At 70.2% G+C, this 57,671-nt stretch carries 50 protein-coding genes and 2 pseudogenes (2 of these 52 cut by a window edge); 34 read left to right on the forward strand and 18 right to left on the reverse strand.

The genetic code is table 11. The features are described from left to right. From BJ969_RS17685 to BJ969_RS17725, 9 genes and pseudogenes are all read left to right on the forward strand, one after another. Window positions 1-1,060, forward strand: the 3' portion of a protein-coding gene (locus BJ969_RS17685; protein WP_184480046.1) for a CaiB/BaiF CoA transferase family protein. It extends 176 nt beyond the left edge of the window; the window shows 1,060 of its 1,236 coding nt (coding positions 177-1,236); its start codon lies off the left edge, out of view; its stop codon occupies window positions 1,058-1,060. A gap of 51 nt (window positions 1,061-1,111) precedes the next feature. After that, on the forward strand, window positions 1,112-2,035 hold the full coding sequence (locus tag BJ969_RS17690) for an SMP-30/gluconolactonase/LRE family protein (protein ID WP_184480049.1): 924 nt from the start codon (window positions 1,112-1,114) through the stop codon (window positions 2,033-2,035). Window positions 2,036-2,171: 136 nt separating this feature from the next. Next, entirely contained in the window at window positions 2,172-2,957 is a 786-nt protein-coding gene (locus BJ969_RS17695; protein WP_184480051.1) for an amino acid ABC transporter ATP-binding protein, read from the forward strand. A 29-nt stretch (window positions 2,958-2,986) separates the two neighbouring features. Continuing rightward, entirely contained in the window at window positions 2,987-3,874 is an 888-nt protein-coding gene (locus tag BJ969_RS17700) for a glutamate ABC transporter substrate-binding protein (protein ID WP_221315860.1), read from the forward strand. A 49-nt stretch (window positions 3,875-3,923) separates the two neighbouring features. Further along, window positions 3,924-4,571: an amino acid ABC transporter permease gene (locus BJ969_RS17705; RefSeq protein WP_184480054.1), complete on the forward strand. Its 648-nt coding sequence runs from the start codon at window positions 3,924-3,926 to the stop codon at window positions 4,569-4,571. Beyond that, window positions 4,568-5,422, forward strand: coding sequence for an amino acid ABC transporter permease (locus BJ969_RS17710; RefSeq protein WP_184480057.1), 855 nt, complete (start codon window positions 4,568-4,570; stop codon window positions 5,420-5,422). The genes BJ969_RS17705 and BJ969_RS17710 overlap by 4 nt, the downstream gene beginning before the upstream one ends. Window positions 5,423-5,614: 192 nt before the next feature. Continuing rightward, window positions 5,615-6,133 carry a gamma carbonic anhydrase family protein gene (locus BJ969_RS17715; protein ID WP_184480060.1) on the forward strand — a complete coding sequence of 173 codons (519 nt, stop codon included), beginning with the start codon at window positions 5,615-5,617 and terminating at the stop codon, window positions 6,131-6,133. 662 nt (window positions 6,134-6,795) lie between these two features. Next, a complete protein-coding gene (locus BJ969_RS30195; protein WP_246456935.1) occupies window positions 6,796-7,344 on the forward strand; it encodes a phage integrase N-terminal SAM-like domain-containing protein in 549 nt (182 codons plus the stop codon). Between the two features lie 106 nt (window positions 7,345-7,450). Beyond that, window positions 7,451-8,026: pseudogene (locus BJ969_RS17725) on the forward strand (LLM class flavin-dependent oxidoreductase); the annotation flags it as partial. Window positions 8,027-8,160: 134 nt separating this feature from the next. Here the strand turns inward: BJ969_RS17725 and BJ969_RS17730 are convergent. The 5 genes and pseudogenes from BJ969_RS17730 to BJ969_RS17750 all read right to left on the reverse strand — a co-directional run bounded on the left by BJ969_RS17730 (window position 8,161) and on the right by BJ969_RS17750 (window position 13,345). Then, window positions 8,161-8,739 carry an MFS transporter gene (locus BJ969_RS17730; RefSeq protein WP_184480063.1) on the reverse strand — a complete coding sequence of 193 codons (579 nt, stop codon included), beginning with the start codon at window positions 8,737-8,739 and terminating at the stop codon, window positions 8,161-8,163. A 12-nt stretch (window positions 8,740-8,751) separates the two neighbouring features. After that, window positions 8,752-9,566, reverse strand: a protein-coding gene (locus BJ969_RS17735; protein ID WP_184480066.1) for an IS5 family transposase whose coding sequence is annotated in 2 segments (ribosomal slippage) — window positions 8,752-9,218 and window positions 9,218-9,566 — 816 coding nt in all. Because the reading frame shifts where the segments join, the coding sequence is not laid out codon by codon here. Window positions 9,567-9,616: 50 nt separating this feature from the next. Next, window positions 9,617-10,453, reverse strand: a pseudogene (locus tag BJ969_RS17740) (MFS transporter); the annotation flags it as partial. A gap of 229 nt (window positions 10,454-10,682) precedes the next feature. Further along, window positions 10,683-11,825 (reverse strand): alpha/beta fold hydrolase, encoded by a 1,143-nt coding sequence (locus BJ969_RS17745; protein WP_221315861.1) that lies wholly within the window; start codon window positions 11,823-11,825, stop codon window positions 10,683-10,685. Between the two features lie 167 nt (window positions 11,826-11,992). After that, window positions 11,993-13,345, reverse strand: a complete 1,353-nt coding sequence (locus BJ969_RS17750) for an FAD-dependent oxidoreductase (RefSeq protein ID WP_184480068.1) — start codon at window positions 13,343-13,345, stop codon at window positions 11,993-11,995. Between the two features lie 199 nt (window positions 13,346-13,544). On the opposite strand from BJ969_RS17750, the gene BJ969_RS17755 reads away from it, so the two are divergent. Further along, window positions 13,545-14,147, forward strand: coding sequence for a TetR/AcrR family transcriptional regulator (locus BJ969_RS17755; protein ID WP_184480070.1), 603 nt, complete (start codon window positions 13,545-13,547; stop codon window positions 14,145-14,147). A 292-nt stretch (window positions 14,148-14,439) separates the two neighbouring features. On the opposite strand, the gene BJ969_RS17760 is transcribed toward BJ969_RS17755, so the two are convergent. Next, a complete protein-coding gene (locus tag BJ969_RS17760) occupies window positions 14,440-15,588 on the reverse strand; it encodes a glutathione-independent formaldehyde dehydrogenase (RefSeq protein WP_184480072.1) in 1,149 nt (382 codons plus the stop codon). A 1,105-nt stretch (window positions 15,589-16,693) separates the two neighbouring features. Here BJ969_RS17760 and BJ969_RS17770 point away from each other — a divergent pair. The 11 genes from BJ969_RS17770 (at window position 16,694) to BJ969_RS17815 (ending at window position 29,727) form a co-directional block, all read left to right on the forward strand. Next, window positions 16,694-17,461: an SDR family NAD(P)-dependent oxidoreductase gene (locus tag BJ969_RS17770; RefSeq protein ID WP_184480075.1), complete on the forward strand. Its 768-nt coding sequence runs from the start codon at window positions 16,694-16,696 to the stop codon at window positions 17,459-17,461. Continuing rightward, window positions 17,461-17,868, forward strand: coding sequence for a RidA family protein (locus tag BJ969_RS17775; protein ID WP_184480077.1), 408 nt, complete (start codon window positions 17,461-17,463; stop codon window positions 17,866-17,868). The genes BJ969_RS17770 and BJ969_RS17775 overlap by 1 nt, the downstream gene beginning before the upstream one ends. 30 nt (window positions 17,869-17,898) lie before the next feature. Next, window positions 17,899-19,515 (forward strand): AMP-binding protein, encoded by a 1,617-nt coding sequence (locus BJ969_RS17780; RefSeq protein WP_343071464.1) that lies wholly within the window; start codon window positions 17,899-17,901, stop codon window positions 19,513-19,515. A 10-nt stretch (window positions 19,516-19,525) separates the two neighbouring features. Then, the gene (locus BJ969_RS17785) at window positions 19,526-21,907 is read left to right on the forward strand and encodes a bifunctional salicylyl-CoA 5-hydroxylase/oxidoreductase (protein ID WP_184480083.1); all 2,382 of its coding nucleotides are present in this window, start codon (window positions 19,526-19,528) and stop codon (window positions 21,905-21,907) included. 159 nt (window positions 21,908-22,066) lie between these two features. Next, window positions 22,067-23,023: an enoyl-CoA hydratase/isomerase family protein gene (locus tag BJ969_RS17790; protein WP_184480086.1), complete on the forward strand. Its 957-nt coding sequence runs from the start codon at window positions 22,067-22,069 to the stop codon at window positions 23,021-23,023. Then, window positions 22,996-24,219 carry an acyl-CoA dehydrogenase family protein gene (locus BJ969_RS17795; RefSeq protein ID WP_184480089.1) on the forward strand — a complete coding sequence of 408 codons (1,224 nt, stop codon included), beginning with the start codon at window positions 22,996-22,998 and terminating at the stop codon, window positions 24,217-24,219. The genes BJ969_RS17790 and BJ969_RS17795 overlap by 28 nt, the downstream gene beginning before the upstream one ends. Window positions 24,220-24,248: 29 nt before the next feature. Beyond that, on the forward strand, window positions 24,249-25,067 hold the full coding sequence (locus BJ969_RS17800) for an acyl-CoA dehydrogenase family protein (RefSeq protein ID WP_184480092.1): 819 nt from the start codon (window positions 24,249-24,251) through the stop codon (window positions 25,065-25,067). Then, a complete protein-coding gene (locus BJ969_RS30625; protein WP_281398336.1) occupies window positions 25,064-25,189 on the forward strand; it encodes a hypothetical protein in 126 nt (41 codons plus the stop codon). The genes BJ969_RS17800 and BJ969_RS30625 overlap by 4 nt, the downstream gene beginning before the upstream one ends. Further along, entirely contained in the window at window positions 25,186-26,199 is a 1,014-nt protein-coding gene (ilvC, locus tag BJ969_RS17805) for a ketol-acid reductoisomerase (protein ID WP_184480096.1), read from the forward strand. Before BJ969_RS30625 ends, ilvC begins: the two co-directional genes overlap by 4 nt. Window positions 26,200-26,248: 49 nt before the next feature. After that, a complete protein-coding gene (locus BJ969_RS17810; RefSeq protein WP_184480099.1) occupies window positions 26,249-28,516 on the forward strand; it encodes an anthranilate synthase component I in 2,268 nt (755 codons plus the stop codon). Continuing rightward, complete coding sequence (locus tag BJ969_RS17815) at window positions 28,513-29,727, forward strand: 3-deoxy-7-phosphoheptulonate synthase (RefSeq protein WP_184480102.1); 1,215 nt, start codon at window positions 28,513-28,515, stop codon at window positions 29,725-29,727. The genes BJ969_RS17810 and BJ969_RS17815 overlap by 4 nt, the downstream gene beginning before the upstream one ends. A gap of 10 nt (window positions 29,728-29,737) precedes the next feature. Here BJ969_RS17815 and BJ969_RS17820 read toward each other — a convergent pair whose 3' ends face one another. Continuing rightward, window positions 29,738-30,712, reverse strand: a complete 975-nt coding sequence (locus tag BJ969_RS17820; RefSeq protein ID WP_184480105.1) for a bile acid:sodium symporter family protein — start codon at window positions 30,710-30,712, stop codon at window positions 29,738-29,740. A gap of 220 nt (window positions 30,713-30,932) precedes the next feature. On the opposite strand from BJ969_RS17820, the gene BJ969_RS17825 reads away from it, so the two are divergent. Beyond that, window positions 30,933-32,369, forward strand: a complete 1,437-nt coding sequence (locus BJ969_RS17825) for an MFS transporter (RefSeq protein WP_184480108.1) — start codon at window positions 30,933-30,935, stop codon at window positions 32,367-32,369. Window positions 32,370-32,380: 11 nt separating this feature from the next. Here the strand turns inward: BJ969_RS17825 and BJ969_RS17830 are convergent, their stop codons facing one another. Continuing rightward, window positions 32,381-33,175 carry an FCD domain-containing protein gene (locus BJ969_RS17830; RefSeq protein WP_184480111.1) on the reverse strand — a complete coding sequence of 265 codons (795 nt, stop codon included), beginning with the start codon at window positions 33,173-33,175 and terminating at the stop codon, window positions 32,381-32,383. Window positions 33,176-33,325: 150 nt separating this feature from the next. Then, complete coding sequence (locus BJ969_RS17835) at window positions 33,326-33,850, reverse strand: Lrp/AsnC family transcriptional regulator (protein WP_246456938.1); 525 nt, start codon at window positions 33,848-33,850, stop codon at window positions 33,326-33,328. Between the two features lie 411 nt (window positions 33,851-34,261). On the opposite strand from BJ969_RS17835, the gene BJ969_RS17840 reads away from it, so the two are divergent. The 4 genes from BJ969_RS17840 (at window position 34,262) to BJ969_RS17855 (ending at window position 38,517) form a co-directional block, all read left to right on the forward strand. Continuing rightward, window positions 34,262-34,786: an Lrp/AsnC family transcriptional regulator gene (locus BJ969_RS17840; RefSeq protein ID WP_184480114.1), complete on the forward strand. Its 525-nt coding sequence runs from the start codon at window positions 34,262-34,264 to the stop codon at window positions 34,784-34,786. Window positions 34,787-34,901: 115 nt separating this feature from the next. After that, window positions 34,902-36,770, forward strand: coding sequence for a dihydroxy-acid dehydratase (gene ilvD, locus BJ969_RS17845; protein WP_184480117.1), 1,869 nt, complete (start codon window positions 34,902-34,904; stop codon window positions 36,768-36,770). Between the two features lie 209 nt (window positions 36,771-36,979). Beyond that, window positions 36,980-37,309 carry a hypothetical protein gene (locus BJ969_RS31020; RefSeq protein ID WP_184480119.1) on the forward strand — a complete coding sequence of 110 codons (330 nt, stop codon included), beginning with the start codon at window positions 36,980-36,982 and terminating at the stop codon, window positions 37,307-37,309. A gap of 71 nt (window positions 37,310-37,380) precedes the next feature. After that, window positions 37,381-38,517, forward strand: a complete 1,137-nt coding sequence (locus BJ969_RS17855) for a DegT/DnrJ/EryC1/StrS family aminotransferase (protein ID WP_184480122.1) — start codon at window positions 37,381-37,383, stop codon at window positions 38,515-38,517. Window positions 38,518-38,569: 52 nt separating this feature from the next. Here BJ969_RS17855 and BJ969_RS17860 read toward each other — a convergent pair whose 3' ends face one another. The 4 genes from BJ969_RS17860 to BJ969_RS17875 form a co-directional block, all read right to left on the reverse strand. After that, window positions 38,570-39,103, reverse strand: coding sequence for an EF-hand domain-containing protein (locus tag BJ969_RS17860; protein ID WP_184480125.1), 534 nt, complete (start codon window positions 39,101-39,103; stop codon window positions 38,570-38,572). A gap of 605 nt (window positions 39,104-39,708) precedes the next feature. Further along, window positions 39,709-40,128: a putative quinol monooxygenase gene (locus BJ969_RS17865; protein WP_184480129.1), complete on the reverse strand. Its 420-nt coding sequence runs from the start codon at window positions 40,126-40,128 to the stop codon at window positions 39,709-39,711. A 142-nt stretch (window positions 40,129-40,270) separates the two neighbouring features. Then, window positions 40,271-41,023 (reverse strand): SDR family NAD(P)-dependent oxidoreductase, encoded by a 753-nt coding sequence (locus tag BJ969_RS17870; protein WP_184480133.1) that lies wholly within the window; start codon window positions 41,021-41,023, stop codon window positions 40,271-40,273. 77 nt (window positions 41,024-41,100) lie between these two features. Then, window positions 41,101-42,126: an SDR family oxidoreductase gene (locus BJ969_RS17875; RefSeq protein ID WP_343071465.1), complete on the reverse strand. Its 1,026-nt coding sequence runs from the start codon at window positions 42,124-42,126 to the stop codon at window positions 41,101-41,103. Between the two features lie 127 nt (window positions 42,127-42,253). Here BJ969_RS17875 and BJ969_RS17880 point away from each other — a divergent pair, with 127 nt between their 5' ends. Beyond that, window positions 42,254-43,231 carry a LysR family transcriptional regulator gene (locus tag BJ969_RS17880; RefSeq protein ID WP_184480136.1) on the forward strand — a complete coding sequence of 326 codons (978 nt, stop codon included), beginning with the start codon at window positions 42,254-42,256 and terminating at the stop codon, window positions 43,229-43,231. Window positions 43,232-43,642: 411 nt separating this feature from the next. On the opposite strand, the gene BJ969_RS17885 is transcribed toward BJ969_RS17880, so the two are convergent. Beyond that, a complete protein-coding gene (locus tag BJ969_RS17885) occupies window positions 43,643-44,209 on the reverse strand; it encodes a YbaK/EbsC family protein (RefSeq protein ID WP_184480139.1) in 567 nt (188 codons plus the stop codon). Between the two features lie 66 nt (window positions 44,210-44,275). Between BJ969_RS17885 and BJ969_RS17890 the strand changes: the two genes are divergently transcribed. Next, the gene (locus BJ969_RS17890) at window positions 44,276-44,839 is read left to right on the forward strand and encodes a helix-turn-helix domain-containing protein (RefSeq protein WP_184480142.1); all 564 of its coding nucleotides are present in this window, start codon (window positions 44,276-44,278) and stop codon (window positions 44,837-44,839) included. Between the two features lie 193 nt (window positions 44,840-45,032). Continuing rightward, window positions 45,033-45,446 (forward strand): (R)-mandelonitrile lyase, encoded by a 414-nt coding sequence (locus tag BJ969_RS30210; protein ID WP_184480146.1) that lies wholly within the window; start codon window positions 45,033-45,035, stop codon window positions 45,444-45,446. A 731-nt stretch (window positions 45,447-46,177) separates the two neighbouring features. Here the strand turns inward: BJ969_RS30210 and BJ969_RS17900 are convergent. Further along, window positions 46,178-47,080, reverse strand: a complete 903-nt coding sequence (locus BJ969_RS17900) for a LysR family transcriptional regulator (protein WP_184480149.1) — start codon at window positions 47,078-47,080, stop codon at window positions 46,178-46,180. Window positions 47,081-47,186: 106 nt separating this feature from the next. Here BJ969_RS17900 and BJ969_RS17905 point away from each other — a divergent pair, with 106 nt between their 5' ends. After that, complete coding sequence (locus BJ969_RS17905; RefSeq protein ID WP_343071466.1) at window positions 47,187-48,527, forward strand: FAD-dependent oxidoreductase; 1,341 nt, start codon at window positions 47,187-47,189, stop codon at window positions 48,525-48,527. 167 nt (window positions 48,528-48,694) lie between these two features. Here the strand turns inward: BJ969_RS17905 and BJ969_RS17910 are convergent, their stop codons facing one another. Both BJ969_RS17910 and BJ969_RS17915 read right to left on the reverse strand, forming a co-directional pair. Next, the gene (locus BJ969_RS17910; RefSeq protein ID WP_184480152.1) at window positions 48,695-48,949 is read right to left on the reverse strand and encodes a hypothetical protein; all 255 of its coding nucleotides are present in this window, start codon (window positions 48,947-48,949) and stop codon (window positions 48,695-48,697) included. Window positions 48,950-49,234: 285 nt separating this feature from the next. After that, window positions 49,235-50,158, reverse strand: a complete 924-nt coding sequence (locus BJ969_RS17915) for a sugar-binding domain-containing protein (RefSeq protein WP_184480156.1) — start codon at window positions 50,156-50,158, stop codon at window positions 49,235-49,237. Window positions 50,159-50,730: 572 nt separating this feature from the next. Between BJ969_RS17915 and BJ969_RS17920 the strand changes: the two genes are divergently transcribed. From BJ969_RS17920 to BJ969_RS17930, 3 genes are all read left to right on the forward strand, one after another. Beyond that, window positions 50,731-51,822: an alcohol dehydrogenase catalytic domain-containing protein gene (locus tag BJ969_RS17920; RefSeq protein ID WP_184480159.1), complete on the forward strand. Its 1,092-nt coding sequence runs from the start codon at window positions 50,731-50,733 to the stop codon at window positions 51,820-51,822. A gap of 14 nt (window positions 51,823-51,836) precedes the next feature. After that, a complete protein-coding gene (locus BJ969_RS17925) occupies window positions 51,837-53,150 on the forward strand; it encodes an RbtT/DalT/CsbX family MFS transporter (RefSeq protein ID WP_184480162.1) in 1,314 nt (437 codons plus the stop codon). 146 nt (window positions 53,151-53,296) lie between these two features. Further along, window positions 53,297-55,870 (forward strand): MMPL family transporter, encoded by a 2,574-nt coding sequence (locus tag BJ969_RS17930; RefSeq protein WP_343071467.1) that lies wholly within the window; start codon window positions 53,297-53,299, stop codon window positions 55,868-55,870. A 311-nt stretch (window positions 55,871-56,181) separates the two neighbouring features. Here BJ969_RS17930 and BJ969_RS17935 read toward each other — a convergent pair whose 3' ends face one another. Then, window positions 56,182-57,156 carry a 3-oxoacyl-ACP synthase III family protein gene (locus BJ969_RS17935; protein WP_184480165.1) on the reverse strand — a complete coding sequence of 325 codons (975 nt, stop codon included), beginning with the start codon at window positions 57,154-57,156 and terminating at the stop codon, window positions 56,182-56,184. A 291-nt stretch (window positions 57,157-57,447) separates the two neighbouring features. Here BJ969_RS17935 and BJ969_RS17940 point away from each other — a divergent pair, with 291 nt between their 5' ends. Next, on the forward strand, window positions 57,448-57,671 hold the start of the coding sequence (locus BJ969_RS17940; protein WP_184480168.1) for an isochorismatase family protein. It continues 313 nt past the right edge of the window; 224 of the gene's 537 nt are visible here — the first part of the coding sequence; the start codon lies at window positions 57,448-57,450; the stop codon falls past the right edge of the window.

Genomic DNA, 57,671 nt, shown 5'->3' on the forward strand with positions numbered 1-57,671 from the left:
CTCGGGCGCCGGGTTCTTCCCGATGTTCAACCGGAACAAGCGCTCGGTGGCGGTGGACCTCAAGTCCGAGGAAGGACTGGAGTACGTCAAGCGGCTGATCGCGACCGCGGACGTGGTGACCGAGAACTTCCGCTCCGGCGGCTTGGACGCGCTGGGCCTGGGTTACGAGGAGCTCAGCGCCGAGAACCCCGGGCTGATCTACTGCAGCCTCAAAGGGTTCCTGTCCGGGCCGTACGAGCATCGAGCCGCGCTGGACGAGGTCGTGCAGATGATGGGCGGCCTGGCTTACATGACAGGCCCGGACGGTCGGCCGCTGCGCGCGGGGGCGTCGGTCAACGACATCATGGGCGGCATGTTCGCCGCGATGGGCGTCATGGCCGCTCTCTACGAGCGCCGAACCACCGGTCACGGACAGTTGGTGCGCAGTTCGTTGTTCGAGAACAACGTCTTCCTCGTGGGCCAGCACATGGCGCAGTACGCGGTCACCGGCCGAGCCGCCGACCCGATGCCGTCACGGCTGTCGGCGTGGGCGGTCTACGACGTGTTCGACACCGGCGACGACGAAAAGGTCTTCATCGGCGTCGTCTCCGACACCCAGTGGCGCGCGTTCTGTGCGGCGTTCGGACTGCCTCACCTAGCCGAGGACCCCACCCTGGCCACCAACACCCAGCGAGTCGGGGCCAGGGAACGGATCATGCCGACGCTGCGCGACACGATCAGGTCCCGCACCCAGGACGAGACCGTTCGGCTGTGCGAAACCGCCCGGTTGCCGTTCGCACCGATCAAGCGTCCCCAGGACCTGTTCGACGATCCGCACCTGAACGAGACGGGGGCGCTGACCGAGGTCACCCTGGCCGACGGGCGCACCGCACGGCTGCCCGCGCTGCCGCTGGAGATGGGCGGGCGCCGGCTACCGCTGCGCCTGGACCTTCCCCGCGCCGGGGAACACACCGGTGAGCTGGCTCGTGAACTCGGCTACTCGCCAGAGCAGATTTCGGCCGCCGCGCAGGCTCGGACGTTCTGCGGCGATTCCGCCGAGCAATCCGCATCGATTCACTGACCGCCCCAGACCACCGGTCCGTCGCATCGTCGCGAGAGCACAGGTAGCCCCATGTACCTCGACACACCACCGCTGCTGATCGACGCCGAGCCGTGCTTCGAGATGCCGGCACGCTTTCGGCGAACCGAGCAGCGCAGCGCTTGGGCCGACACCCATAAAGGCGGCCGGTGCATCGACTCCTTCATCGAAGGCCCCGTGTTCGATCGTGACGGGTCGCTGCTGCTCGTCGACGTACCGTTCGGGCGGGTTTTCCGCGTCGACCCGTCCGGAGCCTGGACGCAACTCACCGAATACGGCGGGCAGCCCAACGGCTGCGGCATCGACGACGAGGGCCGGATCCTGCTCGCCGACCAGCGGCACGGTCTGCTGCACCTCGACGAAACCGGGCAGGTGCGCACGGTTCTGGGCCCGGAGGACATCGACGGGTTCAAGGGCTTCAACGACCTCACGATCTCCACCGGCGGCGACATCTTCATCACCGACCAAGGCCTGACCGGCCTGCACGACCCCACCGGACGAGTCCTGCGGGTGCGCGGCGGGGTCCGGGGAAGCGGTGTCGACGTGCTGCTGGACACCGTCCCCAGCCCGAACGGGCTCGCCCTCGACGCCGATGAGCGGGTTCTGTTCGTTGCCGCCACTCGGGACAACGCCGTGTGGCGCGCCCCGCTCGACCCCGATCGCACGACGGTGTCGAAGGTCGGCCGGTTCGTCTCGCTGTTCGGCACCAGCGGCCCGGACGGATTGGCCTTCGACACCGCCGGGCGACTGCTCGTCGCGCACGCGTCGCTCGGGTCGGTCTTCGTGTTCGCCCCCAACGGCGAGCTGCTGACTCGCGTTCGTTCCACGACGGGCACCACCTGCACCAACCTCGCGCTGCGCCCCGATCCGGGCGGCGGAGCCGAACAGCTCTACATCACCGAATCCGATACCGGAACGGTTCTCGTGGCCGCCCTGCCCGGAGCCTCGGGACGGTGAAAGCCGACCGGCGACCGTGCCGGTCTCACTCCCCGCCCGTTGGTGCGCACCGCACGACAACTACCGAGCACTTCCCGTCCTCCTGACCGGGTTCGAGGCAGACAGCCACAGCGCCGTGCACGTCTAAGGAGATCCCATGACCGCTTCCACCGCATCCGAGACCGCCGACGACCCGGAGACGACCTCCGACCTGCTCGTGTCCTTGCGCGGGGTCAACAAGCACTTCGGCGAACTGCACGTCTTGCGCGACGTGGACCTCGACATCACCCGCGGCGAGGTGGTCGTGGTCGTCGGCCCGTCCGGGTCGGGCAAATCCACCCTGTGCCGCACGATCAACCGCCTGGAGCCCATCGACAACGGCCGGATCACCCTCGACGGGACCGAGCTCCCCAGTGAAGGCAAGGACCTGGCCGCACTGCGCTCCGATGTGGGCATGGTGTTCCAGCAGTTCAACCTGTTCGCGCACATGTCCATTTTGGACAACGTCACGCTGGGGCCGATTCGCGTCCGGGGCCGGAAGAAGACCGCGGCCGAGGCCGAGGCACGGCGCCTGCTCGATCGCGTCGGGGTCGGCGACCAAGCGCACAAGATGCCCGTGCAGCTCTCCGGCGGCCAGCAGCAGCGCGCCGCGATCGCCCGTGCGCTGGCCATGGAACCGAAGGTGCTGCTGTTCGACGAGCCCACCTCGGCTCTGGACCCGGAAATGGTCAGCGAGGTCCTCGAGGTCATGAAGGAACTCGCCGCCACCGGGATGACGATGGTCGTGGTCACCCACGAGATGGGCTTCGCCAAATCCGCCGCCCACCGCGTGATCTTCATGGACCGCGGCCAGATCGTCGAGCAGGCCCCGCCCGCGGACTTCTTCGCCGCCCCCCGCTCCGACCGGACCCGCGACTTCCTCTCCAAGGTCCTCACCCACTGAACGGATCTCCGAACAGGAGGCACAACGACGTGCGCATCCCCAAGAGCCTCATCCCCGCCGCCGCGCTGATCACCGCGATCGGGCTCGTGGCCACCCACGGCGTCAGCAGCGCGGCCAATCCCGGGATCACACCACCGGTAGCCGAGAACCCGAGCTTCGCGCCCGGCTCGACCATGCAGAAGATCCAGGACCGCGGCCACCTGCGGATCGGAACTCGCTACGACCACCCCGGCCTGTCCGCGGGCAACTTGCGCGGCCAGCAGGAAGGGTTCGAAATCGACCTCGGCGAGTACATCGCCGGGAAGCTCGGCCTGCGCGCCGACCAGATCCAGTACGTCGAGGCCAGCTCGGCCAACCGCGAACAGTTCCTCGCCCAGGACAAGGTCGACCTGGTGATGGCCACCTACTCCATCACCGACAAGCGCAAGAAAGTCGTCAGCTTCGCGGGCCCCTACGCCGCGATCTCGCTCGACATGGTCGCGCTGCGCGGCAACCCCGCTGGAATCCAGGACCCGCAGACCCCTCGCGGCACCCGGGTCTGCTCGACGACCGGCGGCCAGGTCTCGGCGACCATCCGCGAGGAGTTCCCGCAGACCGATCTCATCGAGTTCGACGTCTCCTCCAAGTGCATCGACGCGCTCAAGAACGGCACGGTCGACGCGCTGGCCACCCACGGCCCGATCGGCGCCGGATACGTCAGCAAGGACACGGAGGAGCTCGAAATGGTCGGGCGCCCCTTCTACCAGGACAACTGGGCGATCGGCATCAGCAAGGGCGACACCGGTTTCTGCCAATGGCTCGGCCGGACCCTGCAGCAGGCCTCCGACGACGGCTCCTACTCCCGGGCCTGGGACGCCAGCCTCGGCCGCTACTCCAAGCAGCCCATGATCCTTCCGGAGCCGCAGCAATGTTCCTGACCAATCCGCCCAGCGCCGCCCGGCCCCTTCACACCCACTGGACGCAGCGATGAGCGCCGTCATCAACAACCTGCCCGTGCTGCTGGCGGGGTTCGGCACCTCGCTGGCCCTGATCCTCGTCTCCGCCGCGATCGCGCTCCTGCTCGGTGTCGCCCTTGCCGGCATGCGCGTTTCACCGGTGCCACTGCTGCAGACCGCAGCCACCTGCTACGTCGAATGCCTGCGCACCGTGCCCACCGCGGTGATCTTCTTCTTCGCGCTGTTCGGGCTGCCGCAGATGGGCGTGCGGATCGGGTTCTTCCCCGCCGCGGTGGCAGCGCTGTCGGTCTACTACGCCGCGTTCTTCTGCGAAGCCGTCCGCTCGGGCATCAACTCCGTGCCCACCGGCCAGGCCGAAGCCGCCCGATCCATCGGACTCGAATTCCGCGGCGCGCTGCGCTTCGTCGTACTGCCCCAAGCGTTGCGCTCGGTCATCCCACCACTGCTCAACGTCTTCGTGGCCCTCACCAAGAGCTCCGCCATCGCCAGCGCATTCGGCGTCGCCGAGCTCCTGGCCTCCACCACCGCCCTGGTGACCATCGAGAGCGACGCCGTCATCCCGATCCTGCTCGCCTGCAGCGCCTTCTACCTCGTCATCACCATCCCCGCCGGTCTGCTGGCAGAGCGGCTCGAAAAGAAGGTCGCGGTGGCCCGATGACCACGACACCTGCCCGGCCCGCAACACCGGCCACGACGCGTCCCGCACCCGTCACCTCCTCGGTGCTGTTCGACAGTCCCGGCCCGCGCGGCCGTCGTCGCATCCGCAACGGTGCCGTCGCCGCCGGAACCGTGCTCGCCCTCATCATCGCGAGCGCCCTGTTCCAGCTCGGACGCAACGGCGTCCTCGACGCCGAACGCTGGGCCGTACTGCTCAATCGCGACCTGGCCCGCCTGCTGCTGCACGGACTCTGGTCGACCCTGCAGGTCGCGCTCGTCGCGATGGTGCTGTCCGTCGCCGGCGCGCTGCTGCTCGTCGCGGCACGGCTGTCCGACCGGAGCCCGCTTCGCGGCGCCGCGAAGATCTGGATCGAGCTGTTCCGAGGCCTGCCGCTGCTGGTGCTGATCTTCATGATCTTCCTCGGCGCACCGGCGATCGGAATCGACGTCCCCACTTTCTGGGCGCTGGTCATCGGAATCACGCTCTACAACAGTGCGGTGATCTGCGAAATCTTCCGCGCGGGCATTCAATCCCTGCCCAAGGGGCAGGCCGAGGCCGCCTACGCCATCGGCCTGCGCAAGATCGAGACGCAGCGGGTGGTGCTGCTACCGCAAGCGATCAACGCGATGCTCCCCGCCCTCGTGGCCCAAGTCGTGATCATCCTCAAGGAGACCTCGCTCGGCTTCGTCATCGGCTACACCGAGCTGCTGCGCGAGGGACGGGTCGCCGTGGAATACCTGGGCAGCACGTACGCCATTCCGGTCTACGTCGCCGTCGCGGCGCTCTACCTGCTGGTCAACCTCGCGATTTCACGCATGGCCCGCCGACTCGAAGGACGCCTCACGCACTAACTCACCCACCGGCAACTCCGGCCGAGCCGAACGAAGTCCTGTCACCAGAACAGGCGCAGCCGGGCGCTTCTGACGGCCGGAAACGTGGAAAAGCATCACCGCCACGACCAGTCGGCACCGACTGCGTGCTCCGCACGGCCCCGCAGACAACATCCACCGACCAGCACACGCACAACAGCGAGGACGAACATCATGCGCCGCAACGTGCTCCCCATCGGGGACAGCTTCCCCACCGTCGCCCCGGACGCCTGGGTCGCCGACACCGCCACCGTAATCGGCCAAGCGAATATCGGTGCTGCGACCGGAATCTTCTACGGAGCGGTACTGCGCGCCGACACTGAAGAAGTCTCCGTGGGAAACGGCAGCAACGTGCAGGACAACGCAACCATCCACGCCGACCCCGGTTCGCCCGCCCGAGTCGGCAATGGCGTCTCCGTGGGCCACGGCGCGGTCCTGCACGGCTGCACCATCGAAGACGGATGTCTCATCGGCATGAACGCCACTGTCCTCAACGGCGCCATCGTCGGCGCCGAGTCCCTGGTCGCCGCCAACGCGCTGGTCCCCGAAGGAATGCAGGTGCCACCCCGCTCACTTGTAGCCGGGATCCCCGCGAAGGTACGGCGCGACCTCAGCGATTCCGAACTCGCACACCTGCGGCACAACGCCGAAGTTTACCGAGATCTCGCGAACCGTCATCGTGACAACATCTAGCTCACGACGACAACGGAGTGCGAACGTTCAACTGCTCCGTCGCCGCAGCCACGAGTGAAGAACAGCTCACGCTGTGGCGGTTCCGCGCCCCGCAGTGGCGATCAGCATGTTCCTCGGTGGTCCGGCACAGCGGGCCACGCCACCCCTGCCCGACGCCTGTGCCGCCGGTGACCGGCATCGCCAACATTTTCAGGCCTCTGCCGTTCGTCGGACCACCGCCGGATCACCATCGAGGACGCCGCCGCGCAGGACCGGCTCGCCGCCATCGTGAACCACCTGCCCCAACTGTCAACCGGGACCAGATCCGAATGCCACCGCTTGGCGAACAGGCCCGGCCAACAGCGAAATCAGCCGTCGCACAACCTGTTTTGACCGCGGTACCGGGAGGAAAACGGGAGGAACAAGCACAACCGAACCGACCACGACCACCCCGAACGACACCCAACGACACCGCTACACCAGCGGTTTCTCCGTTTCCGCAGGTCACGCCAGTTCACAGGCGCCCCTGGGGGTCAAGGGGTCGTGGGTTCGAATCCCGCCGTCCCGACGGTCGAGAGGGTCTTCGCAGGTCAGACACTGCGAAGGCCCTCTTTTTCTGCTCTTGGTCGGTTCTTCGAAGTCGAGCACGCCGTTGCTGGACCCCTTGACTTCGGAGGTTCCCGATGCCCATTCTCGATCTTGATCGGATCACCGGGGAACTGTCCCCGACGTGGTCCGGATACCTGCGCGACTGGGACCGCGCGCTGCGATCCGGCAACCACCCGGAGACCACCCGCTACAACTACCTGCTCGCCGCCTCCCAGCTCGCCCGCAACGTCGCCGAACACTCACCGGACCCCGACGCCGACGACGCCGCCGATGACCCGGCCGAGATCACCAAAGCCCACATCGAGTCCTTCCAAGCCTGGATGATCGAAACCAGGTCCGCCTCAACTGCCGCGAACAAGCACAAAGCCCTCTCGGAACGCGGACCGTTCGGCGCCCAGCGGCCGACCGCCTCGCACCGAGAGCCACACGTTGGGCCGCCCGGACCCCGGATGTTTCGCGCGAGCCCGCAGGTAGCGACTCAGCGCACGAGCGGTCTTGTGCCCGAACCGCACCCGACGGGTCTTCGCTCCCTTTCCGCGGTACGCAACGGAATCAGTGCCGAAGTCCAGATCCTCGACCGACAGATCGCGACCTCTGACAGCCGGGCACCGGTGTTGCAGTAGTCATCGCGCAAGCTGACGAAATCCTTCCCTCTGCCCCCCAGCAACTTCTTCGTCTCGGCCTGCCCCATGCCGGGATCAACTTCACGTCCCCGGTGTCTCCGGCGGCCGTCTCACGCTCGGCGTGGGCGTCGGCTCGCGCGGGGACGAATTCACCGTTCCCGGGCACGAGCTGCACGGTCACGGCGCGCGGTTGGAATCCGACCTGGCGACCTACCGCGAGGTCTGGGCCGGCGCCCCGGTCGGCAACGGGCCGAACCCAGCCGTGCCATCGGGAACCCGGCAAGTCCCCATGCTGTTCGGCGGGTACTCCGCTCACGCGCTGGATCGCATGGTGCGCTGGGGCGAGGGCTACATCGGCGGTTCGCTGCCGTCGTCCACGACGGCCCCGCGCTTCGAGGCGGCGAAGCGTGCCTGGCACGAGGCAGGCCGCCAGGGCGCCCCGAAACTCGTCGTGCTCGCCTACTTCGCACTGGGCGCCCCCGAGGCCGGACGGGCGAACATCCAGGACTTCTACCGGCTGGCACCCAAGGAGATCGCCACCAACGCGGTGCTCTGCACCACCCGGAAGACGATCGAGCAGACCGTCACGGTCTACACCGACCTCGGTATCGACGAGATCATTTTCGTTTCCGCCGTAGACGACCCCGACGAGATCACCCGGCTCGCCGACATCGTCACCTGACCAGCGGGCAGGAGCCGACAAGCAGAATCGAGGGTGGCGCGTGAAGGTGGTCGCTTCGGCAGAGAACAGCTTCGTGCCGCACTGGATTGTTGGACGCACCTGACGCGTCGTGCATGCATGCGCCACCCCGATCACTACCGCGCTTGCGCGTACCGATGACCCACCAGTAGTGACAGCAGCAACGTCAGGAGCCCGATAGCGCCGGCCGTTGCGAACGCCACATGTAGGCCGGCAGCGTCCGGGGAGAGCTCGTCAGTGGCTGAGCCGAGTGCGGCTATGGAGACGAACAACGCCGTACCCATCGCGCCTGCGACCTGTTGCACCGCGGAGAGGCTGGCACTGCCATGCGAATACAGCTTGTCCGGCAACGAACCCAGAGCTTCCGCCATCAGCGGCGTCAGCATCAGTGACATCCCGGACATCAGCACGAGGTGAAATACGACGATGGCCGACAGCGGAGTTCCGGTACCCGTGATCGAGAACAGGCCGAGGCCCGACGCCATTAGCGCAGCACCTGGAACGACCAAGGGTCGGGCTCCGCGCCGATCGAACAGTGCGCCGACCGGCCGACCGAGAATTCCGAAAAGGAGTCCTCCCGGGAGCATGATGAGCCCCGCCACTAACGGGCTCACACCGAGCACCGTCTGCAAGTAGAGCGGCAGTAGCACTGACGCAACGCCGATCAGGGACAGCAACATCAACGCCGTAATCATTAAGAGCGCGTCTCACTTGGCGTGTTGGAGTCGTTTGAAGCAGACGAGGGCGGCTGCCAGGGCGAGGAAGGCTTTGAAGGTGTCGGCGCGGCGTTCGTAGCGCAGGGTCAGGCGGCGGTAGCCGGTGAACCAGGCCATGGAGCGTTCGATGACCCACCGGTGGCGGCCGAGGCGTTCCTTGGGCTCGATGTCCTTGCGGGCCAGTCGGGGTCGGATTCCCTTGTCTCTCAACCATCGGCGACGTGCGCGGCTGTTATAGGCCTTGTCGCCATGCAACTTCGCGGGCTTGCGGCGTCGCGGCCCGCGGCGGGAGCGGACCGGCGGGATCGCGTTGACCAGCGGGATCATCGCGTCACCATCAGCCGTGTTGCCTGCCGAGATCCCGGTGACCATCGGCAGCCCGGTAGCGTCGGAGAGCATGTGGAGTTTCGAACCAGGCTTGCCCCGATCGACCGGGCTCGGACCGGTCATAGATCCCCTTTTTTCGCCCGAACATGGGCGGCGTCAACCACCGCGCGGGACCAGTCGATCAAGCCCTGACCACCTAACTCGTCCAGCATCGCGTGATGGATCCGTGCCCACAAGCACGCTTCGGTCCAGCGCACGAACCACCGGTGCGCGGTCGGGACCTTGACGCCGAACGACGGCGGCAGCCACCGCCACGCGCACCCGCTGGTGAGCACGTACACGATCGCCGTGAACACCATCCGAGGGTTCGCCGGCGCCCGACCACCACCCTGCGGGCGGTCCTTAACCTCGGGAATCAACGGCTCGACCAGCTCCCACAGCTCGTCAGGAACCAACCTGCGCGACAACGCATCAACCACAATGGACGATCATCCCGGACGGCGGGTCAAGATCCAAACGAGACACGCTCTAAGGCGATGACGAACGGACGCCGCCCGAATGGTCGCAGATCGAGCAATGCTCGATTTTCTCGTTGCAGCCGCAGCTGTCGGACTACGAAGAGCACGAGCGCTACAAGCCCGGCTCCAGCGGCGATCCATGACGGGACACCGCCACCACTTCCCTTACCGATCGCCGACAGGCCGTAGACGGGGCCGCCGAACCCGATCGCCGAAAGGAATACCGACGAGATGTCCAGCGGGGGCGGGCTTTCAGCGGTGTCGAGGTGCAGCCACCGGGCACCAATCGCGAGCGCGGCCAGGGACAGCGGAAGAACCAGCCAGAACATCCAGCGCCAGCTGAGTCCGGAGAGGACGGCGCCACCGATCGCCGGGCCGATCGCAGGGGCTACGGCTATGACAATGGTGATCGTTCCCATCGTAGCGCCGCGCTTCTCCTCCGGGACGAGCCGCAATGACGTCGTCATCAGCAGCGGGAGTATCAACGCAGTACCAACGGCCTGGACCACACGCCCAGCTAGCAGAACCTCGAATCCAGGAGCCAAACCAGCCAGGACGGTACCTGCGGTGAATATCAGCAGCGACACTAGAAACATCTGACGGGGCGTATATCTATCGAGCAAGTAGCCGGTCGCCGGGATGACGATGGCCATAGTCAACAGATACCCGCTGGTCAACCACTGCACAGTAGTAGACGGCACGGCAAGCTCGATGCTCAGGTCACGAAGTGAAACACTGAGTATGGTCTCGTTGAGAATCATCACGAATGCAGCGCTGACCATGACGCCGATCAACGGTCTTGCGTAGTTTTTCGCCCTTTGTTCGATACGCGACGTGGGACTGGTCACGCGGGACCCCCTTTCTTCCCGTGGCAATTTCGAAGAAGAACTGCAATCTGCCGAGCGCACCTGATCGAGCCGATAGTGAACACGTGAAGCGATAAGTCAACCGCCAGCCCCACGATGGTCAACCGTGCGATGGAGGTGGACTCGAAATCCAACGAAAAGGAACATGGTGACACCAGTGCGCGAGAGCAGGGATACGTCTACATTCTGATCAATCCGAAGCCGACCGGCATTACCGATAACTACGGAAGAAGGTGCGGATATCTTCCACGAGCGCGTCGGGCCGCTCCAAAGCGGCAAAATGGCCGCCGCGGGAGAACTTGCTGTACCGTTGAACGTTGAAGGCTGTGGAAACGACTTCGCGTGATGGCACGAAGAGTTCCTGGGGAAAAGCCGCGTAAGCGGTGGGGACACCCCTGGAGCCGCTCGGCGCGACTCCGGACGTGGAGGCCGCTTCGTAGTACAGGCGGGCCGCGGTTGCACTCGTGCCGCCGAGCCAGTAGAACATGATTTCAGTTAGTAGATCATCTTTGGAGAAAACCGATTCAACGTCCCCCTCGCAGTCACTCCAGCTTTGGAATTTCTCTACGATCCAACCTGCCAGGGCCGCCGGGGAATCCGTCAGCGCGTGACCGATGGTCAGCGGCTTGGTCGCCTGCACCTGGGAGTACCCGCCCTCGCGGGCGTTCCAATCTTCAACGGCCCGCAGGTACTCCTCATGTTCCACGGACGCCCGCGAAGGCCGGTCTGGAAAAAAGTTCAGGTGAATGGCTGCGACACCTTCACTGACCCCGTAGTGGCTGCGTCCCAGCGCGGCGGTGACGAACGAACCCCAGTCCCCGCCCTGGGCGACGTAGCGACGATAACCGAGAGTGTCCGCCATCAGGGTGTGGAACGCTTCTGCGATCGCTGATGGATCGACGCCTGGTCGGCCGGGATGGGGAGAGAATCCATACCCCGGGAGGCTCGGCGCGACAACGTCGAAGGCATCCCTTGCGTCGCCTCCGTGAGCGACCGGATCCGTCAGCGGACCGATGATCTTATGCACCTCCCAGAACGATCCCGGCCAGCCATGGCTGAACACCAGCGGCAACGGGTCCGGTCCCCTTCCACGTGCATGCACGAAGTGCAGGCGAAACTCGCCGGCCTTGGAGGAAACGTCGGCCTGGAACTGGGGAAGCTCGTTGATCTGACGTTCGATCAGGCGCCAGTCGAACTCATTCATCCAGTAATCGATCAGGCCGCGCAGCGTTCGGGCGGGCATCCCGGCGGACCAACCAAGATCCGAATCGAACAGTCGAGTACGACGCAGGCGTTCCCTCAGTTCGTCCAGTTCGCGTTGCGGCACATCGACCACGAACGGGCGCACTGTCACCAGACGACCTCCGCCTCTTCCCCGCCGATACGGGCGCCGGAACCTGCTGCATCTCGATGATGCCGACCGAATCCAGAATCGCTGAACATGCTGACGTCGCACACCTTTCTTGTCGTTTTCTGCCACAGACGCTCGATGCCCTATGCTTCGCTCGAACTCCGGCCGATTCACACAGCTACGCTGTCCCGGTTCAGGACGTTGCCCAAGTGCGCGGCGAGCGCTGCCGCCGTGGCCCGGTTGTCCGGATGGGCCATCTCGTGCAGGTCGAACAAGCCGGCCGAGAGCCGAGATCCGAGGAGCCACTCGAACAGAGCGGGCGAACCAGACCACCGGTGCAAGCGCTCCATGCGCGTGCCGTAGAAGGACAGCAGGTCACGAGCGGTACGGGGGTTCTCGGCCGGAGGGGCCAAGCGGTTGCGGGCGGTGTCGTCAAGGTCGAGGCATTCCAATTTCGCGATGACCGCGGCGCTAGGTGCGACAAGGCACGGCAACAGGGGTTGCAATGCGATCGAGCCGTCCTCGAAGACGGGCCTCGGCGACTTCTGCGTGAGGCCGTCGGCGGAGCAATCGATGTAGACGGTCCCGGGCGGTGTCGTGATACTGCCGCCCTCAAGATGGACTCCGGCGGAGTCCATGCGGCGCACGCGCCCCAGCCGCACCACGTTCTCGATCTGCCGCAGCTGACCGAGTTCGGTGGAGCTGACCGTCGCGCACCGGAAGGCGCTGGGCGTGACGGCGACGTCACGCCGGAGCACCAGGCCTAGCTCCTCAAGCACTCCGATCGCGGCGTCGACCGAATCGTGTCCGTGCAGTTTCGTCAGCTCCCGGAACTGCGGCTCGGCTCCGTCGTGACTGCGGTTGACCAACCACGCGTCACGCGGGGCGATCCACCTGACGCGGTCCGGGTCGACCCCATGGTCGAGCAGCCATAGGCAGGCGTCCAGGCCGGTCTTTCCGGCTCCGACGATGGTGAACCGCTCGGGCGCACCGCCGAGCTCGACGAGTTGGTTGACCGGGACGACCGGCACACCGTCCTCGATTCCGTAGCTCGGGCGATTCATCGCGGGCACGGTCACGTTCACGTAGGACGCGTCGACGACCCGCTTCCTGACGATGATCTCCGTCGTGACCCCGTTGACGAGGGACCGCGCCTGCGCGATCGCCGGTCGGCCGGGGTGCACGTCGGCGACGTCGTGCATCGGCAGGTAGGTGACGCGACCCGAAGCCAGCAGCACGTCGCGCATGATGCGGTCGTAGTAGTCGAGGACCTCGTGACGCGAAGCGAGGCTCGCTCCGATCGAATCGCTCGGCATCGGCCGCGAGTGGACCCCGTAGACGTTGGACGGCCCGTGCAGCCTGACGAACGGGTACGACACCGTCCAATGGCCACCAGGGGCGTGATTGCGATCCACCACGGCCATCGTGTCGCCGCTCTCGCTGAGCAGGGCGTCCGCGAATGCCATTCCGGTGGCTCCCGCGCCGATGATCAGGTAATCGACAGTGATCGTTTCAGGAGACATGTCCGCCTTCAGTCGTCGTTCGTTCCGAGAAGCGCGCCTGGTTGATGCCGGCGCATCCAGCTCGGCGCTCGGGAGGAGGGGGCGGCCACGAGTCCGGAGCTCGGTTCGCCGCCCGAGAAGTCACGGTAGCACGGTTTGGCAGACTCTGCCATTACAGGCACGACATGCCATATCCGACTTCCTCTGTTAACGTCGGGAGATGCAGCGAGCAGAGTTGACCTTGCAAGATCGCAAGCGACAGGCAGTGCGCACGGAGGTGACGGCGGTCGCCATCGACCTCTTCCTCGTAGCTGGATACGAAGCCGTCACCGTGGACCAGATCGCCGCCGCAGCCGGGTTGTCCCCTCGCAGCTTCTTTCGCTATTTCGCGAACAAGGAAGCCGTCTTCACCCACATGCTGGACGAGACCGGCACCGGCATCGCCGACCGACTCGAGGCTCGCTCACCCCACGAGGACCCCTGGCTCGCATTGCGCCGATCGTTCGATCACCTGATCGAGATGCTCGACGGAGCAGAGCGGTCACTTCGGATGACGCGGCTCGTCTACGAAACGCCAGTTCTTTACGGCGGCCACCTGCGCAAACAAGCGCAGTGGAACGAGCTTCTCGCCGATGTACTCGCGCCCCGGCTCATCGCCGCACCTTCCGGCGAGCGGCGACTGCGTGCCGGCGCACTCGCCGCCGCAGCCGTCTCGTGCTTCGAATACGCCCGTCTCGAATGGGTCAGCTGCGACGGCAAGCGTTCCGTGGCGCAACTCCTCGACATCACCATGGGGGCCGTCCACCCGCTGCCCGAGGCGTAGGCCGGGCCGCTGCGCACAGCGCGAGCTCACTCCTCAAGGCCACTGGGGGCCAAGGGGCCGCGGGTTCGAATCCCGCCGTCCGACGGCGCAAAAGCCCGCTGAGCTAGCACGAAAGTGCAGTCCAGCGGGCCTTTTGATGTTCGATTGCCGATCATGCAGTGGATCTTCCCGAACCCACCGCGTCCACATCTTCGACCAGTCCAATTCGGGTCGGCCCCGCGCACGCGGGGATGTTCCCTGCTACGCCGGTGGATCACCGGCTAGCGCGGAGTCGACCTCGCGTGGGGGCGAGTCAGGCGGCCTGGGCCGGGTTGAGCACGACCTTGGTCCAGCCGTCTTCGCGGGCGTCGAAGTGCTTGTAGGCGTCCGGCGCCTTCTCCAACGGCAGGTTGTGGGACACGATCCACGAAGGCTCGGCCTTGTTCTCGGCGATGAGGTCGCGCAGGTGGCGGTTGTAGCGCTTGACCGGGGCCTGCCCGCAGCCCATCTGCTGGCCCTTGAACCAGAAGTTGCCGAAGTCGAAGCGGGCCTTGCCCTGCTGGGACAGCTCATCCGGACCGCCCGGGTCCTGAGGAACGAACACCCCGACGGTGCCGATGCCGCCGGTGAACCGCACGGAGGAGACCAGCTTGTTCAAGGTCGCCGCGTTGTCCTCGTTGCCTTGGGGGTCGTGGGCCTGGTAGCCGACGCACTCCGCGCCGCGGTCGGCGCCGATTCCCTTGGTGTGCGCGGTGACCTGCTCGACCGGGTCGCCCTGGGAATCGTCGATCGCGATCGCACCGATCTGCTCGGCGAGGCGCAGCCGGTCGGGGTGGCGGTCGACGACCATGACCTTCGCCGCCCCCTTCACGCTCGCGGAGAGGGCCGCCATCAGTCCGACCGGACCACCGCCGTAGATCACGATGGACTCGCCCGGCTTCAGGCCCGACATCTCCACCGCGTGCCAGCCGGTGGGGAAGATGTCCGAGAGCATCACGTAGTCGTTCTGCTTCTCGGCCGCGTCCTCGGGCAGGCGCAGACACTGGAAGTCACCCCAGGGGATGCGCAACAGCTCGGCTTGGCCGCCGGCCCAGCCGCCCATGTCGGCGAACCCGTACGCCCCGCCTGCCATGCCCTCCACGTTCGCGGCCAGGCAGTAGTTGGTCAGACCGTGCTCGCAGTTCTGGCAGTGCCCGCAGGAGACGTTGAACGGCGCGGAGACCATGTCCCCCACCGCGACCTTGTCGATCCCGGCGCCGACCTCGACGACCTCGCCGACGTTCTCGTGGCCGAAGATGCGGCCCTGCTCGAAGTCGGTACGGCCTTCGTACATGTGCAGATCCGACCCGCAGATGTTCGTCGCCGTGATCTTGACCAGGACGTCGTTGGGCGCCTCGATGCGGGCGTCGTCGACGTCGGCGACCGTCACGTCGCGGGGTCCGTTGTACACAAGTGCCTTCATGATGATCTCCGGGTGCGAATCGTGGCCCGATCAGGTCTGGGCGCCGACGGGCTGGCGGCCCTCGGCGAACTCTTCGACGATCTGGGAGAAGAACGCGGGCAGTGGGGGCGCGGCTGATGACCAAGCCCTGGTCCCGGCTTTGCGGATTTCGTTGCGGGCACTGGGAAACGACGTCAGGGTCCGGCCACGCACGTCGGCCTCGACCAACGTCCGCTGGCCATGACACGGCGAGCCGACCGGCTTACCGGACCATGTCCCGCAGGAGGCCCACCGCGTCGGAGTCGACCCAGCCCGCCGCCCGGCAGGGCCAAGGCGTCGAAGTCGTCGCTCGACAACGTTGGGAGGCCGACCGGCCGACGGTGGAGGTGTCGTCCCTGTCGATGTCGGCGTTCATCGACCGGATCTGTCCAGTGTGGATCGAACGTAGCGTCATCTGCACCCGGCCTGGTCGACCGCCCGGCGGGGCCGGGTCGGTTCGACCTGCTCGACACCGTCGGCCAGGATCGCGACCCGTCGGCCGCGCAGCTCATCTGCCATCGGAAGGCCCCTCCTCCTAATGCGGCGAGAGCCACCAGTGTTACCCGGTCAGGCCGGTTCGAAACCACCCGGCGAGGCACTGGGCACGCTTGCGGCGCACCTGAGGTGAACTCCTCTCCGAAAACGGCGCGGTCGAGCAGTGCGCGTGGAGCAGCGACGCTGAATCTCCGCCTGCTCGAAGGTGTCGGTGAGCCACCGCCGCTCGTCCTGCGAAGTAGCGGCCGGTTCTGCGAGGCCGCTCGCCGATCCCCTCACCTCGGGTCGAACCCGGCCCCGGCCGAGCATTTCTCTCCACGGGGCTCGGCCGAATGCCGGGTCGCACCGTCGAAGTGAAGCTGGTGCGCTTGGTTTCCGCGCAGGACCGTCCGGTCGCGTTCGAGGTCGGCAGTGCTGATTTCTCCGCGTGACACCGCCTTTTCGAGTCCGGGCACCGCGCGCTGCTCGACCGCGTGGCCGCGGCGGGCACCGCTGCCGGAGGTCGCCGTCGCCTGCCGCCCCCCAGGAGGGGTATCACTTGACCTGAATCAGTCTCTAGACATGGGCGATTGACCAATCGTATGTTGTCTTCATGGTCACTCGATCAGATTCGCGGGTATGTCTCGTCACCGGGGCGGGGCGGGGCATCGGGGCTGCGGTCGCCCGGCGGCTCGGCGCCGCGGGACACCGGGTCGCCTTGGCCGCCCGCACCGCTTCGGAACTGGAGTCGGTCGCGGCCGAGCTGCCCGGGCCGACCCTCACCCTGCCGCTGGACCTGACCGCACCGGAGGCCGCGGAGACCGCGTGCGCCGCGGTCGAATCCCGCTGGGGGCACGTCGATGTCCTGGTGCTCGCGGCGGGTGCCGGGACGTCCGCACCCTTGGCGTCGACCACCGATGAGCAGTGGGAGCAGATGCTCGCGCTGAACCTGACGGCACCGTTCCGCCTGCTGCGCAGGGCGGCCCCGCCGATGGCCGACGCGGGGTGGGGCCGCGTGGTGTCGATCGCCTCGGTGGCCGCCCGGCGCGGCGAGCGCTACATCAGCGCCTACACCGCCAGCAAGCACGGCGTGCTGGGACTGGTGCGCTCGGCCGCGGCCGAACTGGCCGGGACGGGCGTCACCGTCAACGCCGTGTGCCCCGGGTACGTGGACACGCCCATGACCGACGCCACGGTGGCCGCGATCAGCGCCCGCACCGGCCGCGACCTCGCGGCGTCCCGGGCGGCCCTGGCCGCCAAGCAACCGATCGGCCGGCTCATCACCGCCGAGGAGGTCGCCGACGTCGTGGCCGTCTGCGTCGCCAGCGGCGCGATCAACGGCCAGGGCATCGTCATCGACGGCGGAGGGGTGCACTCGTGATGGACCGCGTGAATCCTCCCGAGCTGGCCCGGCCCTCGGGCTTCAGCCACGCCGTCGTGGCCGAGGGCCGGGTGGTGCTGCTGGCCGGGCAGACCGGGACCGACGCCGAAGGGCGCATCGTCGACGCGGGTGTCCTCGACCAGTTCGACCGCGCGCTGGCCAACTTGGTGGCGGCGCTGCGCGCCGCGGGCGGATCTCCTGACGATCTGGCCCAGCTGACGATCTACCTGGTCGACGTCGAGGCGTACCGGGCCGTCGGCCGCGAGGTGGGGGCGGTCTGGAAACGGCACGTCGGCGCGCACTACCCGGCGACCGCGGCGGTCGGGGTGACCCGGTTGTGGGATCGCGCGGCCCTGGTCGAACTGCAAGGAATCGCCGTGCTCGACGTCGAGCCGCGGAACCCGTAGTCCCCTGCGAGCGAGGAGGACCTGGCCGTGGTGCCGACGTCGTCCCTCAACCCGTCCGCGCACATCGACACCTTCTGCCGGGACCGGCTGCCCGCCGAGGAGGACTGGCCGGAGCTGCTGTTCGAGCTGCCGGAACTGGACTACCCCGCGCGGCTCAACGCGGGCTCGGAACTCCTCGACACCGCGATCGCGCGGTACGGACCGGACCGTCCCGCCTTGCGCGCCCCGGCACCGAATCCCGTCGCGTGGACCTACGGCGAGCTGCGCGACCGCGCCGCCGCCGTGGCCGCCGCGTTGACCCGGGAACTCGGTGTCGTGCCGGGGAACCGCGTGATCCTGCACGGGCCGAACACCCCGTGGCTCGCGGCGGCCTGGCTCGGCGTGCTCAAAGCGGGCGCGGTCGCCGTCACGACGACCGCGATGCTCCGGTCCGGCGAACTCGCCACCGTCGGCGGGCTGACCCGGCCGGCGGTGGCCCTGTGCGACCACCGGTTCGTCGCCGAGCTGGCGTCCGCGGGCATCGCCGGGATGCCGATCGTGCCGTTCGGCGGTGCCGGCGCCGACGACCTCGCGGTGCGCGCGGCCCGGCAGGACCCGTTCGACGACGTGGCGACCTCGGCGGACGACGTCGCGCTGCTGGCCTGCACCTCCGGCACGACCGGCGAGCCGAAGGTCACGATGCACTTCCACCGCGATGTGCTCGCGATCGCGGACACCTTCGCCCACCACGTGGTGGCGCTGCGCCCGGACGACCTGGTGACCGGGACCCCTCCGTTCGCCTTCACCTTCGGGCTCGGCGGGTTGCTCGTCTTCCCGCTCCGGGCCGGTGCCGCCGCGCTGCTGCTCGAACGCGCCACCCCCCAGGAACTGGCCGCGCACGTGGCCGAGAACCGCGCGACGGTGCTGTTCACCGCCCCCACCGCCTACCGCGCGCTCGCCGGGGACGGCCGGCCCGAGCGGCTGGCGAGCCTGCGCCGCTGCGTGTCGGCGGGCGAGCCGCTGCCCGCCTCGGTGTGGCGCGACTTCCGCGCTGCCACCGGAATCCGCGTCATCGACGGGATCGGATCGACCGAGATGCTGCACGTGTTCGTGTCCGCCGCCGACGACGACATCAGGCCCGGGGCCACCGGCCGGGCGGTTCCCGGCTACCGGGTCGACGTCGTCGACGACCTCGGGCGCAGCGCGCCCGACGGCGTGCCGGGGCACCTCGTGGTGCGGGGGCCGACCGGCTGCCGCTACCTGGACGGGCGCAGGCAGCGGGAGTACGTGGTGCACGGCTGGAACCGCACCGGCGACATCTACGTCCGCGACGCCGACGGCCTGTTCTGGTTCCAGGCCCGCTCCGACGACATGATCATCACCGCCGGGTACAACGTGGCCGGGCCGGAGGTGGAGCAGGCGCTCCTGCAACACCCCTCGGTCGCCGACTGCGCGGTCGTCGGCACCCCGGACGCGGAACGCGGCCACGTGGTCACCGCCCACGTCGTGCTGCGGCCGGGGGAAACGGCCACCGCCGCCGAGTTGCAGGCGTTCGCGAAGGGCGTGATCGCCCCGTACAAGTACCCGCGCCGCATCCACTTCGCCGACGCGCTGCCGCGCAACAGCACCGGGAAGTTGCAGCGGTCCGCGCTCCGCGAGGCGGTCTGAGGTGGCGGGCATGCGGATCGCGATCGCGGGCGGCGGACCGGGCGGCCTCTACCTGGCCGCCCTGCTGGCGCAGCTCGGCCCGCACGACATCACGGTGTGGGAGCAGAACGCCGCGGACGACACGTTCGGCTTCGGCGTCGTGCTCTCCGACGAGACCCTCGGTGGGATCGAGCAGGCGGACCCCGCCGTGTTCGCCGCGATGTCGGAGCGGATGGCGCGCTGGGACGACATCGACGTGCACCACCGCGGGGCCGTGTCCACCTCGGGCGGGCACGGGTTCGCCGCGATCGGCCGGCGGGAGCTGCTGGGCGTGCTCCAGCGCCGCTGCGCGGAACTCGGGGTCACCGTGCACTACCGCACGCGGTGCCCGGACGCGGCGGTCCTGCAAGCCGATCACGACCTGGTCGTCGCGGCGGACGGGGTGAACTCCGCGGTCCGGGCGGCGCGCGCGGCGGACTTCGGCGCGCGCATCACGACCGGGCGCAGCCGGTACATGTGGCTCGGCACCGACCGCGTCTTGCCCGCGTTCACCTTCGACGTCGTGGAGACCCCCTGCGGCGTCGTGCAGCTGCACGGCTACCCCTATTCCGACCGGGCCTCGACGATCGTGGTGGAGACCTCGGAACCGGCTTGGGAGCAGCTCTTCCGCGACCGCTGCACCCGCGATCCGGGGCCGGGCGAGAGCGACCTGGCGTCGATCGAGCTCGTCGAGGAGCTGTTCGCGGACCGGCTCGACGGCGCCGCGCTGCTGGCGAACGCCTCGCGCTGGTCGCGGTTCCGGACCTTGCGGACCGATCGCTGGCACGCGGGGAACCTGGTGCTGCTCGGCGACGCCGCGCACACCGCGCACTTCTCCATCGGGTCGGGGACGAAGCTGGCGATGGAGGACGCGCTCGCCCTGGCGGCGTGCCTGCACGAGCAGGGGGACGTCGCGACCGCGCTCGCCGCGTACGAGGCGGAGCGGCGACCCGTGGTCGCCTCCACCCAGCGCGCGGCGGCGGCGAGCCAGGCCTGGTTCGAGGACATCGACCGCTACGTCGGCCAGGAACGGCAGCAGTTCGCGTTCAACCTGCTCACGCGCAGCCGCCGCGTCACCCACGACAACCTGCGCACGCGGGACGCCGCGTTCGTCGAGAACGCCGAGCGCTGGTTCTGCGGCAGGAGCGCCGGAGCAGACCCCGTGCCGCCGATGTTCACGCCCGTCCGGATCGGCGGTCTCGCGCTGCCGAACCGGGTCGTCGTCTCGGCGATGGACGTCTACTCGGCCCGCGACGGGGTGCCCGGGGATTTCCACCTCGTCCACCTCGGCGGCAAGGCGCTCGGCGGCGCGGGGTTGGTGATGACCGAAATGGTGTGCGTCTCCCCTACCGGCAGGATCACCCCGGGGTGCACCGGCCTGTGGAACGCCGAGCAGGAGACCGCGTGGCGCCGGGTGGTCGACTTCGTCCACTCGTCGACCTCCTCCCGGATCGGTGTCCAACTAGGACATTCGGGCCGCAAGGGCTCGACCCGGTTGATGTGGGAGGGGATCGACGAGCCGCTGGACACCGGCGGATGGCCGGTGGTGGGGCCGTCGGCGATCCCGTACTCCGCGCGGAACGCGGTGCCGCACGAGCTGACGGCGGACGAGCTGCGCGGCATCCGGGACGAGTTCGCCGCTTCCGCCCGCGCCGCCGCCCGCTGCGGGTTCGACCTGCTGGAGCTGCACGTCGCGCACGGGTACCTGCTGTCGTCGTTCGTCTCCCCGCTGTCGAACCGGCGCACCGACCGCTACGGCGGCGACCTCGACGGGCGGTTGCGCTTCCCGCTGGAGGTCTTCGACGCCGTCCGCGAGGCGTGGCCGGCGGACCGGCCGATGTCGGTGCGGATCTCGGCGACGGACTGGCATCCGGGCGGTGTCGACGCGGACGACTCGGTCGAGATCGCCCGGATGTTCGCCGAGCACGGCGCCGACGCCATCGACGTGTCGACCGGCCAGGTGGTGCGCGAGGAGACCCCCGAGTTCGGCCGGAGCTACCAGACCCCGTTCGCCGACCGCATCCGCAACGCCGTCGGGCGCCCGCACGACGGGCCCGCGGTGATCGCGGTGGGCGCGATCTCCAGCTGGGACGACGTCAACTCGATCCTGCTGGCCGGGCGCGCCGACCTGTGCGCCCTGGGCCGCCCGCACCTCTACGACCCGCAGTGGACCCTGCACGCCGCGGCCGAGCAGGACTACGCCGGCCCCGCCGCGGTGTGGCCGGAGCCGTTCGCGGCGGGTTCCCGTCGTCCGCGGACGGGCCGCACCGACGGGCCGCCGCCACGGCTGGACCTCCTCCGGAGCGGCCCCGTCCGCGCGCGCCACGCCAGGTGGAACCCGGCCGGTTTCCCGCCCGAGCCCGCCGGTGGATGACCGCCCAGGCGGGCGTGCTGCGGGAGCGCATCGCCACAGCCGCGACCAGATCGGTCAAATGTCTTGTCTTATGCCGCACCGTGGATACACTTGAGTAATATTCTGCGGCAAAATCGCTCAATCGTTCATTTCCGACCGGTTCATCCGAGGGGTTGCCAGATGGCGCGCGTACCGCAGCAGGATCGACCCGCCGAGGCGAGCACGATCACCTACACCCGGCGCGAGGGGCAGGCGATCATCGCGATCGACCGCCCGAAAGCCCTCAACAGCCTCAACTTCCTCGCCTTCCAGGAGATCCAGGACGCGCTGCGGGTGGCCGAGCGGGACGACTCGGTCGCCGTCATCGTGATCACCGGCACCGGGAGCAAGGCGTTCTGCGCGGGCGCCGACCTGCACGAGCACTGGGAGCTGTGCCAGCGCCCGCGCGACTACGTCCCGTGGGTGCGCGAGTTCATCGCCATGCAGACGGCCATCGTGCGCTGCGGCAAGCCGACGATCGCCCGGCTCAACGGCCTGGTGGTCGGCGCCGGGAACGAGCTGGCCCTCGCCTGCGATCTCGCGATCGCCGGCGACGACGTCGTGATCCGGGAAGTGGGGCCTCTGGTCGGCAGCGTCTCCGGCATCGGCGTCACGCAGTGGCTGCCGCTGATGATCGGCGACCGGCGCGCCCGCGAGGTCGTCCTGCTCTCCGAAGACCTCCCGGCCGCGACGGCGCACGACTGGGGATTGATCAACAAGGTCGTTCCGGCGGCGGAGCTGGACTCCGCCGTCGACGCCGCGGCGCGACGGCTCACCGACACCTTCCCGGAATCCCTCCGGTTCACCCGCGCACTGGTCAACCAGGCCAAGGAAGCGGCGTGGGCGTCGAGCGCCGCGCTCGCAGGCGAGTGGCTGGCGATCCACAGCGGGTCCGTCGAGACCCGTCGGGGCATGGGGTCGTTCATCGAGAAGCGTCCCGTCGACCACGCGGAACTGCGGGAGCGGGCGGCCCGGGACGAGTCGCCGGAGTTCCCGCACGGACCGCCCGTCGGATCGTGCCCCAGCTGCGGGACCGCGGACCTGCCCGCGACGTTCCGGTGGTGCGGGGCGTGCGGCGCGGAACTGGCCGCGAGCTGAGGGCGGCGACGATGGACCACACCGCCGACGAGGGGCTCTCCTCGGTGCTGATCGACGACGCCGCCCGCGCGGAGTTCCGGGGACGGCTGCGCGAATGGCTGCCGGAGCACCTGCCCAGCACCCCGGAACCGGACGGCGTCGAGGACCGGTTCTGGTGGCGCCACGCCTGGCACCGGACGCTGCACAGCGGTGGCTGGATCGGGGTCGACCTGCCCGCCGAGCTCGGCGGGCACGGGCTCGACGTGCTGCACCGGGCCATCGTGATCGACGAGCTCACCACCGCCGACGCCCCGCCGATCGCGAACTGGGTCGGGGTCGAGCTCGTGGCGCCCACCCTGGTGGCCTGCGGCAGCGCGGACCAGCGCGCCGAGCACGTGCCCGCGATCCTGGACGGCGGATCCGTGTGGTGCCAGGCCTTCTCCGAACCGGAGGCCGGTTCGGACCTGGCCGCGGTGACGACCCGGGCCACCCCGGACGGCGACGGTTTCGTGCTGCGCGGACGGAAGCGCTGGAGCAGCTGGTCGCGGTTCGCCGACCAGGTCCTGGTGCTCGCCCGAACCGGCAGCGCGGAGGCTCGGCACAAGGCCCTCTCGTGCTTCATCGTGCCGCTCTCGCACCCCGGAGTGCGCGTGCTGCCCGTCCCGATGCTGTACGGCGATGCCGAGGAATCCGACATCGTGTTCGACGACGTCCGCGTCGGGCCGGGCGCCCTGGTCGGGGAGCTCGACCGCGGCTGGTCCGTGCTGATGACGAGCCTGTCCCTGGCGCGCGGGCTCTCCACCCTCACGCGGGTCGGCGCGCTGCGCCGGGCACTGGCCCGCCTGATCTCCGAACGCATCGAGGTCTGCGGGTCAGCCGCGGACCTGCCGCCGACCGAGGTGATCGCATTGACGGACTTCCACGCCAGGACGGAGGCGCTGCGCGGCCTCGCCTACCGGAAGGTGGCCGACCTGGCGGCCGACGGGGTGCCGGGCCCGGTCGCGTCGACCGAGAAGCTGCTCTGGGGCGAGCTGTCCCGGCAGGTCGCCGATCACGCGGTGCTGCTGGGCGGGCTCGACGCGCTGGCCCCCTCCGGCGGGATGGCCACCGGGTGGCTGATGGAGCTCTACCGGGGGATCGGCAACGCCATCGAGGGCGGCACCAGCGAGATCCAGCGCACCACGATCGCCCGCCACGTCCTGGGACTGCCCGCATGAGCCCGGAACGCGGTACAGGACCGTCCCCTGTGGACGGTGATGTGCTCGCCGAACTCGCGCTCGGCTGCCTCTCCGCGGAGCGGGAGGGGACGGCGGAGTGGCCGGCCGGTGCGGCCGTCGCCGGGTGGCTCCGGGCGCGGCTGGCCCCGGACGCCCTCCCGGGCACCGTCGCCACCGGAACCGGCGGGCGGTTCGACGTCGTCGCGGTCTCGCCGCCGGACGTGCTGCTCGAACGCCGCGAACCCGGCGCGGGGTGGGTGCTGCGCCCGGTCGGGTCCGCCGAGGGCACCGAGCTCACCGACCCCTCGGTCCGCCGGTGGCGGGGCTCGGTGGAACCGGACGCCCCGGCCGAACCCGCCCTCCTGCCCGGAGACGCGGCCGAGCGGCTCGCGGTCGTCGACGACATCGCCGTGGCCGCCGCCCTCGTCGGGGTCGCGGACCGCTCGCTCGGTCTCGCCGTCGCCCACGCCCGCGAGCGCACCCAGTTCGGGCGCCCGATCGCATCCTTCCAGTCGGTCGCCCACCGGCTGGCCGACATGTACTGCGCCGTCGAGCTGGCCCGCTCCGGGGTGCTGCTCGCGGCGGCCACCGGCGCCGCGACCGACGCACGGCTGTCGCGCAGGCTCGCGGTCACGACCGCGCCCGACGTCGCGATCTCCGCCGTGCACCTGCACGGCGCGATCGGGCTGACCGGCGAGGTCGCGGTGCACACCGCGCTGCGCCGGGCGCTCGTGCTGCGCGCGCTGCCCCCGCACCCCGACCACGTCCTCGACGCGCTGCGCGGCGATCTGCAGGACCTCGCCGAACGCGCCCGGCGGACGACCTCGATCCCAGGAGCCCAGCCATGATCGTCGAGCTAGAGCGCCGACGGCCCGCCCTCCCCGGTCCGGGCGCGGTGCGCGGCACCAGCGCGTGCCGGGAGCACCAGATCCGCACGACGCCGAACTCTCCGAAGGCGGTGGCGCGATGACCCGCCCGACGAACGACGCGACCGTGCACTACGCGGACGAGGGGCGGATTCCCCTGCTGCCCGACCGCCGCGTCGCGGTGCTGGGCTACGGCTCGCAAGGCCGCGCGCACGCGCACAACCTCCGCGACTCCGGGATCGCAGTCCGAGTCGGGCTCCGGCCGGACTCGGCTCGCGTGGCCAGCGCCCGCGAAGAGGGCTTCACGGTGACCGACACCGGGTCGGCCGCCGAGTGGGCCGATGTGATCGTCATGCTGGTTCCGGACACCCTCGCGCCCGCGGTGTTCACCGAGTCGGTGGAGCCGAACCTGGCACCCGGCGACGCGCTCGTCTTCGCCCACGGGTTCGCCGTGCACCACGGCCTGATCACCGCATCGGACGAGGTCGACGTGGTCATGGTGGCCCCGAAGGCACCCGGCCGGGACGTGCGGGCGAGCTTCGAGCACGGCCACGGCTGCCCGGCGCTGGTCGCCGTGGCGCAGGACGCCACCGGCACCGCGTCCTCGCTCGCCCTGGACTACGCCGACGCGCTGGGCGCGACCCGGGCCGGGGCGTTGGAGACGACCTTCGCCGAGGAGACCGAGACCGATCTGTTCGGCGAGCAGGCCGTGCTGGTCGGCGGGGTCACGGAACTGATCAAGACTGCCTTCGAGGTGCTGGTCGACGCCGGGTACCAGCCGGAGTCGGCGTACTTCGAATGCCTCCACGAGCTCAAGCTGACCGTCGATCTGATCCAGCGGCACGGTCTGGCCGCCATGACCGACCACATCTCCGACACCGCCGAGTACGGCGGCTACAGCCGGGGTCCGCGCGTGATCGACGCGCACGTCCGCGCATCGATGGAGGCCGTGCTCGACGACATCAGGTCCGGCGGGTTCGCCTCGGAGTGGGTGGCCGAGGACCGGGGCGGTCGCCCGCACTTCCGGTCGGCGCGGGCCACCGCGAGGGCGCACGCGATCGAGGCGGTGGGGGCACCGCTGCGCCGGATGACCGGCGGCTCGGCCACCTCCTGACGAGGCGCCCGAACAACACGTTCCTCACCTTCTGATCAATGGAGTGGTTATGCGGGTGGACTTCGCTTGGATTGCCCGGGCGTTGGAGGAGGGCGCGCAGAGCGCTGCTCGGTACCGCACGGCGGGCGGTCTCGACGTCGAACGGCGCGTTCGCCCGCTACCCGGGCCGAACGCCGCTTCGAGATCCCTGAGCCGGGTCGCCGCCGCGCTCGATTCCGCGCCGGGAGCGCTGTTCCACGGGTCAGTGACCCAACCCGGGCGCTACTCGCCGTGGACCCGCGCCACGGAGCGGGTGGCGCTGGCCTTCGAGGCCCGCGGTCGCGCGTTCCGCGTGCTCGCCCTCGACCCCGGTGCGGGCCCGCTGCTGGAGCTGGCCACCACCGCGCTGGCCGCCGACCCGCAGGTGCGCGGCCTCGCGGTGCTGCCCGACGGTTCGGGACTGCGCGGCGCCGTCGCCCCCATCGGCACCGGCTTCGCCGAGGAGGACCGCACCCGGCAACCGTCGACGGTCGGCGTGCTGCGCACGCTCACCCGGGCCCTCGCCCATCCCGACGAGCCGGTGCTGGGCTGGTACGGGGCCTTCGGCTACGACCTGATGCTCGGGTTCGACCCCATCACCCGGCGGCACCGCCGCCCGGCGGGCTACCGGGATATCGTCGCGTTCCTGCCCGCCTCGGTGATCGTGGCCGATCCCGAGCGCGAGCTGGCGCTCGAGGTCGACTACACGTTCTCCGGTCCGCCCGGCACCTCCGGGCCGGTCGCGACCGTCGACCTCGCCGGTGCTCGCCGGGACCCCGACCCGCCCGCGCGGACCGATCCCGGGCACTACCGGGCAGGTGTGCGCGCGGCGCTGTCGAAGTTCCACGCGGGCGACGCCTTCGAGACCGTGCTGAGCCAGACGTTGACCGCCGACCGCGGCGGCGAGCGGGCGAGCGTGGTCTTCGAGCGGCTCACCGCCGCGAATCCCAGCCCGTACGGCTTCCTCATCAACCTGGGGCGCGGCGAGTCGCTCGTCGGCGCCTCGCCGGAGATGTACGTGCGGGTCGCGGACGGCGTCGTGGAGACCTGCCCCATCTCCGGCACCATCGCGCGGGGTGCGTCCGCGATCGAGGAGTCCCGGAACGTGGCCGCGCTGCTGGGCTCCGAGAAGGAGGCCGCCGAGCTGACGATGTGCACCGATGTGGACCGCAACGACAAGAGCCGCGTCGCGGTCCCGGGCTCGGTGCGGATCGTCGGCCGACGCCAGATCGAGCTCTACTCCCGGCTGATCCACACCGTGGACCACGTGAAGGGCGACCTCGAACGCGGTTACGACGCCTGGGACGCCTTCCTCAGCCACATGTGGGCCGCCACGGTGAGCGGCGCGCCGAAGCGCGCCGCCGCCGAGTTCATCGAGCACTGGGAGACCTCGGCTCGACGCTGGTACGGCGGCGCGGTCGGCTACGCCACAGTGGACGGAGCGATGGACACGGCGCTGACCCTCCGGACGGCGCGCTTGACGGACACGACCACCGAGGTCCGCGCGGGAGCGACCCTGCTCATCGGCAGCGACCCGGACGCCGAGGAGGCCGAGACGCGGCTCAAGGCGTCCGCCGTGCTGGACGCGCTGCGCGGCAGGACGGCCGCACCCCCGCGCACCGAGCACCCGCTCGGATCGCGCGGCGGAGCCAGGACCGGCGCACGAGGGCCGCGGGTCACGCTCGTGGACCACGAGGACTCCTTCGTCCACACGCTCGCGGCCTACCTCCGGCAGAGCGGCTGCGAGGTCGTCACGCGGCGGTGGTCCTCGCTGACCGGGTTCGACGAGGGCACCGATCTGGTGGTGCTCTCCCCCGGGCCGGACCGACCGGCGGCCTTCCGCATGAGCGGCACCATCGACGCCGCACTCGCAGCGGGAGCCGCCGTGTTCGGCGTCTGCCTGGGGATGCAGGGCATCGTGGAGCACTTCGGCGGGCACCTGCGCGTGCTCGCCGATCCGATCCACGGCCGCGCGTCGCAGATCCGCGCGGTCGACGGCGGCGGCGCGCTGCTGCGCGGACTGCCCGCGCGGTTCACCGCCGGGCGTTACCACTCGCTCTACGTCACCTCCCCCGAGGTACCACCGCCGCTGCGGGTCACCGCCGTCACCGACGACGGCGTCGTCATGGCCATCGAGCACCCCGTTCTGCCCGTCGGCGGGGTCCAGTTCCACCCCGAGTCCCTGCTGTCGCTCGACGGCGAGGTGGGGCATCGCGTCATCGCGAACCTCATCGAAAGCTGCCGGACCGGTTCGGCTTCCGGCAGGCGCACCGCCGCGGCCCAGGTCAGGCCAGCATGATCCACAGTCGCACCGCCGAGGCCCGGCGCACCCCGTGGACACCTGATTCCTGGCGATCGCTCGTCGCGCACCAACAGCCCGCGTGGGATCCCGCCGAGCTGGAGCGGGCCGTGGCAGAGCTGCGGAGCCTGCCCGCCCTGGTGCAACCCGGCGAGATCTCGAACCTGCGCCGAGCGCTCGCCGACGCGGCGCACGGCAGGGCGTTCGTCGTCCAGGCGGGCGACTGCGCCGAGTCCTTCGAGGACGCCACCACCGAGCACATCACGAGCCGGGGTCGGCTCATCGCCCGGCTCGCGCGCGGCTTCGAGCAGATCTCCGGCCGGCCCGCCGTCGCGATCGGCCGCATCGCCGGGCAGTACGCGAAGCCGCGCAGCGCGCCGACCGAACTCGTGGACGGACGGGCCCTCCCGGTGTTCCGCGGGCACATGGTCAACGGTGCCGCCCCCACGGCCTCGGCGCGGCGCGCCGACGCCTCCCGGCTCGTGCAGGGCTACTACCGATCGGCCACCACGCTCAACCTGCTCCGCACCCTGCACGCGCACCCGGCCGGGCAGCTGTGGGTCAGCCGCGAGTGCCTGCTGCTCCCCTACGACCGGTCGACGCTGCGCAACGACCCCGCCAGCGAGCAGTGGTTCCTGTCCAGCACCCACTTCCCGTGGATCGGCGAGCGGACCCGTGACATCGGAGGGGCCCACGTCGAGCTGCTGAGCGGCGTGGTGAACCCGTTGGGGGTGAAGGTGGGACCGGCGGTCACGCCGGAGGAGCTCGTGGCGCTCTGCGCCCGGCTCGATCCGGAGCGCGCACCGGGCCGCCTGACCTTGATCACCCGGTTCGGCGCGAACGCCGTCCGCCGCGTCCTGCCCGAGCTCGTCGCGGCCGTGTCCGCCGCCGGGCACCCGGTGGTCTGGATGTGCGATCCGATGCACGGCAACACGATCCGGCTCCCCTCGGGGATCAAGACCCGCCGGGTCGCCGATCTGCTGGCCGAGCTCGACGGCTGGTTCGACGTGCTAGCCGGAGCCGGTGCGCACCCCGGTGGCCTGCACCTGGAGTGCACGCCCGACGACGTCCGGGAGTGCGTGGACGAGGACACCTCCGAGGTCGGCGAGCAACAGTCCCTGTGCGATCCCCGCCTCGACGCCGACCAGGCCTCGACCCTGGTGCGCGGTGCGGCTCAGGGCGTCCGGCGCGGTGCCCGGCCGGTGCCCTGAGCCGACGACGTCACGCCTCGTCGCTCACCGCCGGGCTCTGCTCGTTGCCGGCGACCGCGGCGGGCCGCCGGGCCCAGTAGGTGGCGACCAGCGAACCGGAGATGTTGTGCCACACCGAGAAGATCGCCCCGGGCAGCGCCGCGACCGGGGAGAAGTAGGTCGACGCCAGGCTGGCCGCGAGGCCGGAGTTCTGCATGCCGACCTCCAGCGCGATCGCGCGCCGGGCCGCCTCGTCGATCCCGACCACCTTGGCGGCCACGTAGCCCAGCGCGACGCCGAGCAGGTTGTGCAGCACGACTGCGAGCACCACGATCGGTCCCACGCTGAGCAGCTTGTCCGCGCTGCCCGACACCACGGCGACCACCACGCCGGTGATCCCGATGACCGAGATCAACGGCAGCACCGGCAACGCCTTCGCCACGGCGGTTCCGGCGACCCGCCGCAAGGTGAAGCCGAGGATCACCGGGATCAGCACGATCTGCAGGATCTCCACGATCAGCTCGGTCGGATCCACCGGCAGGTAGCTGCCCGCCAGCCAGAGCACCAGGAACGGCGTGACGACCGGGGCGACCAGAGTGGACACGCTGCTCATCGCCACCGACAACGCGGTGTCCCCCTTGGCCAGGAAGACCATCACGTTCGACGAGGTACCGCTGGGAGCGCAGCCGACCAGGATCACCCCGACCGCCAGCTCCGGGCTCAGCGGGAGGACCAGGGTCAGCAGCCACGCGAGCAGCGGCATGATCACGAAGTGCGCGACGACCCCGATCGCGAAGGCGACCGGACGGCGTGCCACGTAAGCGAAATCCCGCGGTTCGAGGGTCATGCCCATCCCGAGCATGATCACCGCGAGGAGCCAGGGGACCACCGAGGTCAACCCGGCGAACGTGTTCGGGAAGGACAGTGCGATCGCTCCGGCGATCAACACGATCAGCGGAAACCAGCGGCCGACCAACTGGCTGAAAGCGCCTATGCGCGAGGTCATCGTTCCTCCACACCGGGCGGTCCCGGCTACGCTGCCGATGCCACGGTCGATGGCACGTGGCGAAATGAAGCTACCCCACGCGGGCATACGAGTTCTAGATCGTGGGGCACGATCGCGGAGCACCTCACATTTCCTCTTGGGCCAGAATGGTTTCTGCCACGAGCGGACCGGTTCTCCGCGCCGCTGCTCGGATTTCGGATCGACGAAGGTGGTGCTGCCCGTGGACACCGGGGCTGAGTCCGGTCCGGAAGCGGCGGACGAGCGCGGCGAACCGCGCCGCTGGCTGATCATGGCGGTGCTGAGCGCGGTGGCGTTCATGGCCCAGTTGGACTTCTTCATCGTCAACGTCGCCGTGGACGGCATCGGGCGGTCCTTCGGCGGGGCGTCGACACCGGCGATGTCCTGGGTGCTGTCGGCCTACGCCATCGTCTTCGCCGCGCTGCTGGTGCCCGCGGGCCGGCTGGCGGACCTGCACGGCCGGAAGCGGATGCTGCTGGCCGGTGTCGCGGTGTTCACGATCGGCTCCGCGCTGGCGTCGTTCGCGCCGTCGCTGCCGGTGCTGGTGGCCGCTCGGACCGTGCAGGCGGTCGGCGCGGCGATGAGCGTGCCGCCGTCGCTGGGTCTGCTCTACCCCAGCTTCCCGCCACGCCAGCACGCCCTGGTCGTCGGGTTGTGGGCCGGGGTGGCCGGAGTGGCCGCCATGGCCGGACCGCCCCTCGGCGGGCTGCTCGCCAGCCTGGACTGGCGGTGGATCTTCCTCATCAACCTGCCGATCGGTGCCCTCACGCTCCTCGGAGGTGCCCGGCTGCTGCCGGAGGTCCGGGAGCCGAGCGGCCGGCCCCTGCCCGACGTCGTGTCCACCGCGACCCTGCTCGCGGCGGTGAGCGCACTGGTCCTGGCCACCACCCAGGGTCCGCAGTGGGGCTGGGGCAGCCCGTGGACGATCGGGCTGTTCGCCTCGGCCGCGCTGCTCGCGGCGGTGACGGTGCGACGCGGCTTCACCGCGTCCGCACCGATCATCGAGCCCGCACTGTTCCGCAGCCGGGAGTTCACCGCCGCTGCGCTCGCGCTGCTCAGCCTGTTCGCGGGCTTCGCGGTCTACCTGTTCGGCGGAGCGCTGTTCCTCCAGCAGGTGTGGCACTTCAGCGTGCTGGAGGCCGGGATCGGCATCGCCGCCGCCCCGATCGTCTCGGTCTGCTTCGCCGTGAACGCCGGTCCGATCCGGCGCAGGTTCGGCCGGGTGCTGCCCGCCGCCGTCGGAACCCTCACGATGTCCGCGGCGGCGGGGTACTGGCTGCTCACCGTCACCGACGTCCCCGCCTACTGGTCGGCGATGTTCCCCGGCCTGGTCCTGATGGGCGTCTCGGGCGGTCTTTCCCAGGCGCCCCTGTTCGCCGCGGCCGGGGCGCTCGCGCCCGACCGCGCCACGACCGGCAGCGCGGTGCTGAACATGAGCCGCCAGATCGGCAGCGCGATCGGGGTGGCCCTGCTGGTGGCGATGGTGGCCGCCGCACCGTCGGCCCGGACTTTCAGCCATGCCTGGGTTCTCCAGCTGGCGCTGGGGATCCTGGCCTCGGTCAGCGTCCTGCTGCCGCACCGCCGCGGCGTCGCCGACCGCGCGCACCGGCGCACCACCTCGCGGGCGGCGCAGCGGTGACCGCGCGTCTCCTACACCGCGGTCGGGGGCGCGTTCGAGGTGGCCGCCGCCACGAACGCCTCCAGCGCGCTCAACGTGCCCACCTCGTCGTCCTCGGCCAGCGGTAGGTAGTAGTCGACGATGTCCCGCCGGGCGCACGACGACGCCAGGTCCGGGTCGCCGAGCCGGATGGCGTCGACGACGGCACCGTGGCGGCGGACGAAGTCGCGCTTGACGGCATCGCCGCCCTTGAGCGTGGCGTCGCCGATCAGTCCGGCCATCGCCGCCCGCACGGCGCTGGTGGACAGCTCCAGCAGCCGATTGCCCGAGGCGCGGGCGACCGAGACGTGGAACTCCACGTCGGCGGCGATGTACTCCTCGTTCGTGCCGCTCTCGACGGCCGCCTCGACGGCCAGCTGAGCCCGGACGATGCCGTCGATCTGCGCTTGGTCGCGGCGCTGCGCGGCGAGGTGGCAGGCGGTCGTCTCGACCAGCATGCGGAACCCGATGAGGTCGCCGAGCGAGAGCTGGGAGTACCGGACGAGGTCCAGCAGCGAACGCTCCAGGTTCGCGCCGTCGGGCATCCGGACGATGGCGCCGCCGGTGGGGTCGTTCGGGCGCAGGACCACGACTCCCGCGCTCTCCAGCGTGCGCATCGCCTCGCGCACGGTCGGCCGGCTCACGCCCATCTGGGCGCAGAGTTCGCGTTCCGACGGCAAGCGGTCGCCCGGCTGGAGCTGCCCCTGGAGGATCTTCTCCTCGATCTGCGCCTTGACCGCCTCGTGCGCGCGCGTTCGGGCGACCGGAGCGAACTTCGGGGTGGGCACCTTCGCACTCCACTCGTCGAGCCGTTTGCGTGACAGCGACCTCTCCGCCTCCGCCGACCCGCGGAGCGGCGCCGACGTGCGCAGCATAGACACGTCGACCTGCGCGGATACCCCGGCCCCGCAGGCGGGTGCCGCTTGACTCGCGCGCCGTCACCGGATCGTCTGGGTCGACCGCAGCAGCGTCGACGGCTCGCCGGTCGTGCCGGTGGTCGCCCCCTGCCGGCCGTGCGCCACCGGGAGCAGCGCGATGTCGGCCTCGTGCCCGAGCAGCGTGCCGCCGCCGGGAGCACCGCACGCGGCGAAGCAGGACTCGGCCGCCTCGATCATGTAGTCCCAGCCGGAGGACAGGACGTGCACGCGCTGCACCCCCGCGAGACCGCTCAGATCACCCGCGGTGGGACGTCCGTCGCCGGTGAACCGCACGAAGGCGAGCACGCAGCCCTCGACGACCGCGCGGGCGCTGATCCGCGCGTGGTAGCCGCGCACGACGCCGGAGCGCTCCAACCGTCGCAACCGCACGCGCACCTGGGAGCGGGACAGGCCGATCCGGCTCGCCAGGTCGTGCGTCTCGGCGCAGGCGTTCGATCGAAGCAGGCTGATGAGCATCCTGTCGGCCACGTCGACCTCGGGCCGGGACGACGTCTCGGGTTCAGGACAGCCGGTCCATTGGTCCATCTCTGCCTCCGTCTCGACACCGGAGAGCTGGTGGCTCCGGTGGTTCTCCCGACGGCGGAGCTCGGCGATCGGCCGGAGTCCGCCATCGGCGCGCGGGAAACCTGGTCTGCCGGTCCGCCGCAGCAGGGGGCGAGCACGGACGAAGTGCGGCGACCGGGCGGACGCGCTCGCCCCTTCGGCCGCACCTCACGGGTTCTCGCTCCAGCGCTTCCCGGCGGTGGCCCCGGTCACTGGATCTGGGTGACATCAGCATGCTGGTCAGTCCAGTAATCCATGTCAATCGTGCAAATCGTGGTGATCGCGGAGAGCGCCGCGGCGCGAAGCGCACCGCGAGCCCGCGGAACAGACGTACGATATGCGCGCCGAAACATCGTCAAGTGTCATCCGGCACCGGCAGAGGAGGAGCGTCCGATGACGGAGAAGGTGCGTGCGGCCCCGGTCGACCATCAGGCGGCGGCAGGACCGGTCGTCCTCGACGAGTTGGATCGATCGGTCCTGGCGTTGTTGCGCGCGGATGCGCGGATGTCCGTGCGGGCGATCGCCCGGGAGCTGAACCGCTCGCCGGGCGCCGTGGGCGAGCGGATCGCGCGGCTGGAAGCGGCGCAGGTCATCACCGGCTACCACGCCGAGGTCGACCTGGCCCGGCTCGGGTACCTGCACACGCTGGTGGTGGTGCGTACCAACGACGACCAGCACAGCGACAGCTGCGCGGAAACCCTTTCGCACCTGGAGGAGGTGCACACGGTCTGGGTGGTGACGGGGTCGTGGGATCTGGTCGTCGAGTGCTACGTCCGGGACGCGTTCCACCTGCGGGAATTGCTGCAGGGGACGTTGCGCGGCATCGAAGGCGTGATCCACACCGAGGCCATGATCGTGCTCGACAGCGTCGGCGCCGCGGGCGAGCAGGCGGACGAGCACGACCGGCCGGTCGGCTGACCTCGACGCCCCGCTCACCACCGGATCGATCACACGGTGACCCTGATCCCCCGCGATCAATCAATTGTCGTTTTCAACATGTAAAAACTGGCCGATTGACTGCTACGCTGCCGGAATGGGAGCACTTCGATCAGCGACGATCACCGGTGTCCGATCCATGTCCGGGGCGCGATCCCTGCTGATGGCGGCCGGGGTGGCGCGGCGTGATCTGGGCAAGCCGATCGTGGCCGTCGCCAACAGCTACACGCAGTTCGTGCCGGGGCACGTGCACCTGGACCAGGTGGCCGAGATCGTCGCCGAGTCGGTGATCGCGCACGGCGGCGTGCCGCGCGAGTTCAGCACGATCGCCGTCGACGACGGCATCGCCAACGGTCACCTGGGGATGCTGTACTCCCTGCCCAGCCGCGAGCTGATCGCGGACTCCGTCGAGTACATGACCAACGCGCACTGCGCCGATGCGCTGGTGTGCATCTCCAACTGCGACAAGATCACGCCGGGAATGCTGATGGCGGCCCTGCGGCTCAACATCCCGACCGTGTTCGTCTCCGGCGGACCGATGGAAGCCGGCCGCCCCCCTGCCTCGATCCCCGAGCGGCTGCGCACCCAGGACCTCGATCTGATCAGCGCGTTCTCCGCCTCGGCCGATCAGCGGCTGTCCGACGAGGAGCTCGCCGCGGTCGAGGACAGCGCCTGCCCCACCTGCGGGTCCTGTTCGGGCATGTTCACGGCGAACTCGATGAACTGCCTGGTCGAGGCGATGGGGCTGGGCCTGCCCGGCAATGGGACGCTGCTGGCCACGCACGCCGACCGGCGCGCCCTCTGCGCCGACGCGGGCCGCGCCGCGATGGACCTGGTCCGCCGCTTCTACGACCACGACGACGAGACCACGCTGCCACGCGCGATCGCCTCGCGGGCGGGATTCCGCAACGCGATGGCCCTCGATCTCGCCATGGGCGGGTCGACCAACACGATCCTGCACATCCTGGCCGCCGCTCGCGAGGGACAGGTCGACTTCGCGCTGGAGGACATCGACGAGCTGTCCCGGTCGGTGCCCAACCTGTGCAAGGTCGCCCCGAGCAGCCGCTACCACGTGCAGGACGTGCACCGGGCGGGCGGAATCCAGGCCATCCTCGCCGAGCTGGACGGGGCCGGACTGATCGACCGATCGCTGTCGACCATCAGTGGCGCCACGGTGGGCGAGCAGCTCGACGCGTGGAACATCCGGTCGGCCACGGCCGCGCCGGACAAGGCCCGGTTCTTCCGAGCCGCTCCGGGCGGAGTGCGCACGATCGCACCGTTCAGCTCGACGCAGCGGTACCCGGACCTCGACACCGACCGGGAGAACGGCTGCATCCGCTCGCCGGAGCACGCCTACTCCCCCGATGGCGGCCTGGCGGTGCTGTTCGGGAACCTGGCGCTCGACGGCTGCGTGGTGAAGACCGCCGGGGTCGCCGCCTCGATGCTGCGGTTCACCGGACCGGCGAAGGTGTTCGAGAGCCAGGAGGAGTGCACCGAAGGCATCCTCGGCGGACTGGTCGAGTCCGGCGACGTCCTCGTGGTCCGGTACGAAGGACCGCGAGGAGGCCCCGGCATGCAGGAGATGCTGCAACCCACGTCCTTCCTCAAAGGACGCGGCCTGGACACCTCCTGCGCCCTGATCACCGATGGCCGGTTCTCCGGAGGATCCGCCGGGCTCTCCATCGGGCACGTGTCCCCGGAAGCGGCCGCGGGCGGGACGATCGCCCTGGTGCGCGACGGCGACCCGATCACCATCGACATTCCGGAGCGGGCGATCTCGGTGGAGGTGCCCGATGCCGAGCTCGTCCGGCGGCGCAGTGAGGTGCGCGAGCAACCGGGCGGTTTCCGGCCCGCCGCGCGGGTCCGGCCCGTCAGCGAGGCGTTGCGGGTGTACGCCGCGCTCGCGACCTCCGCGTCGACGGGCGCGGTACGAGATCTGGACGAGGCGTTCGCGCAGCGCCCGTGACGATCCGCTCCCCGCGTGACGTGTAGGCGCCGTGGACCGAGTCCGTGACGATCTCGCCGGTCAGCGTCGCGATCAGAAAGTCCTTCGGGGTGAGCAGATCCCGCACCCGAACGGCGAGCGCCGGGTCCCGAAGCAGCGCGAGTGCCCGAGCGAGGGCACCGCCGGTGACGGCGCGGCCCGCAACAGCGCGTCGGCGGAATCTGTCCGGTGTGGATCGACAGCAGCGCCACCTGCGCCCCGGCCTGCTCCACGGCCTGGCGGGGCCGGGTCGGTTCGACCTGCTCGACACCGTCGGCGGCCAGGATCGCGAACCGCCGGCCGCGCAGCTCATCTGCCCTGCGAAGGCCCCTCCTCCTAGCGTGGCGAGAGCTACCGGTGTTGCCCGGTCCGACCGGATCGAAACCAACCCGCACGCCTGGAGCTGTCCCCGCGTCGACGTGTCGGCAAGCGAACAGCTGCCGACCTCGCGGACTCCCGATGCCGACGAGCATTCCGGTCGCTGGATGCGGAGCGCGACGGGCGGCACCAGTCCTTCGTGATCTTCAGGTGTCGCGGAGATGTGTCGACGCTACGGACGAGTCATGCCATCGCCAGACGGGAAGGTTCGGTCATGAGGTTCGAGTCGGGAAAGCCCGATGTCATTCCGGCGGAGGGACATCACCGGCGGCTGGCGAGCATGCGCGAGGTGATCCACGGCTTCCTGGACGGGGTGATCGACGGTGCCACCACCGTCATGGGCCCGCACACCCGGCGCTTGGAAGCGCTGCTCTACGAAAGATGGGGTCGTCGTGCGGTGGCCACGTCATCGGGCACGGAGTCGCTGCACTTCTCGTTGCGCGCCGCGGGGATCGGCCCCGGCGACGAGGTGATCGTGCCGGACATGACGTTCGCGGCCACCGCCTTCGCCGTCAACGCGGTGGGGGCGACTCCGGTGTTCGTCGACGTCGAACCGGGATGCTGGCTGATCTCGCCGGAAGCGATCCGCAACGCGGTGACGACGAGAACCAAGGTGATCATCGTCGTTCACCTGTACGGGCAGATCGCGGAAATGGACGAGATCTCCGCGATCGCGGCCGAACACGGGCTGACCGTCGTCGAAGATTGCGCGCAGGCGCACGAAGCGACCTACCAGGGCGAGCCCGCGGGATCGTTCGGCGATTTCGGTTGTTTCTCGGTGTGGGCCGGCAAGAACGCCGGAGGGCTGGGCGACGGCGGAATGGTCGTGGTCAAGGACGAGGAGACCCTGGTGGCCGTGGAGCGGCTGCGCAATCTGGGCCGTGACCCGGATGACCGCTACGTGCATCATTCGTGGGGCAGCCGGGCCAGGTTGAGCGAACTCGACGCGGCGGTGCTGTGCCACCAGATCCCGATGCTCCCGGTGTGGAACGAGCGGCGGCGGCTGACGGCGGACCGCTACGACAAGGCGTTCGCCGACCTTCCGCTGACGACGCCGGTCGTGCTGCCGGGCCGCGAGCACGCGTTCTACAAGTACGCCGTGCACACCGAGCACACCACCGCGCTGGCAACTCACCTGGCCGAGCGGGGAATCCAAGCGGAACGCGTCTACCCCCGCCTGCTGTCCCAGCAGCCCGCGTTCGCGGATCTGCCGCACCGCGCCGCCCCGACTCCGGTCGCCGAAGCGAACAACCCGAAGTTGCTGTGCCTGCCGATCTACCCGGAACTCCGGGACGAGGAACGGCACGCGATCATCGCCGGCGTCAGGTCGTTCTTCGACGGCGGAGCCTGACGCGGAAGGGACCGCACGTCCCGCAGGACGGGACGCACGCCCCCTCGTGCCATCAGGCCATCATGGCGTTCGCGCCCGCGGTGACGTCGTCGCTGCTGACGTAGGTCTTCCAAGCCTGGTGGTACGCCTCGCGGGAGATAGCGCCGTCGGTGGCCAGCCGATCGAACCCGGCAGAGGCGGCCACCGGCGTCTGACCGAACCCGGCCATCAGCGTCGCGAACTCGTCGCGGTCGAGCTTGCCATCGCCGTCGACATCGACGTTGTCGAACTCGACGTCGCAGGTCGGGCCCCAGATGTCGTCGAACCGAGCCTCGCGGTCGGCCTGCGTGGCCATCGCCGCGTGGAACTCGTCCCGGTCGATCGTGCCGTCGCGGTCGGTGTCGGCGTGCGCGGCGAAGCGCTCGAACGCGCGACGGTATGCCGAGAACACCGCTTCCGCCGACTGGGCGTGCGGGTTGTCGGTACCTGCCTTCACCAGGTCGGCGGCGAGCTGTTCGAAGTCCGCGAGTTCGATCGCGCCGTTGCCGTCGTAGTCGAGCAGGTCGAACAGCTTGTCGTGCTTGGTCTTCAGCAATGCGGTGGTCACCGGTGATCTCCTTGAACGTCGTGCCGAACACGATGATCTTGTCCGCCGAGATCAACCGATGCGGCCGCCACGCCTGACACGATGGGATGATCACGCCTCGATGCCTGCTCCGAGCTCGCGACGATTTTCCTCAGCGTCAGCAGGAAGAACACGTCGGGAATGAACCTGGCCGAGCCGGAGGGCGGGCAGGTCGACCTGGGATCGCGGAGCCCCGAACGCCGTGGTGGTCTTCCATCAGAACGGAGCTTCGTCAACCGGCCTCGGGGTGCTCGGGCGGGTTCGCCGTCGCTTCGCTTCTTCGCCAGGAAGGACTTCGCCGTCAACAGCAAGACCGTGGCACGGGGCCTGGCTCTGCGGGCGACCTGTGCCGACTTCCAGGAAGGCGACGGCCCATTGCTGTCCCTGGTCACGCCGATGGCCGTTCCTGACCGATCTCCGCGGCGACGAAGTCGCCGATCTGAGCAGGAGGCAAGGTTCCTCCTGAACGACGCATCTCGGCTGCTACGGGAGAACATCGCCGTCCCGGCGGCCGAACCAGCAGGTCAGACACCTGTCGCGCAGGCAACGTGACAGGCGCTGCCTGCGACCGACCGACTCTCCCGGCATCAGGCGCCGGCCGAACTCCGGGCAGCTTCGAGCGGAGCGAAGAACTGAACGGGATCGCCCTGCCACCGCGTCTTGAACTCATCGCTGAAGTGCCCGAAGAGTTCGGCGGAAACCGATCCGGTGCTGAGCATCGCGGGCAGCAGAGCACCGATGTTGGCGTTGTGCTCGAGCAGTGCGTCGACGTCCCGGTAACCTTCGATGAAGACGCACTCGGACTCGTCGGCGCTGAGGTGGATCTCGTACCGCAGCGTTCCGGTGTCCCGGGTGCGGGTGGCTTCTCGGCACTTCGCCGCCGCACGCTTGAACTCTTCCAGCTTGCCTTCGTGCGGTTTCAGACGCGCGACGGCCCAGACTTCGGTTCCGCTTTCGGCCGCCCGGGTCATCGGTCGTACCGGGCCGTTCGGGCCGGGTGTGAGCATCTTCTGCCTCCGTCATGTCTCGGGGTATGTGGTCGACGTGCTCGTCCTGGCGCGGGCGGTGCTTCGCCCGCGCCGTCGTGATCCTCCCGAACAGCGCGCCCGCAGCTCGAAGCGAGCGCGGCGCGCCGTTCGGGCGAAGTCGTCAACGGGCGGCCGGATACCTCCACGTGGTCGCGGCGCCGAGGTCCACGTCGAGGGTGGTGCCGGTGATGTGGCCGGCTCGCTGGGAGGCGAGGAAACGGATCGCCTCGGCGATCTCCTCGGATTGCGCCAACCGCGGGATCCCCAGGATCTCGGTCACGGCCTTGTCGGCCTCCGGGCCCATTTCCCGCAGCACTCCTTCAGTGCGGGTGGATCCGGGAGACACGGCGTTGACCCGGACCCCGCCGGATGCGAATTCCGCAGCCCAGCTCCGGGTCAGCGCGTCCAGCGCCGCTTTGGACGCGCTGTACGCGGACGACCCGGCGAAGCCCCGGGACGCGGTGATCGAGGTGACGTTGACGATGGCGCCCTCGCCTTTCGCGAGCATGTGCGGAACGAGCGCGGCGACGAGGAAGTAGGCGCCGCGGACGTTGACGTCGAAAATCTGCTGGTAGCCCTGGACGCTCTGTCCCACGGTCGGTGCGGCCGGGTAGATGCCCGCGTTGTTCACGAGCACGTCGACCGGGCCGCTCTGCCGGGCGAGATCGCGGACCGAGTCCAGATCACCGAGGTCGGCGGCGACGAATCGGACCGCGCCGTCCTCTCCCGCCGCCCGTTCGGCGTCCTTGCCGCGCTGCTCGTCACGGCCGGAGATGACGACCTCGGCACCGTCGCGGGCCAGCAGCCGAGCGGTCGCCAGCCCGATTCCAGAAGTCCCGCCGGTGATGAGAGCGGTGATGCCTCGCAATTCCATGCTGGGCGGCCTTTCGTGATGAGGTGTCGGACCCGTCGTTCTCGCCGGGCCCGGTGCGTACCGGAATTCCGGCGACGTCAGCGCCGGGGGAATTCCGCGCCGTCGACGACGAGATTGCCGCCGGCGATCCAGCTCGCCCGGTCGGAAACGATGAACAGGACCGCTTCGGCGATGTCCTCGGGCAGACCGTCACGTCCCAACGGCACGTCGGGGAATTCGATCGCGCCCTCGCCCATGAGAGCGATCTCCTCCCGGTTGCGCGCCCCGCCCGGGGTGTCTGTTCGACCGGGAGTCACGACGTTCACCCGGACCCCGAAGGGGGCGAGTTCCGCCGTCATCCCGCGGCTGTAATTCTCCAGCGCCGCCTTCGTCGACGTGTAGTGCACGACCTGGGGCACCGGCGGGAAGGCGGCGGCCGAGGAGATGTGCACGATCGCGCCCGAACGCCGCTCCCGCATACCCGGCGCCACCAGCGCGTCCAGGCGCACCGCCGACATGAGGTTCAGGTTTAGCACGTCCTGCCACTCGTCCTCCGAGATGGCCAGCGCGCTCGCGTGCGGGCCCGCGCCACCGGCGTTGTGGACCAGGACGTCCACACCGCCGAGCCGCTCCAACGCGGCGGCCGCGACTTCCTCCACCCCGGTCGGCGTCCGCAGATCGGCCGCTACGTAACCGGCCCCTTCCGGCACGGTGTCCGGCACCGACCTCGCTGCCGCGAGCACCTCCGCTCCCTCTTCCACGAACCTGCGCACGATCGCGGCACCGATTCCGCGAGTACCGCCCGTGACGAGAGCCCGCTTTCCCTTGAGCTCCTGCGTTGCCGATCCGTGCTGGATGGATGTCATGTCCTGGTTCCGCTCTTCATTCCGGATTCGATCGACGCGAATGACTCGTTCGCACAACTCCAGTGCGCTTTGCGGTGTCCGCATCGCTGATTTCTTCAAGCTACGGAGGCTCGTATTCGGAAAGCAAAGACGCATTCTTGGTCGGGACCATAGGAGACTCCTATGGCCGCACTCGGGCACGCCGGGTAGCGGGTGCGGCAGCTCGGTCGCCTTTTCGCGAACCGGTGCCTGAACGGCCGGCGGCTGCGGTTCAGGCACCTGCGAGAATGCGGAGGCGCGGCGCGCCGTTGGCCGGGAACGGGAATCTCCGGCGGCGGAACTCGGTTGCTCCCGGTGACGACGCGGTGGACCGCGCGGTCCACCGGAGCGGAGGGACGGGGAACCGATGAGCCTGCGCCAGTTCGACTACGCCCTGGCCGTGGCCGCCGCGGGCTCGGTCACGGCGGCGGCGGAACTGCTGCACGTCGCTCAACCGTCGGTGTCCCAGCAGATCCGCAGCTTGGAGCGGGACCTCGGCGTGGAGCTGTTCGCCCGCACGCCGACCGGGTTGGTGCCCACCGTCGTCGGCCGGGCGTTCCTGCGGGACGCCGAGATCGCCGTGCAGGCGGCGCGCCGGGCGAGGACGACGGCGCGGGCCGGTGCCGAGGACCTGGTGGGCGAGCTGGTCGTCGCGGCGCAGATGGGCCTGGGCACGCGGCAGCTGCCCGGCGCGCTGGGCGCCCTGCGCCGTCGCTTCCCCCGGCTGGAGGTCACCGTTTTCGAGGAACCGAACCCCACCGAGCTGGGTCGGCTGGCGCGCCGCGGCGTGCTGGACCTCGCCTTGGTGACCGGGTCGTGCGACGAGGGCCTGTACGAGGGGCACCACCTCGGCGAGGAGGAGTTCGTCGTGGTGTTGGCCGAGGGACATCCGCGGCTCGCCGCGGAGCGCGTCGAGCTGCGCGACCTCGCTCGGGAACCGTGGGTGCGGTTCGACCAGGACAGTGCGCTCGACGGCGTGCTGCGCACCGTACTGCGGGACAACGGCCTCACCCCGACCGCGGTCGCGCGGGCGACCCAGACGGCTACGGCCGTGCGGTGGGCTGCTCACGGATTGGGCGCGACCCTCGTACCCGCCTCCGCGGTGCCGCACGGTCACGAGCATCTCGCCCGCCCGGTGTTCCCGGCCGTGTCCCAGACCGCGATGGCCGCCATCCGGCCCGGTGCGGGCCCGGCGGAGAAGGCCCTGCTCGGCTTCTTGCGCCAGGAGTCCTGGCACGTGCCCGCCACCGTCTCACCGGCGCGGCCGAACCGCGTCGACCAGGACGGCCGGTTCCGGGAAGCGCCCTTGACCCTGGCCGAGGGGGAATCACGTTCGGAGGCTTGATGAATCGCGGAAACCCGGGCCGAGCAAGAGCTCGCCGCCCGGCGACGGGACCGGCCGCACCCGGCGACTCCCCGGATTCGGCCGAGCGCGCAGGTGCGGGCGACCGCGACTTGCGGGCGAACTCGCCCCTCCCGTCGTAGCGCACCTCGATCTGGGCGGCTCGGGCGCCAACCCTGCCGCGACGGCGAAACGGGACGGTGTTCTCGACGCCGCTTCTCGGTCGTCCGGCCGGGAGGCACTCGACGGGAAACCGAATCGGCATCGGGAAAAGCGCGCACCGCATGTCATCGGGGCCTCGGCAGGCACCAAGGACGGTGTGCGCGGCTCCACCGCGGCTCGGGCGCCGAGAGCAGCGTCTCCCGCCACCACCTCTTCGCCGGAGGGGCGCGCTGGCAACCCCGACGGCGAGCGTCAGTTCGCCGCGACCCGCACCGTCCGGCCACCGGTGAGCGCGGTGAGCTGGTCGACGGTGAGCGGCACGACCGCGTGCGGGGTTCCCGCGGCGGCCCAGATGATCTCGTGATCGGCCAGCGCCCGGTCGATCACCGTGCGCACCGGCGCCGGATGCCCTACCGGGGCCACCCCGCCGATGACCTGGCCGGTGACGGCCCGGACCTGTTTCGCGGTGGCCATCCGGATGGTCGTCGCACCGAGCTCATCGGCGAGGACGGCCGTGTCCACGCGGTGCCGTCCGCTGGTCATCACCAGCAACAGTTCCTCGTCCGCCAGGAACAGCAGACTGCTCGCGATCGCACCGACCTCGCAGCCGAGCGCCGCGGCCGCCTCCGCAGCGGTGCGGGTGGAATCGGGCAGCTCGCGGACGCGAGCGGTCAGGCCCGCGTCGGCCAGGTGCCGCTGCACGATCCGGCTGCGCTCCGGCAGTTGCTCGACCTCGGTCGTGGTGAACCCTTCCTCACTCGGCGGTGCGGCGGGTTCGCGCACCGGCGGAACCGCGGGATCAGCACCGAAAACCGCCATCGCCGTCTTCCCGCCTTCCTCCCAGTGTCTATCACAGCAGTCACCATGACTGACATGATGGTCAGCATGAGTGAGATCGGGAAGGTGCCGCTCGCAGCGAACCTGCGCAGGTTGCGCCGTCAGAACGACCTGTCCGTCGTGGAGCTGGCGCGTCGAGCGGAGATGTCGAGAGCAACGCTGACCCAGATCGAAGCCGGTGGCGGGAACCCCACGCTGGACACGCTCTACGCGTTGGCCACGGCCCTCGACGCAGGTCTCGCCGATCTGATCACCGAACCGGACGCGGTCGTGCCGCCCCGCGTCGTACCGCGTGGCGAAGGGACGCGCGTGGCGGGCGAGGCCGTCGAAGCATGGTTGCTCCACACCACCGCCGGCAGGGCGACCTCGACGGAGATCTACGACTTCCGCCTGCACAACGCGGTGGCGCAGCACTCGACCGGCCACCCGCGCGGCACGCACGAACACCTGCACCTCTACTCCGGCCGCATCCTCGTCGGCCCCGTCGGCGCCACCGTCGAGATCGGCGCGGGCGACTTCGCGACCTTCGACGCCGGCCGGGACCACCTCTACCAGCGCGTCGGAAAGCAACAAGTGCGCGGACTGCTGGTCATCACTCGCAACCAGCCGTGAACCGACCGGCCCGGCTGCAGCACCACCGGTTCTGCCAGGCTCGGGAGTCACCGACTGAGGGCCGCCCGGTCCGCGCCGGGCGCGGTAACCGGAACGGCAGCAGGATCGGCTTCACGGCAGCGAATACCGACGCCGCACCACCGAAAGTCTTCACACCCGCTGAACACCAGCACCGACAGGAAGCGAGCACACCGTGCAGATCACCCGCAGCAGCCTCGACACCCAGAAGGGTCCCGCCGACTGGTTCACCGGTGACGTCTACATCGACCCCGTCGCCGCGCCCGCGGGCAGCTCCACCTTCGCCGCCGCAGCCGTGCACTTCACGCCCGGTGCTCACACCGCCTGGCACACCCACCCCCACGGCCAGACCGTCTTCGTCACCGAAGGCATCGGGCTGTGCCAGCGCGAAGGCGGCCCGGTGGAGACCATCCGCGCCGGTGACCGGGTCTTCTTCGAGCCCGGGGAGAACCACTGGCACGGCGCCGCCCCCAACCGGTTCATGGTGCACATCGCCATCCAGCAGAACGACGAGTCCGGAAACGCCGTCACCTGGGGACGGCACGTCACCGATGACGAGTACCACGTCGAACCCGAGAACCCCGCCTGACGACCACCGGATCCACGGACGCGGCGCGGACCGCGCCCGGCACGGCACAGCACGAGGAGTCACCGGCGAACCCGATTCACCGGCCAAGTCGCGCTCGGCACCGGCTCGGGGATGAGACGGCCCGTGAATTCGCCCGAGCGGGCGCCGTCGTCGTCCTCCGGCATCAACGGCGCTGCCGCGAACGAGGCCGCCGACGACCTCTTGCTGGAGCGGTGATCGCGGCGGCGGAGCCGAACCGCGCGTTCCCGTCGCAATGCCCGGTCGGAGTCCGCAGAGGACGGTCGCGCCCCGCTGCCGGATCGGCTGCGGGGTGCGACCGGGCCGGCGTGATCGCCGCGCGAGTTCGCAGGCGACCATGGCGTGCTCCGGCGTCACCCCCGCGCGCTCAAGGCCCGTGATGCGGTACCACGGCTTGGGGAACCGCCCCGAACCCAAGCCGCGGCTGGTCTGCACCTGAGGCGCGACGATGAAATCGGCTCCGAGATGGGTCGTGCAATCCTGGGCGCGCTGTGGCGAGCGGCATCGCTGCCGCCGCGATGGCCACGCCGCGAGCCGCACCTAGACGTCGCTTCATTCAATCCCCCCCCAGTTGGTCGCCCTTGACGCGCCGAAGCTGATCCTCAGCCACTTCCGCCTTCTGCCATGCCCTGAACGGATCACTGGAACGGGACGGCGCGGCGCGCGTTCGGAGAAATCAGGAACGGGGAAGGCGCACGCCGCGACTCCGTCGTTCAGGCGCCGCCCTGATCGATCGCCCGGCCGGCCCGCGATGCCATGTGCCGCAACCAGTTGTGGGCGGGATCGCGTTCGTGAACCGGGTGCCACCAGAAGGATTCGTTGAGGTAGCCGAGTTCGAAGGGCAGGTCGACGACGGTGATGCCGGCCGATTCCGGTTGCATGCGGGCGATCCGCTCCGGCATCAGGCCGAGCCGGTCGGTGCCCGCGACAAGGTGCGGGACCGACAGGAAGTCCTCGGTTATGACGGCGACGTCGAGCCGCGCGTGCTCGGCGAGCGGGCCGGGCATGGGCGACAGCGCGGAGAACGGGGGCCGGTAGGCCGCCACCCAGGGTCGGCCGCCGAGGTCGGCGACGGTCCCGGACGGCTCCGACCCGATCGAGGCGACGCAGACCCACCGATCCCGGTACAGGTGCGTGGAGGGGAAGTTCACCAGCACTCCCTGCGGGAGCACGATCCCGTCGACCGTGCGCAGGTGCTCGGACGCCCGCTGCACTACGTGGGTCGTGCTGTGCTGGAACTTCAACCTGACGTGCGGCGCGTGCCGCCGGACGAGGTCGACCAGCGCTCTGCCGAACGTCGGCAGGTGGCAGTCCGCCACGACCAGGGTGAACTCGTGCTCGGAGCGTTCCGGGTCGAAGTCCGAGCGGGTCTGGAAGACCCGGTCGGTCCACGACAGGGCGTGCGTCGTGTTCTCGGCGAGGCGTTCGCCCAGCGCGGTCAGCTCGTGGCCGTTGCCGACGCGGACGAGGAGCTCGTCGCCGAAGTGGCGGCGCAACCGGGCCAGCGCGGTGCTCAAGGTCGGTTGGCTCAGCCCGAGCCGCCGTGCCGCGTTGGTGACGCTGCGTTCCTGCAGCAGCGCGTCCAGCGATACGAGCAGGTTGAGATCGAGCCCCACGACACCTCGCCTCGGTCATCGGTCATACCGATGACCAGCATAGGGAATTTCGGGTTCCCCGATGCGGATCGCCGGGCCAGGGTGGGAGGTCCCAGGTCGAGCAGCTGTGACCCGGCGGGGAACGGACTTCGCCTTCCCCGCCACCGGATTCGAGGAGGAAACCGTGTCGTCGTTCCACGTCCTGATCGCCGGAGGCGGCATCGGAGGTCTCTGCCTGGCGCAAGGACTGCGCAGCAGGGGCATCGACTGCTCGGTGCACGAGAGCGCCCCCGGGATCGTGCGGTCCGGGTACCGGCTGCACATGAACGGCGCGGGCGGCGGCGCGCTGCGGCACTGCCTGCCGGAGAACCTCTACGAGCTCTACGCGCAGACCTCCCGGGAGACGCCGCGCCGCGAATGCCTGGTCGTGCTCGACCACCGGGCGCGCGAGCTCGGCACCCGCCCGCACATCGGCCCGGCGAACGATGCCGCCCGCCCGCACACCGCGGTCGACCGGCGCGCCTTGCGCCAGATCATGAGCGCGGACTTGGACGAGATCGTCCACTTCGGACATACCGTCAGTGGTTTCGAGGACGACGGGGACCGCGTCCGGTTGTCGTTCACCGACGGGTCATCGGCCACCGGGGACGTGCTCGTCGCCGCGGACGGCATCCGCTCCGCGGTCCGGCGGCAGCTGCTCCCGGACGTGCGAACCGTAGACACCGGCATGCGGGGCCTGGCTTCGCGGGCGCCGCTGACCGACGAGCTGGCCGCCGCGTTGCCGGAGGCGCTGTTCGACGGCTTCGTCATCGCGACCGGTCCGGACGGAACCACGTTCGCCTACGGCGCTTACCGGCCGCGGCGCCCGGTCGCCGAAGCGGCGGCCGAGCTGGCCCCGGACGCCGTCATCGATCCGGTCGAGCCGTACATGATGGTCAACGTCAACTTCCCGCCCGGCGCACCGGACGTCCCGGACCTGTGGAGTGCCGCGCCCGATCGGCTCCACGCCGCGATGCGCGCCGCCACCACCGGCTGGCACCCGGCGCTGGCCGGCCTCGTCGAGCACGTGGACCCGGCGACGCTGTTCCCGCAGTCCGTGCGCCACCTCGAACCGGCCGAGCCATGGGAGACCAGCAGGGTGACGCTGCTCGGCGACGCCGTCCACGCCATGCCGCCGACCTTCGGCGCCGGGGCCAACAGCGCCCTGCGCGACGCCGCGGCGCTGACGACCGCATTGCACCGGGCCGCCAGGGGCGAGGCGGAGCTGCTGGAGGCGATCGCCGGCTACGAGGCGGACATGCGCGCCGAGGTCTTCCCCGTCTTGCGCGCTTCGGCCGATCCGCGCGCCATGAACAGCGACTTCATGCCCACCGACCTGCTCTCGCGGACGAGCCGGAAAGAGCGCCGCAGGAACGGCACGTTCGCGGAGTGCTCGACGGGAGTCGGCTCGGATGTCACGTCCGCATGACACCCCGTCGAGCGTCGCACGTGCAGTGGCGAGGCGTCGCCGGAGGACATGACACCGCGGCACTGGCCGCGACCGACTTTGTCCTCAATGGACGGACGATCGCGGTTCATCGCCGCGGGCCCGGCGTCCCCGGCGGACCGGAGCCTGCCGCCGGGCCCTGGTTCGGGTCAGCCGCCGAGTTCGCGGCCGAATTCGAGCAGCGAACCGAAGAAGTCGATGGGAGCGCCCAACACGGCTCGGGCTCCGTCACCGAGTTGCCCCCACCAGTAGTTGACTCCGCCAGCCGCACCGGTCGGATCCTGAGCGATCGCCGCGAGCAGGATGATCAGCCCCAGCAGGATCAGCAACACGATCAGCCCGATCAGGCAACCGGTGTTGCGGAGTCGTTTGCGGACGGGCTTGCGATCCGAATGGCCGGACATGGCACCACCTTCGGTCGGGTTCGGGGACCGGAGCCTAGGGCAGCTCGGCCGCCCCGAGGCTTTTCGCATCCGAACCGTTGCACGCGGCGCACCGCCGCCGTCCCAGGCGCAGAACCTTGATCAGCGTCTCCCGACGCCCGTCGCCACGAGCCTCGCGTCGTGCACGAGCACATCGACCGGCCGCGCGATCTCGGGTACCGCGTCCAGATCACCGAGGCCGGTGGCGACGAATCGGACCGCGCCTGCCGCATGCTCGGCATTGAGGCCGGTGCGCCGCTGCCCGGATCACTCCAGGGAGAGCAGTTCCTCGGCCGCGGTGGCGTCGGTGACGAGGCCGTGGATGAGGCCGGAGCGGATCGCGGCGAGCATGGCCCTGATCTTCGTGGCGCCGCCGCCGACCGCGATGACCTCGGGAACCTGGCGCAGCAGTTCCGCCGGGATGGCGATGCAGCGGTCTTCGAGCCCGCCGACCACTCCGCCTCGGGCGTTGAGCAGCGTCCCGCACACCTCGGCCTGCACGCCCTTCGCCAGCAGCGCCCGCCGCTCCTCGACGGGCAGCGAATCGTGCATCTTCGAATCGGGCGGGTCCCAGCTGCCGACTCCGACCACCGCGCGGGTCACCGTCCGGTGCAGCTCCAGGGCGCGGGCGATCCCGGACTGGCTGCGCAGCCCGCGGGCCGTCGCGGTGTCGGCGACGACGAACGGCGCGTAGATCGGGGTCGCCGGGCCGCCGTTGACCGCGGACATCTGCCGCACCAGCTCGACGGTGTTCTCCGAGACGGAGCCCGCGACGCCCGTCAGCTGGACCACCGGGCACGTCGCCAACCTGGTGAGCGCGGCGGGGATCGAGCCGAGCGTGCGCCCCCACGCGACACCGAGGCAGTCGTCCTCGGTGACCACGTCGCCGAGCAGGTCGGCGGCGACCTTCCCGAGCTGGCGCCGACGCGTCGCGGGATCGTCGGCCGTGACGACGGCGAGCGCGCGGGTGAGCCCGAAGCGGCGGCGGAGCCGGTCCGAGAGCTCGGCGTCCACACCGGACGGGAGCTCCACGGTGATCCGCACGATGCCCTCGGCGTGCGCCGCGTCGAGCAGCCGCGCGACCTGGAACCGCGACAGCTCCAGCTCGTCGGCGATCTGCGACTTGGTCTGCTTCTCGAAGTAGTGCTTCGTCGCGACGAGCGCGGCCAGCATCTGGCGCTCCGGACCCACTTGGTCTCCCGACTGCCCGCCGTCGACCGCTCATCTGAGCGGTCGGTGTTGACTGATGAGCGGCGCGGGTCGGAAGGTTAGCACTTCGTCGACATCGGGGTCAGACGTGCGAGGAGAGCAGTGCACGGCAACGCGACAGGACCGGCTGGCCGAAGCCGGACCGAGCGGCGGGGACGAACCGCCGCCGGCGCTCGACGCTGCCCGGACCTCCTCCGCACGGCGACCTGCGAGCGCCCGGCTGATCGCCGCCGAGGCGGCTCGGCAACACCGAGCTCCTCCCCCACCCCGCCGCACCTCCCCTCGATCGGGCGAGGCGGCACCCCGGCGGCAGTGGCGGCGATCCCGCGGAACCGAACCGCGCGGGACGATGCCGGAAGCGGCGGAGATCTCCGACGGATCCGCCGGTCCGGCCGTTCCCGGCGGCTTCCGCGCCGCCGGCGGTCCGCGCCGCGCGTCGGCGGTGGCGGGCGCTCAGCTCGCCGCCGCGGCCCGCGGCCGACCCCGAGAGCGAACAGGACCCGCCGCTGCGGCGAGCGGGTCGATCGAATGTGATGGAACCACTGGAGGCAAAGGTGCCGAACCCCATTCCCAGCCGGATGACGGCCGTCGTCGTCCACGGCCCGGAGGACTACCGCCTGGAAGAGGTGGACGTCCCCCGGCCGGCCGCGGGCGAACTGCTGATAGAGGTGGAGGCCGTCGGCGTCTGCGCCAGCGACCTGAAGTGCTACCACGGCGCGGCGAAGTTCTGGGGCGACGAGAACCGCGCCGCCTGGGCGCAGAAGGGCATCACTCCCGGGCACGAGTTCGTCGGGACGATCGTCGCCGGTGACCAGGAGGCGCTGGGCCACCACAAGGTGGAGATCGGCGACCGGATCGCCTGCGAGCAGATCGTGCCCTGCGAGGAGTGCCGCTACTGCCGGCGCGGCCAGTACTGGATGTGCGGGCCGCACGACATGTTCGGCTTCCGCAACTACAACGGCGCCATGGCCCAGTACACGCTGGTGCCGAAGAAGGCGCGGGCGCACAAGGTCTCGCACGACCTGAAGCCGGAGCACGCGGCCTACGCCGAACCGCTCTCGTGCGCGCTGCACGCGGTGGAGCGGGCGGACATCAACTTCGGCGACGTGGTCGTCGTGGCCGGGTGCGGACCCATCGGCCTCGGGCTGATCGCGGGGGCGCGGCAGAAGAACCCGATGACGCTGGTGGCGCTCGACCTCGACGACGACAAGCTCGAACTGGGCCGCCGCTGCGGCGCCGACGTCACGTTCAACCCCGCCAAGGAGGACGTGGTCGCGAAGGTCGCGGAACTGACCGAGGGCTACGGCGCCGACGTCTACCTGGAGGGCACCGGCGCCACCCCGGCGGTCGGGCAGGGGCTGAACCTGCTGCGCAAGCTCGGGACCTACGTGGAGTACTCGGTCTTCGGCTCGGACGTGACGGTCGACTGGTCGATCATCTCCGACGACAAGGAGCTCAACGTCCTCGGCGCGCACCTCGGGCCGCACTGCTGGCCCGCGGCGATCAAGCTGCTGGAGCAGGGCAAGATCCCGGTCGACGAGATCTGCACCCACCAGTTCGGCTTGAGCGATTTCCAGCAAGCCCTGGACCTGGTCGCCGACACCTCGGGTGCGTCGGTGAAGGTCTCGATCCTGCCCAACGCGTGAAGGCGGAGAACACCATGACCGACACCGCCACCACGGGCGCGCAGCGCGAGACGTTCCTCGACCGGATCGGCATCCCGCACTCCCTGCGCTGGGGATTCCTCGCAGTGCTGATCTTCATGACCGGCAACGGGACCGAGACCAACTTCATCTCCCCGCACATCGAGACGGTACTGGGCAGTCCCGCCACCACCGTCAGCACGATCATCTCCATGTACGGCGTGTCCGTGCTGGTGGGCAGCTACCTCTCCGGGGTGCTGGCCGACCTGTGGGGGCCGCGCCGCGTGATGCAGCTCGGCGTCGTCGTGTGGGTCGTGTTCGAGCTGCTGTTCCTGGCCAGCCTCGCGCTGGGCAGCCTGCCGCTGGTGTTCCTGACCTACTTCCTGCGCGGGTTCGGCTATCCGCTGTTCGCGTTCGCGTTCCTGGTGTGGGTCAACGTCGTCACCCCGGTCGAGCGCAACGGCAAGGCCGTCGGCTGGTTCTACGTGATGTTCACCGGTGGCCTGCCGACGCTGGGCTCGCTGTACGCGCTGGGCATGATCCCCGCCTTCGGCGGCGGCACGGGTGGTGAGACCGGGGCGATGGTGGCCTCGATCGCCCTCGTGGTGATCGGGTTCCTGATCGCCCAGTTCGCCGTCCACGAGCCGCGGGGCGACCGCCGCGTCGCCTCGGCGGAGCTGTCCACCACCGAGGTGCTCACCGCGGGCCTGCGGTTGACCGCGCGCCGGCCGAAGATCCTCATGGGCTTCCTGGTGCGGCTGATCAACACCGCGCCGCAGTACGGCATGTTCATCATCCTGCCGACGGTGATCGCCGACGAGCTCGGCTGGGGCCAGTCCCGCTGGCTGATCATGACGACGCTGGTCTACGCGTCGAACATCCTGCTCAACGCCGTGTTCGGCGCCATCGGCGACAAGTGGGGCTGGCGGCGCACCGTGCAGTGGTTCGGCGTCTTCGGATCCGCGCTCGGCCTGCTCGCCTGGTGGTACGTGGCGCACCTCGTGCCCGCGGGCTCCGCGTGGGGCTTCTGGGCCGCCACCGCCGCGGGCTGCCTGTTCGGCGCGCTGCTGGCCGGATTCGTGCCGATGGGCGCGATCATGCCGGCGCTCGCTCCGGAGCAGAAGGGCGCCGCGATGGCCATGTACACCACCGCGGCGGGCGGCGCGGCCTTCCTCGGCGCGGCCGTCCCGGCCGTCGTCCTCGCCATCGGCCTCGGGAACGCGAGCGTCGTGTGGGCGTTCGTCCTGCTCTACGTCGCCGCCTTCGTGATGGTCGGCTACCTGAAGGTCCCGGAGGACGAGAACCGCTCGGCGGTGGCCGCGAGCCGCTGATCGAGTCCGGTAGATCCCCCAGGTCCGCCCGTGGTCCCCTCGACCACGGGCGGACCTGCGTCTTGCGGGGAAGACCGCCCCGTCGGGCGCCTGGTGTGCGGCGACACGTTGTTCTCGCCGCCAACTGAGTGAACGATGTTCACTCGGTGTGCGCCGAGGGATCGGCGGACGACGCCGACTCGGGCGGCACCGGCGCCGCGTCCGGGCAGCGAGCCGACGAAGGAGGGTCCGTGTTCGTGTCCTGGGGCGCGGCCGCCCACCGGTTCCGACTGCCCGTGCTGCTCCTCGTGCTGCTCGCCGTGGTCACCGGCGGCGTCTGGGGCCTCGGCGTGTTCGACCGCCTCGGCCACGGCGGCTACGACGACCCCGGCAGCCAGGCCACCCGGGCGGAGCGGGTCGGGGACGCCGCGCTGCGCGAGCAAGCCGCCGACGTCCTCGTGCTCTACACGGCCCCGCCGGGACGGACGGTCGACGACCCCGAGATGGCCTCGAAGATCGGCGCGCGGCTGGACGCGCTCCCTCCCGGCGCGGTCACCCGGGTGCGGTCGTACTGGCGCACGCCGGTGCCGGAGCTCGCGACCCAGGACAAGCAGGTCGCGCTGGCGGTGATCGACTTGGCCGGCGACGACGCGAACGCCGAGCTGCGCTCCTACGAGCGGATCGCGGGACTGCTCCAGGTCGAAGGCGTGTCGACGCAGGTGGCGGGCGAGACGCCCATGCAGGCCTCGTTGCAGGAGCGGGCGACCGCGGATCTGGCCAGGGCCGAAGCGGTGTCCATGCCGGTCGTGCTGGTGCTGCTGGTGCTCATCTTCGGCGGCGTGGTCGCCGCGAGCCTGCCCGTGCTCGTCGGCGGGCTCGCCGTGTTCGGCTCGCTCGGCCTGCTCCACCTGATCAGCTTGTTCACCAGCGTCAACGTGTTCGCGGTGAACGTGGCGAGCCTGCTCGGCCTCGGCCTCGCCATCGACTACGGGCTGTTCATCGTGGGGCGGTACCGGGAGGAACTGGGCCAGGGCCGACGCGGCGCCGAGGCGGTGCGGCGCACCGTGGCCAGCGCCGGGCGCACGGTGGCCTTCTCCTCCACCCTGCTGATCATCGCGCTGTCGGGGCTGCTGTTCTTCCCGCAGGACTTCCTGCGTTCGCTGGCGTACGGCGGGATGTCGGCCGTGGCGCTGGCCGCGGCGATCTCGCTGACCTTGCTGCCCGCGCTGCTGGGCCTGCTCGAACACCGGGTGGACGCGCTCGCGCTGCCCTGGTACCGCGGGGCCGCGGGCGACGGGTCCGAGGGGCGGGGCTGGCGCGGGCTCGCGGACCGGGTGATGGCACGACCGCTGCTCACCTCGGTGCCGATCGTCGTGGTGCTGCTGGCGCTGGGGGCGCCGTTCCTGCACGTGCGGTTCGGCAGCCCCGACGAAGCGATGCTGCCCGCCGACGATCCCGTCCGGCAGGCCGTCGAGTCGGTCGCGCGCGAGTTCCCCGCGATGAGCGACGACGACGTGCGGATCGTGCTGCGCGGCGACGGCACGGCCCCGCCCCCGCCGCAGGACGTCGAAGGCTTCCGGTCCGCGGCGGGCGACGTCGCCGGTGTGGGCGAGCTGCGACCCGCGGGAGCGCACGAGAACGTCGTCGTCTTCAACGCCGCGCTGGAGCAGGACGCCTTCAGCGACCGCTCCGTCCGATCGGTCGAAGACCTCCGGGCGCTGGCGCCACCGGCCGACACCCTGGTCCTGGTCGGCGGTCCGACGGCGGCGAACGCCGACAGCCTGCAGGCCACCGCCGACCGGCTGCCGTGGATGGCGCTGCTGATCGTGGGCGCGACCGCGGTGCTGATGCTGCTCGCGTTCGGATCGGTGCTGCTGCCGGTCAAGGCGGTGGTGGTCAGCGCGCTCAGCCTCTCGGCGACGTTCGGCGTGCTCACCTGGGTCTTCGACGCCGGGCACGGCGCTTCGCTGCTGGGCGTCACGCCGTCACCGCTGGAGGCCAGCGTGGTGGTGCTCATGGCGGCCGTGGTGTTCGGCCTGTCCACCGACTACGAGGCGTTCCTGCTGTCCCGCATGGTGGAGGCGCGGGCCGGCGGCGCCACCACCGAGGAGGCGGTGCGGACCGGGCTCGGCCGGACCGGCCGGATGATCAGCGCCGCCGCGCTGCTGCTGATCGTGGTCACCGGAGCGTTCGCGTCCTCGGGCATCCTGATGATGCGGTTCATCGGTGTCGGCATGGTGCTGGCGTTGGCGTTGGACGCCACCGTCGTGCGGATGGTGCTGGTACCGGCCGTGCTGCGGCTGCTCGGCGACGCCGCGTGGTGGGCGCCGGGGCCGCTGCGGCGCTTGCAGGAGCGGGCCGGGGTCGAGGAGCCGCGCGACGAGGCGGAGCCGCCGGACGAGCCGGGGCGGCCGGACGAGCTCGACGAGTGGCCGGTGGACGAGTCGCTCGACGACCTGTGGCCGGTCGACGATCCGGAACCGTTCCACGAGCCGTGGCCGGTGGACGACCAGGAGGGGGCGACCCGGCTGATCGAGCCCGCGGAGGGCTGCGGGGAGATCACCCGGCCGATCCCGCTCGCGGAGCACCCCTGCGAGCGCACCCTGCCGATCGAGCCCGTGCGCCCCCACGAGATCACCCGCCCGATCCCGCCGGTGGAGTCCGCTGCCGAGATCACCCGGCCGATCGCACCGGTGGAGAGCTCCGCCGAGATCACCCGACGGCTCGCACCCGTGAGATGACGTGCCGGCGCATCGCGCACGGGGAATTCACCGGTGGTTCGCACTTCCGATGCTCCGCCCTGCCCGTTCTCGGCGAATCGAATCGCGACCGCGGGCGACCGGACGATTACTCGGCGAACACATTCCCGAATCCAGCACTCGGTCCTTCCGGACGAATGAGGGCGAGCCCCTTCCGGCATCGCCGCACTCGAACCCGAACCGCGAATGTCCGAATGGTGAGATGACCGGCCGATCCGCGTCGTCAAAATCGATCGGGCGGCACTCCCCCGGCATCGGCGCACAGCGCGAAAGCGCATTCACAGCGCGCGCGATCAGAAGCGCAGCAGAGCCACGGCCACCGACATTCCGCCTCCGAAGGTAGCCAGCAGCGCGATCGACCCGGGTTCGACGCCGGGGCTGCGACGCGCCTGGTCCAGCGTGATCGCCGCCGAGGCGGCGCCGGTGTTGCCGTAGCGCTCGACGGTGGTGTGCAACCGGGCGCCGGTGAGGCCGAGGTCGTCGACCAAGGTCCGGATCAGGTGCCCGTTGCCCTGGTGGGTGATCACGTGGTCGACGTCGCCCCTGGTCAGGTCCAGGTCCGCGAGCAGCCGGTCCACCTCCGGCGGCACCCGGCCGCGGACGAAGTTCACGACCTCGCGGCCGTCCATGCGGAAGTGGTGCAGCCCCGCCTCGACCGTCTCGGCGCTGGTCGGCATCCGGCTGCCGCCCGCCTCGACCCGCACCACCCCGGCCAGCTCGCCGTAGGACGACAACCGGACGCCGAGCACGCTGCGGTCGTCGGCCGCCGGGCCGATCACCGCCGCGCCCGCACCGTCGCCGAGCAGCACCGCGGTCCGCCGATCGGTGGGGTCGATGACGCGGGAGTAGACCTCGGCGGCGATCACCAGGGCGGTGCCGCCGCCGGCGACGTAGCGCCGGGCCAAGTCGAGGGCGAAGACGAAACCGCTGCACACCGCGTTGAGGTCGAAGGCGGCCACCTGCTGCGGCGCGCCGAGCCGGTGGGCGACGACCGCGGCCGTCGGCGGCTGCGGGGAGTCCGGCGTGGAGGTCGCGACGACCAGGAGGGACAGGTCGGCGACGTCGGTGCCCGCCGCTTCCAGCGCGCGGCGGGCCGCGGCGACGGCGAGGTCGGAGGTGGCGTCGCCGGGTTCGGCGTAGCGCCGCTCGCGGATGCCGGTCTTGCGCCGGATCCACTCGTCGTCGACCCCGGCGGGTGCTCCCGCGGTGGCGTTGTCGACGACCCGCGGCGGTACGTGGGAACCCGTTCCCACTACTCCGACACCCATTGACGACCTCCCGGGCCGCACTCGGCCACATGCGTCGGAATTCATTTCCGCAAACATTTCGAGAATCAATTTTCGCGCCGCGAATGGCACACTAACACGTCACCTCGGCATATTCCACCGTCATCATCGAGTGGATTTAACAGTCTTTTTACACTATAAGACTCGCTCCGCCCGGATCACTCGTGAGGGATTTCCCCTTCTTTTCCATTGCGGCGAGATGGGTCGACGCGGAAATGGCTTTCGGTGCCGTTTGTTTGTTCCGGGATCCGCGACGAAAACAGGAGGTGCCTCGTGCAATTCGGAGGGGCGCTGGTGATCGTGGACCTCCAAGTCGAGTACGTGGAATCGGCGTTCAACGGAGCCGCGACCGTCCAGGTGCTGACCGGCCTCCGCGATCGAGCGGTGCGCGCCGGAGCCCCGGTGGTGCAGATCCAGCACCGCGAGCCGGGCTTCGGACCGGATCGGCCGGGATGGGAGCTCGCGATCCCGCCGACCCGCTCGGAACGGGTCCTGGT

Source organism: Saccharopolyspora gloriosae (assembly GCF_014203325.1).
GTDB lineage: Bacteria > Actinomycetota > Actinomycetes > Mycobacteriales > Pseudonocardiaceae > Saccharopolyspora_C > Saccharopolyspora_C gloriosae.

Bases quoted from the DNA above. Each gene is read 5' to 3' on its own strand.
- BJ969_RS17730 (WP_184480063.1), bottom strand. From the start codon at position 8,739: ATGATTACGGCGTTGATGTTGCTGTCCCTGATCGGCGTTGCGTCAGTG.
- BJ969_RS17775 (WP_184480077.1), top strand. From the start codon at position 17,461: ATGGACCGCGTGAATCCTCCCGAGCTGGCCCGGCCCTCGGGCTTCAGC.
- BJ969_RS17865 (WP_184480129.1), bottom strand. From the start codon at position 40,128: ATGCTCACACCCGGCCCGAACGGCCCGGTACGACCGATGACCCGGGCG.
- BJ969_RS17785 (WP_184480083.1), top strand. From the start codon at position 19,526: ATGCGGATCGCGATCGCGGGCGGCGGACCGGGCGGCCTCTACCTGGCC.
- ilvD (WP_184480117.1), top strand. From the start codon at position 34,902: ATGGGAGCACTTCGATCAGCGACGATCACCGGTGTCCGATCCATGTCC.
- BJ969_RS17705 (WP_184480054.1), top strand. From the start codon at position 3,924: ATGAGCGCCGTCATCAACAACCTGCCCGTGCTGCTGGCGGGGTTCGGC.
- BJ969_RS17835 (WP_246456938.1), bottom strand. From the start codon at position 33,850: ATGGACCAATGGACCGGCTGTCCTGAACCCGAGACGTCGTCCCGGCCC.
- BJ969_RS17770 (WP_184480075.1), top strand. From the start codon at position 16,694: ATGGTCACTCGATCAGATTCGCGGGTATGTCTCGTCACCGGGGCGGGG.
- BJ969_RS17710 (WP_184480057.1), top strand. From the start codon at position 4,568: ATGACCACGACACCTGCCCGGCCCGCAACACCGGCCACGACGCGTCCC.
- BJ969_RS17880 (WP_184480136.1), top strand. From the start codon at position 42,254: ATGAGCCTGCGCCAGTTCGACTACGCCCTGGCCGTGGCCGCCGCGGGC.
- ilvC (WP_184480096.1), top strand. From the start codon at position 25,186: ATGACCCGCCCGACGAACGACGCGACCGTGCACTACGCGGACGAGGGG.
- BJ969_RS30625 (WP_281398336.1), top strand. From the start codon at position 25,064: ATGATCGTCGAGCTAGAGCGCCGACGGCCCGCCCTCCCCGGTCCGGGC.
- BJ969_RS17870 (WP_184480133.1), bottom strand. From the start codon at position 41,023: ATGGAATTGCGAGGCATCACCGCTCTCATCACCGGCGGGACTTCTGGA.
- BJ969_RS17890 (WP_184480142.1), top strand. From the start codon at position 44,276: ATGAGTGAGATCGGGAAGGTGCCGCTCGCAGCGAACCTGCGCAGGTTG.
- BJ969_RS17820 (WP_184480105.1), bottom strand. From the start codon at position 30,712: ATGACCTCGCGCATAGGCGCTTTCAGCCAGTTGGTCGGCCGCTGGTTT.
- BJ969_RS30195 (WP_246456935.1), top strand. From the start codon at position 6,796: ATGCCCATTCTCGATCTTGATCGGATCACCGGGGAACTGTCCCCGACG.
- BJ969_RS17760 (WP_184480072.1), bottom strand. From the start codon at position 15,588: ATGAAGGCACTTGTGTACAACGGACCCCGCGACGTGACGGTCGCCGAC.
- BJ969_RS17910 (WP_184480152.1), bottom strand. From the start codon at position 48,949: ATGTCCGGCCATTCGGATCGCAAGCCCGTCCGCAAACGACTCCGCAAC.
- BJ969_RS17925 (WP_184480162.1), top strand. From the start codon at position 51,837: ATGACCGACACCGCCACCACGGGCGCGCAGCGCGAGACGTTCCTCGAC.
- BJ969_RS17815 (WP_184480102.1), top strand. From the start codon at position 28,513: ATGATCCACAGTCGCACCGCCGAGGCCCGGCGCACCCCGTGGACACCT.
- BJ969_RS17755 (WP_184480070.1), top strand. From the start codon at position 13,545: ATGCAGCGAGCAGAGTTGACCTTGCAAGATCGCAAGCGACAGGCAGTG.
- BJ969_RS17810 (WP_184480099.1), top strand. From the start codon at position 26,249: ATGCGGGTGGACTTCGCTTGGATTGCCCGGGCGTTGGAGGAGGGCGCG.
- BJ969_RS17855 (WP_184480122.1), top strand. From the start codon at position 37,381: ATGAGGTTCGAGTCGGGAAAGCCCGATGTCATTCCGGCGGAGGGACAT.
- BJ969_RS17790 (WP_184480086.1), top strand. From the start codon at position 22,067: ATGGCGCGCGTACCGCAGCAGGATCGACCCGCCGAGGCGAGCACGATC.
- BJ969_RS17690 (WP_184480049.1), top strand. From the start codon at position 1,112: ATGTACCTCGACACACCACCGCTGCTGATCGACGCCGAGCCGTGCTTC.
- BJ969_RS17840 (WP_184480114.1), top strand. From the start codon at position 34,262: ATGACGGAGAAGGTGCGTGCGGCCCCGGTCGACCATCAGGCGGCGGCA.
- BJ969_RS17935 (WP_184480165.1), bottom strand. From the start codon at position 57,156: ATGGGTGTCGGAGTAGTGGGAACGGGTTCCCACGTACCGCCGCGGGTC.
- BJ969_RS17885 (WP_184480139.1), bottom strand. From the start codon at position 44,209: ATGGCGGTTTTCGGTGCTGATCCCGCGGTTCCGCCGGTGCGCGAACCC.
- BJ969_RS17750 (WP_184480068.1), bottom strand. From the start codon at position 13,345: ATGTCTCCTGAAACGATCACTGTCGATTACCTGATCATCGGCGCGGGA.
- BJ969_RS17695 (WP_184480051.1), top strand. From the start codon at position 2,172: ATGACCGCTTCCACCGCATCCGAGACCGCCGACGACCCGGAGACGACC.
- BJ969_RS17715 (WP_184480060.1), top strand. From the start codon at position 5,615: ATGCGCCGCAACGTGCTCCCCATCGGGGACAGCTTCCCCACCGTCGCC.